The organism is Actinacidiphila acidipaludis, assembly GCF_019890725.1.
In the GTDB taxonomy this organism is placed as follows: domain Bacteria; phylum Actinomycetota; class Actinomycetes; order Streptomycetales; family Streptomycetaceae; genus Actinacidiphila; species Actinacidiphila acidipaludis.
The window spans coordinates 1-51,708 of the sequence record NZ_JAINZZ010000058.1 but is presented as its reverse complement, the minus strand read 5'-3'; the positions used below and the strand labels follow the sequence as shown (position 1 = coordinate 51,708).

The window sequence follows — 51,708 nt, the reverse complement described above, 5'->3', positions numbered from 1 at the left end:
TCGACCGGCAAGGTCGCGGTGAACGCCACCCCGGCGAACACCCTGCTGATGCTGGAGGCGGTCCGCGACTTCCGCGACGCCGTGGGCGTCCAGGTCGGCGTGAAGCCGGCCGGCGGCATCCGCACCGCCAAGGACGCGATCAAGTACCTGGTGCTGGTCAACGAGACCGCCGGCGACGACTGGCTGTCCCCCGACTGGTTCCGCTTCGGCGCCTCCAGCCTCCTCAACGACCTGCTGATGCAGCGGCAGAAGCTCCGCACCGGCCGGTACTCCGGTCCCGACTACGTGACGGTGGACTGATTCCCGTGACCGTGAAGCACCAGATGTTCGAGTACGCCCCCGCGCCCGAGTCCCGGGCCGTCGTCGATCTCGCCCCCTCCTACGGGCTGTTCATCGACGGCGAGTTCACCGAGGCCGCCGACGGGCGCGTCTTCAAGTCGGTGTCGCCCTCCAGCGAGGAGGTGCTCGCCGAGGTCGCCCGCGCCGGTGAGGAGGACGTCGACCGCGCGGTGCGCGCCGCGCGCAAGGCGTTCACCTCGTGGTCCGCGCTGCCGGGCGCCGAGCGGGGCAAGTACCTGTTCCGCATCGCACGCATCCTGCAGGAGCGTTCGCGCGAACTGGCCGTCCTGGAGTCGCTGGACAACGGCAAGCCGATCCGCGAGACCCGCGACGTCGACCTGCCGCTGGTGGCCGCGCACTTCTTCTACTACGCGGGCTGGGCGGACAAGCTCGCCCACGCCGGCTTCGGACCCGAGCCGCGCCCGCTGGGCGTGGCCGGCCAGGTCATCCCGTGGAACTTCCCGCTGCTGATGCTGGCGTGGAAGATCGCCCCGGCGCTGGCCGCCGGCAACACGGTGGTGCTCAAGCCCGCCGAGACCACTCCCCTGTCGGCGCTGTTCTTCGCCGACGTGTGCCGCCAGGCGGGTCTGCCGCACGGCGTGGTCAACATCCTCACCGGCTACGGGGACGCGGGCGCGGCCCTGGTGGCGCACGAGGGCGTGGACAAGGTCGCGTTCACCGGCAGCACCGAGGTGGGCAAGGCCATCGCCCGCACGGTCGCCGGGACCGGTAAGCGGGTCACCCTCGAACTCGGCGGCAAGGCGGCGAACATCGTCTTCGACGACGCCCCGATCGACCAGGCCGTCGAGGGCATCGTCAACGGCATCTTCTTCAACCAGGGCCACGTGTGCTGCGCGGGCTCCCGGCTGCTGGTGCAGGAGTCGGTGCAGGAGGAGCTGCTGGACGCCCTCAAGCGGCGGATGAGCACGCTGCGGGTCGGCGACCCGCTGGACAAGAACACCGACATCGGCGCGATCAACTCCGCCGAGCAGCTCGCCCGGATCACCGCCCTCGCGGAGGCCGGCGAGGCCGAGGGCGCCGAGCGCTGGGCGCCGGCCTGCGACCTGCCGGAGTCCGGCTACTGGTTCGCGCCGACGCTGTTCACCGGTGTCACCCAGGCGCACCGGATCGCCCGCGAGGAGATCTTCGGCCCGGTGCTGTCGGTGCTGACCTTCCGCACTCCGGCCGAGGCGGTGGAGAAGGCCAACAACACCCCGTACGGGCTGTCGGCGGGCATCTGGACCGAGAAGGGGTCGCGCATCCTGTCGATGGCGAACAAGCTCCGGGCCGGCGTGGTGTGGGCCAACACGTTCAACAAGTTCGACCCGACCTCGCCGTTCGGCGGCTACAAGGAGTCCGGCTACGGCCGGGAGGGCGGCCGCCACGGCCTGGAGGGGTACCTCAAGTGAAAGCGACGGAGAAGTCCGAGCAGCAGGGCACGCGGCTGAGCGTGTTCAAGACCTACAAGCTGTACGTCGGGGGGAAGTTCCCCCGTTCCGAGAGCGGCCGGGTGTACGAGGTGACGGACTCCAAGAGCGGCGCCTGGCTGGCCAACGCCCCGCTCTCCTCCCGCAAGGACGCCCGCGACGCGGTGGTCGCCGCCCGCAAGGCGGTGGCCGGCTGGTCGGGGGCGACGGCCTACAACCGCGGCCAGGTGCTGTACCGCGTCGCGGAGATGCTGGAGGGCCGCCGGGAGCAGTTCGCCCGTGAGGTGGCCGAGGCCGAGGGGCTGTCCAAGGCCAGGGCCGCGGCCGTGGTGGACGCGGCGGTGGACCGCTGGGTCTGGTACGCGGGCTGGACGGACAAGATCACGCAGGTGGTGGGCGGCGCGAACCCGGTCGCCGGGCCGTTCTTCAACCTCTCGACGCCCGAGCCGGCCGGCGTGGTGGCCGTACTGGCCCCGCAGGACTCGTCGTTCCTGGGCCTGGTCTCGGTCGTGGCGCCGGTGATCGCGACGGGCAACACCGCCGTGGTGGTGGCGTCCGAGCGGGCGCCGCTGCCCGCGCTGTCGCTCGGCGAGGTGCTGGCCACCTCCGACGTGCCGGGCGGCGTGGTCAACGTCCTGTCCGGCCGGACCGCGGAGATCGCGCTGCCGCTCGCCTCCCACCAGGACGTGAACGGCATCGATCTGACCGGTGCGGCGGGCGAGCTGGCCGTGGAGCTGGAGACGGCCGCGGCGGAGAACCTCAAGCGGGTCCGCCGCCCGTCTTCCGAGGACTGGACGGCCGACCCCGGCATCGGGCGCCTGACCGCCTGGCTGGAGACCAAGACGGTCTGGCACCCGATCGGGGTGTAGGGACGCGCCGGCCCCGCTGCCGGGCCGTCAGCCCGGCAGCAGCCCCGCGGCGGTGCCGACGAGGGGCAGGGTCGCGAGCGAGCCGCCATGGGTGACCGGATCCGTGGCGGCCGCCGTCGACAGCGGCTTGAAGTCCGCGATCTGCGAGCCGACCGCGTTGTCCAGCGGGTCCGCGCTGGTGTTGGACAGCGGGTCGATGGTGAGGTGCTTGACCGGCCCGATCCCGGCGCCGAGCGCACCGGTGACGGACTGTGTGGGCACCATCGAGGTCAGCCCGGTGACCGGCAGCGCGTCGGGCAGCGCCTGCCCGGGCAGCGGGCCGATGGGGTCGGCCGGTCCCGCGGCGGCGGCGGTCCCCGCGGGGACGACCACGGCGGCGGCGCCGGTGAGGGTCAGGACCAGGGCGGTACGGAGTGAGGCCATACCCGTCCAACGCGGTCTGCCCGCCCGGGGTCACGCCGGTCCCGCCACACGGCCCCGACCGGGCCCGCCCGGCCGGGCTCGGTTGCGCAACGACCGCGGACCGGCCGGTGACCAGCGGGTGAACCCATGGGAGAATCGGATCCCGTGAGTGAACCCCTTGCGCGTGTGATCCTGGTGGCCGGCCCTTCCGGGTCGGGGAAGAGCTCTCTCGCCGCCCGCACCGGGCTTCCCGTGCTGGTCCTCGACGACTTCTACAAGGACGGCGACGACCCGGCGCTGCCCCTGCTGCCCGGCGGCTCGGCCGTCGACTGGGACGCCCCGGGCTCCTGGAACGCCGACGCCGCCGTGGCGGCCATCGCCGCGCTGTGCGCGGAGGGCGTCGCGGAGACCCCGGTGTACGACCTCTCGGCCAGCGCGGCCACCGGCCGCGCCCGGCTGGACCTCCAGGGCGCCCCGGTGTTCGTCGCCGAGGGCATCTTCGCCGCCGAGATCGTCGGCCGCTGCCGTGAACTGGGCCTGGTGGCGGACGCGTTGTGCCTGCGCGGCCGGCCGGCCACCACCGCCCGCCGCCGGTTCGTCCGCGATCTGCGGGAGGGCCGCAAGTCGGTGCTGTTCCTGATGCGCCGCGGCTGGCACCTGATGCGCGCGGAACGCGCCATCGTGGCCCGGCACATCCAGCTCGGCTGCCACCCGTGCGGGCACACCGAGGCGGGACAGCGGATCTCCGGGGCGGTTGCCGGAGCCCGGGTGCCGGTCGAGGCCTGAGGCCGCGGTACCGGCCGGGGCCTCAGGCCTCGACCGGGACCCGGGCGGCCCCCTTCGAACGCGCCAGGACGGCGGGACCGGACGGCATCGTGCGCGCCGTCCGGTCCCGTCGTTTCCCCCGTGGTCCCCCGTGGTCCCCGTTTCCCCCTCTTCCCCCCGCCCCCCTGTTTCCCCCGTCCCCCGGTCCCCCCGGTCCGGTGACCGCGGCCCCCCACGAGCCGCGGTGCCGCGCCCGTCAGGCGACGAGCTCGCCGAAGGCGTCCTCCTCGTCCCGGCCGAAGCTCAGCGCCTCGTCCTCGCGCATGCGGCGCAGCGAGCGCCAGATGCTGCTCTTCACGGTGCCGACGCTGATGCCCAGGATGTCGGCGATCTCCGGGTCGGTACGGCCCTCGTAGTAGCGGAGCACCAGCATGGTGCGCTGCTGTTCGGGCAGCCGGGCCAGCGCCTGCCACAGCACGGCCCGCAGTTCGGTGCCGCCCATCTCGTCGGTGTCGCCGACGGTCTCCGGCAGCTCCTCCGTCGGGTACTCGCTGAGCTTGCGCCGGCGCCAGGCGCTGATGTGCAGGTTGGTCATCGTGCGGCGCAGGTAGCCGCCGACCGCCGCCTTGTCGCTGATCCGGTCCCACGCGCGGTAGGTGGAGAACAGCGCGCTCTGCAGCAGGTCCTCGGCGGCGTACCGGTCACCGGTCAGGTGGTAGGCCGTCGCGTACAGGGACGCCCGGCGCTCCTGCACGTACGCGGTGAAGGCCGCCTCGGCCTCGGCCCGCTCGCCGGCGGTGCGCTGCGCCGTCTCCCCCGCGACCGGCGCGGGCATCCGCTCGTCGACGCTGCCCTCGACCGGGGTGATCCAGGCCGGCCGCCGCACCACACCCGCCGGGTGGGGCGTGCGTCCGGCGCCGCGACCGTACCCCCGTCCGCTCGCGGCGCCGGACTTCTCGGTGGTCCTGGCCGAAGGGTGCTCGTGCGCGGATCGGACTGCGGCGGTGGTGGTGCTGTGCAGTGCGTTCATGTCGCGCCCCCGTCGATGGAACCGTCAGCGTGGTGTTCGGCGTCGCAGCCGGTGTGGCGTGCGGCTCATCCGATGGCCATAAGACTGCCGGGCCAGTTTCATGGGGCTGTCCGCCAAGTGTCACAGCCCCGTCACAGAGGCAGGTGGGCGCCGGTGACCCACGGCTGCGCCGGGCCCCGCGGGGGCGGTGACGCCCAGGCATTCGCAGAGGAAGGAACGGTAGGCAACAATGTCCGGCGTGCCTTTCCTGTTGCTAATCGAGGATGACGACGCCATCCGCACCGGTCTGGAGCTCGGCCTGTCCCGCCAGGGCCACCGTGTGGTCTCCGCCGCGACCGGTGAGGACGGCCTGCGGCTGCTCAAGGAGCAGCGGCCGGACCTGATCGTGCTGGACGTGATGCTGCCGGGTATCGACGGCTTCGAGGTGTGCCGCCGCATCCGCCGCACCGACCAGCTGCCGATCATCCTGCTCACCGCCCGCAGCGACGACATCGACGTGGTGGTCGGCCTGGAGTCCGGTGCCGACGACTACGTGATCAAGCCGGTGCAGCCGCGGGTGCTGGACGCCCGGATCCGCGCGGTCCTGCGGCGTGGCGAGCGGGACAGCACCGACTCGGCCGCCTTCGGCGCGATCGTCATCGACCGCAACGCCATGACCGTCACCAAGGACGGCCAGGACCTGCAGCTCACCCCGACCGAGCTGCGGCTGCTGCTGGAGCTGAGCCGGCGGCCCGGGCAGGCACTGTCTCGCCAGCAGCTGCTGCGCCTGGTGTGGGAGCACGACTACCTCGGGGACTCGCGTCTGGTCGACGCCTGCGTGCAGCGGCTGCGCGCCAAGATCGAGGACGTGCCGTCGTCGCCCACCCTGATCCGGACCGTCCGCGGCGTCGGCTACCGCCTGGACACGCCTCAATGACCGTTCCCCCACCACCGGCGGGGAGAGCTCACGGCCTGCTGCGGCGGGTGTCCGGCATGCTGCGCCTGTCGTCCCTGCGGCTGCGGCTGGTCGCGGTGTTCGCCGTGGTCGCGCTGACCGCGGCCGTCTCGGTGTCCGGCATCGCGTACTGGCTCAACCGTGACGCGGTGCTCACCCGGGCGCAGAACAGCGCGCTCAACGACTTCCGCGACTCGCTGCAGCGCAACGCCGCCTCGCTGCCGGTACAGCCCACCTGCACGTCGCTGAACAACGCGGCGGACCGGATAGGCGGCCCGGACACCTACCAGGTCGTGCTGATCGACACCACGCCGGACGACTCGCCGTGTGCGGCGCCCTCCAACCGGGACGTGTTCACGCTCGACGACGTGCCGGCCTCGCTGCAGCGCGCCGTCAACACCCCGCACACCACGGACGACAACCGCTACCACCTGCACTGGGAGCGGATCGCCCTGCAGGGCCACCCCTACCTGGTGGCCGGGGCCCGGATCAACGACGGCGGCCCGACCGGCTACATGCTCAAGTCGCTCGACGCCGAGCGCAAGGACCTCAACTCCCTCGCCTGGTCGCTGGGCATCGCGACCCTGCTGGCGCTGATCGGCGCCGCACTGCTGGCGCAGGCCGCCGGTTCCACGGTGCTGCGGCCCGTGCGGCGTCTCGGCGAGGCGGCGCAGCGCCTCGGCGAGGGCCACCTGGACACCCGGCTGAAGGTGTCCGGCACCGACGAGCTCGCCGAGATGTCCCGGACGTTCAACAACGCCGCGGAGGCGCTGGAGAAGCGCGTCGAGGAGCTGAGCGCGCGGGAGGCGGCCAGCCGCCGGTTCGTCGCCGACATGTCGCACGAGCTGCGCACCCCGCTGACCGCGATCACCGCGGTGACCGACGTGCTGGAGGACGAGGCGGAGGCGCTGGACCCGATGATCGCCCCCGCGGTCCGGCTGGTGGTCAGCGAGACCCGCCGGCTGAACGACCTGGTGGAGACGCTGATGGAGGTCACCCGCTTCGACGCCGGGACGGCCAAACTGCGGGTCGACGAGGTCGACGTCGCCGACATGATCATGGCGTGCATGGACGCGCGGGCCTGGCTGGACTCGGTCGAACTCGACGCGCCGCGCGGAGTGCTGGCCACCCTCGACCCGCGGCGGCTGGACGTCATCATGGCCAACCTGATCGGCAACGCGCTCAAGCACGGCGAGTCCCCGGTCCGGGTGTCGCTGCGCAAGGAGGGCGACGACGGGAACGGCGACGCGGCCGAGATCGTGATCGCGGTCTCCGACAACGGCCCCGGCATCCCCGAGGACGTCCTGCCGCACGTCTTCGACCGCTTCTACAAGGCCGACGCCTCCCGCGCCCGGTCCGAGGGCAGCGGACTCGGCCTGTCGATCGCGATGGAGAACGCGCACATCCACGGCGGCGACATCACCGCCGCGAACGCGCCCGGCGGCGGCGCGGTGTTCACCCTGCGCATGCCCGTGCGGCCGCGCGGCGCCGACGGCCCCGAGGGCTCGCCGGACGCCGCTCCCGGCATCCCCGGACAGGACACGTCCGGCACCGGCCGCGACGGCGACCGGCACGGCAGCACGGACGGTGGGCGATGAGACGCCGCACCACCCGCGCCCGCGCCGGCCGCCCCGGCGCCGCGCTGACCACCACCGCGTGCGCCCTGCTGCTGCCGATACTCGCGGGCTGCGGGATCCGCACCACCTCCGTGCCGGTAGACGCCGGACCCGCGCCCTCGCGGGTCTCGTGCGCCCCGCCGAAGGCCACCGCGGACCCGGGCCCCGACACCGTGAGCCGCCAGGTCTACCTGGTGTGCAGCATGCAGCTCGCCCCGGTCTCCCGGAACGTGCCGGTGCGCGACATCGGCAACGTGCGGACCAGCCTCGCCGGGCAGGCGACCCAGCTGATCCGCCAGCTCGAGCAGAGCCCCCGCAACGCCGAGTCGCAGGCCGGCTTCTCCACCGCGGTGCCGGCCAGCACCGAGATCGCCCCGCTGCACGCCGGGGACCCCGCGGACGCGCTGCGGCTGAACCAGGAGCTCGACGACCTGCCGTCGTTCGCCCTCGCGCAGATCATCTGCACGCTCACCGCCGACGCGGGAATGGCGCCGGACCACTCGGTGCTCCTCGGCGGCCAGGCCCCGGGGGATCCGCTGCGCCGCTACACCTGCACGTCCGACCTGCGCACCCGGCCCGACGCGGGTGACGACGCGGGCACGGTGGTGCGGACCTCGTGAGTGCCGAACCAGACCCACCGGACGGAAAGCGGAACCGCGGCGCGCCGCACGGCGTCCTGGACAGCGTGCGGCACAGTGGCTCCATGATCAGGGTGCGCGCGGCCGGGCTGCTGCTCACCGCGGCGTATCTCTGCTTCGTCGCCTGGCTGCTGCTGCGGCCCCACTACGCGGCCTGGGTGCCCGCGCCCAATCTGCGCCCGCTGGCCACGATCCGTTCCGACCTGGCGTCCGGGCCGCTGCCCGCCGCGCGGCGGCTCAGCGAGGGCCTGGGGCTGCTCGCGCCGCTGGGCGTGCTGCTGCCGATGGCGGGCGGACGGGTGGACGTGCCGGCCTTCACCTCGTTCGCGCGGACGGTCTTCGCCGGGCTGATGGTCTCGCTGGCGCTGGAGTTCACCCAGACCCTGGTCCCGGGCCAGCTCTTCGACGTCGACGCGCTGCTGCTGAACACCGCCGGTGTCGCGGCGGCCCACCTGCTGGTCGTGCCGGGGGCCCGGCGCAGGCTGCGGCAGCGCCGGCCGGCCGTCACCGCCCCGCAGCCGGCCCCGGCGCCCGCGGGCCTGGTGCCGTAGCTCCCGGCCGCGCCCCGACGGTTTCCCGCCCTCGGACGTCGTCGGGCCGCGCCGTGCGGACACCGGGCCCGGGCGGGTCCCGTACGCCGCGCGGCGCGGCCTGGAAGGTGCGTTCGGGGTGCGGTCAGCCGCCGAGGATGCCGCTGCCGGCCGGCAGGCCGCCGAGCAGGCCGGAGACCGGGGCGACCTGGTTGCCCGACACGTGGTTCCCGGACGGCAGCAGGCCGTTGGTGGGCAGCGCGGAGGTGCCGTTGCTCACGGCGTGGCCGGCGCCGGCCGCCGAGTCGGCGGCACCCGGCACGAGGCCGGTGGCCTGGCCCACGGGCAGACCGCCGAGCGCGCCGGTGGCACCGGCCAGGTCGGCGGCGGAGGCGGAGCCGGCCGCCGCGGCGACGGCCGCCAGTCCCAGGGCAGCCGTGGTGAGGGTCTTCTTGGTTCGGGTTTGCATAACTGCGGAACGTAGCCATCCCTTCACCGCCGGTGCAAGCGGCGCGGGCCCGCCGGGCCCGCGCCCCCGCCGTCCCCCGGCTGACGTGGGGTCAGCTCCCGGACCGGGCAGACCCGCTGGCCACGGGCGGTGTGCCGGGGCCGGGCGTGAACAGCCACTCGGCCTTGAGCTCGGCGTATCCGGGCTTGATGACCTCGTTGATCATCGCGAGACGTTCGTCAAAAGGAATGAAGGCGGACTTCATCGCATTGACGGTGAACCACTGCATGTCGTCCAGGGTGTAGCCGAAGGCGTCGACGAGGTGCTCGAACTCGCGGCTCATCGAGGTGCCGGACATCAGGCGGTTGTCGGTGTTGACGGTGACCCGGAAGTGCAGCCGCCGCAGCAGCCCGATCGGGTGCTCCTCGTAGGACTCGGCGGCGCCCGTCTGGAGGTTCGACGTCGGGCACATCTCCAGGGGGACGCGCTTGTCCCGCACGTACGAGGCCAGGCGGCCGAGCGACACCTCGCCGCCCTTGCGCTCGATGTCGTCGATGATCCGCACCCCGTGGCCGAGCCGGTCGGCGCCGCACCACTGCAGCGCCTGCCAGATCGACGGCAGGCCGAACGCCTCGCCCGCGTGGATGGTGAAGTGGTTGTTCTCGCGCTTGAGGTAGTCGAACGCGTCCAGGTGCCGGGTGGGCGGGTAGCCGGCCTCGGCGCCCGCGATGTCGAAGCCGACGACGCCGGAGTCCCGGTAGCGGTTGGCGAGTTCGGCGATCTCCTGGGAGCGGGCGGCGTGCCGCATCGCGGTGAGCAGGGCGCCGACGCGGATCCGGTGGCCCGCCTCGCGGGCCCGCTGCTCGCCCAGCCGGAAGCCCTCGTTGACCGCCTCGACGACCTCCTCCAGCGTCAGCCCGCCCTCCAGATGCTGCTCGGGGGCGTACCGCACCTCGGCGTAGACCACGCCGTCGGCGGCCAGGTCCTCGGCGCACTCGGCGGCCACCCGCACCAGGGCGTCGCGGGTCTGCATCACCGCGCAGGTGTGGGCGAAGGTCTCCAGGTAGCGCTCCAGCGAGCCGGAGTCGGCCGCCTCGCGGAACCACGCGCCGAGCTTCTCCGGGTCGGTCTCGGGCAGCGCGGTGTAGCCGGTCGCGCGCGCGATCTCGACGATGGTGGCGGGACGCAGGCCGCCGTCGAGGTGATCGTGCAGCAGGGCCTTGGGGGCGCGGCGGATCTGTTCGGGGGTCGGGACGCTCGGTGTCGGGTTCTGCATGGTCGAACAATAGCTCCTACGCGCGTAGATATCGCGTACGCGCCGACTATTTTCCGCAGGGCCATACAGAGCACACCCTCTCGTCTGCCAAGGTTGCCGCATGGCTTCGCAAGCTTTACCGGCGCGCGGCGCACGGCTCGGGCGCCAGGTGGTCCCCGGGCTGGTCCCCGGGCCCCGGTCGCGTGACCCGCACACCGGCGAGACGGTGCGCGCGGTGGTGCTCGCCCTGCCCGGCGGCGACGCGCTCAGCACCCGGCGCCGCTCCCCGCTGGCCGCCGCCATGATCTGGCCGCTGGCCCGGCACCTGGTGCGCGAGGGGCAGGCGGACGGGCTGGCCGCGCACGTCGTCCACTACCGCTTCCGCGGCTGGAACGGCGGTCACGCGCATCCGGCCGAGGACGCCGAGTGGGCGGTCGGCGAGGCCGTGCGGCGCTACGGCGACGTGCCGGTGTGCCTGGTCGGCGTGGACATGGGCGGGCGGGCGGCGCTGCACGCGGCCGGCCACCCGGCGGTGACGTCCGTGGTGGCCCTCGCGCCCTGGCTGCCCGGCGGACCCGAGCCGGAGCCGGTGAAGCAGCTCATCGGGCGGCGCGTGCTGCTCGTGCACGGCACGGAGGACGACTCGACGGTGCCCGAGCTGTCCTACCGGCTCGCCGAGCGGGCGAAGAAGGTGAACCGCGACGTCTGCCGGTTCGAGGTGCACTCGGACGGGCACGGGCTGCACCAGCACCGCGCCGAGGTGTCCGCGCTCACCGCGGACTTCGTCCTGGGCAACCTGCTGGACCGGCCGTTCGCCCGGCCTGTGGCGGACGCGCTGGCCGCGCCCCCGCCGCTCGGCCTGCGGATGCCGCTGGCCTCCGGCTTCGGCCGCTCCCTGCGCGACTGAGCCGGGCAGCCTGCCGCTCTCTGCCAGGCGGCCGCCACGGGCACGGCCTGGCAGGCGGACCACGACCCAGGGCTCACATCGGGCGGGCACACCACTGGGCGCTCACAGCAGACGCCCCTTGCGGGAGAGCAGGAACGTCTTGAAGGCCGCGACGGGCGGCGGGTCGGTCTGGCCCGCCTGCCAGGCCACCCCGATCTCGCGCACGGCCCGCTGACCGAGCACTTCCAGCTCGGCGACGCCGGGCCGGGGCACGGCAGGCGGCGGAAGCAGGGCCACACCGAGTCCCGCCGCGACCAGCCCGCGCAGGGTCTCGGCCTCCTCCCCCTCGAAGGCCACCCGCGGTGTGAACCCGGCCTCGGCGCAGAGCGCGTCGGTGATCCGGCGCAGCCCGTACCCGGGTTCGAGGGTGACGAAGGGGTCGGCGGCCACCTCGGCCAGCCGCACCCGGCGCCGTCCGGCGAGCCGGTGCCCGGCCGGCAGCACCAGCCGCAGCCGCTGCTCGTCCAGCCGCCGCACCACCAGCCCCGGCTCGTCCGGCAGCGGCGACGTCAGGCACAGGTCGAGTTCGCCCGCCCGCAGCCGCTCCAGCATCGCCTCGCCGTAGGTCTGCACGAGCTGGAACCGCACCCGCGGATGATCGGCACGGAAGGCCCGCAGCAGGCCCGGCACGGTCTCGGAGCCGAGGGTGTGCAGGAAGCCGAACGCCACCCGGCCGCCGCCGGGGTCCGCCTCCAGCCGCACCGACTCGGCCGCGCGTTCCACCTCCGCGAGCGCGCGCTCGGCGGCGTCGCGGAAGGTGACGCCCGCCCGGGTCAGCCGAACCGCGCGGCCCTGCCGGGCGAACAGGGTGACGCCGAGGTCCGCCTCCAGCCGCGCCAGCGCACGGCTGAGCGTGGGTTGCGGCATGCCCAACTCCTGCGCCGCCCGCGTCACATGCTCGTGCCGGGCGACCGCGGCGAACTGCGCCAGGCGCGGCGCGAGCAGCGCCGCCCACCCGTCCGCGGCCGTTCCCGTGCCAGCCGGCGGTGTGTGTTCGGTCGCCTCGTGGACCACGACTCCCCCTCGTCACCTGTGGTGATGCTTCACCGCATCAATCATGCCTCTTGCATGCATTGGACGCATGGAAGAACGCCGCCCTACGTTCGGGACATGACCTCCGCCGACACCGGGGCGGCGGCACTCGGCCGCCACGACGCCGCCCCCGCTCCCGCCGCCCCCGACTCCCGTCTGCGCAAAGGCACTTCGGCGTACCGCCGCGCGAACCTCGCACTGTTCGCCGCCGGCCTGGCCACGTTCGCGCTGCTGTACTCCACCCAGGCGCTGCTGCCCGCGCTGTCCACCGGGCTGCACCTGTCGCCCGCCCAGGCCAGCCTGACGGTGACGGCGTCGACCGGTGCGCTGGCGGTGGCGCTGCTGCCGGTCAGCGCGCTCAGCGAGAAGTACGGGCGCACCCCGGTGATGACGGCCTCGGTCTTCGGCGCGTCCCTGCTGGCGCTCGCGGTGCCCTTCGCCCCGAACCTGGCCGTGCTGGTGGCGCTGCGCGCGGTGCAGGGCGTGGCGCTGGCGGGACTGCCGGCGACCGCGATGGCGTACCTGGCGGAGGAGGTCCACCCGTCGGCGATCCCCTCCGCGATCGGCCTGTACGTCGCGGGCAACTCCATCGGCGGCATGAGCAGCCGGGTCGCGGGCGGCGTGCTGGCGCAGGCCTTCGGGTGGCGGACGGCGCTGCTGGCCGTCGGCGTGACCGCGCTGGCCTGCGCGGTGGCGTTCCGGCTGCTGGCCCCGCGGGCACGGCACTTCACGCCCGGCCCGGTCCACCCGGCCGCGCTCTGGCGCACGGTGACCGGTCACGTCCGCGACGTTCGGCTGCGCCGGCTCTACCTGCTGGGGCTGCTCTTCATGGCGGTGTTCGGCGCGGTCTACACGGTCCTCGGCTACCGGCTGACGGCGGCGCCGTACCACCTGTCGCAGACGGCGGTCGGCGCGATCTTCCTGGTGTACCTGGTCGGCACGGCGGCCTCGGCCGCGTCCGGCGCACTGCAGGGCCGCCTGGGCCGGCGGGGCGCCTTCACGGTGGCGCTCGTGCTGTGCGCGGCCGGGCTGCTGCTGACGCTGGCCGGGCCGCTTCCGCTGATCCTGCTCGGCCTGGTGCTGATCACCGCCGGGTTCTTCACCGGGCACTCGGTCGCCTCGGGCGCGGTCAGCCGGACGGCGACGACCGGGCGGGCCCAGGCGTCGGCGCTGTATCTGACGGCCTACTACATCGGCAACAGCGCGGGCGGCAGCGTCGCCGCGTCCGCCTACCACCTGGCCGGCTGGGCCGGTGCCGCGGCGGTGGCCCTGGCGGCCGTCGTCCTGGCCGCGGGGCCCGCACTGCGGGCCGTGTCCGGGCGGCGCACCGCCGCCGCCTGACCGGGCCGCTGCCCGGTCGGGCGAGCGGACGGGTCAGGCGATGCGGTCGAGGACGATCGGGGTGGGCGCGGGGGCCGAGCCGGGGGCGGCGACGGTCACCGCGTCCTCCAGCGCCTGGAGGGCGTAGCCGAACTGCTCCGGGGTGTCGGTGTGCAGGGTCATCAGCGGCGCGCCTTCGGTGACCGCGTCACCGGGCTTGGCGTGCAGTTCGATGCCCGCGCCGGCCTGGACCGCGTCCTCCTTGCGCGCGCGGCCCGCGCCCAGCCGCCAGGCGGCCAGGCCGACCGCGTACGCGTCGAGCCCGCTGAGCACACCGGTGGCCGGCGCGGTCACCACGTGGGTCTCGCGGGCGACCGGCAGCGTGGCGTCCGGGTCGCCGCCCTGCGCCCGGATCATCCGCCGCCACACATCCATCGCGGAGCCGTCGGCAAGCGCCTTCGCGGGGTCCGCGTCGGTCAGGCCGGCCGCGTCCAGCATCTCGCGGGCCAGGGCGAGGGTCAGCTCGACGACGTCCGCGGGACCGCCGCCGGCCAGCACCTCCACCGACTCGCGCACCTCGAGCGCGTTGCCGGCGGTGAGGCCGAGCGGCACCGACATGTCGGTGAGCAGGGCGACCGTCCGCACGCCGTGGTCGGTGCCGAGCCCGACCATCGTCGCGGCCAGCTCCCGCGCGTCCTCCAGGGACTTCATGAAGGCGCCGGAACCGACCTTGACGTCGAGCACGAGCGAGCCGGTGCCCTCGGCGATCTTCTTGGACATGATGGACGAGGCGATCAGCGGGATCGCCTCCACCGTCGCGGTCACGTCCCGCAGCGCGTAGAGCTTCTTGTCGGCCGGGGCCAGTCCGTCACCCGCCGCGCAGATGACCGCGCCCACCTCGTCCAGCACCGACAGCATCTCGGCGTTCGAGAGCGTCGCCCGCCAGCCGGGGATGGACTCCAGCTTGTCCAGGGTGCCGCCGGTGTGGCCGAGGCCGCGCCCGGAGAGCTGCGGCACCGCCGCGCCGCAGGCCGCCACCAGCGGGGCCAGCGGCAGCGTGATCTTGTCGCCGACGCCGCCGGTGGAATGCTTGTCCGCGGTGGGCCGGGACAGGCTGGAGAAGTCCATCCGCTCGCCGGAGGCGATCATCGCGGCGGTCCAGCGGGCGATCTCGGACCGGTCCATGCCGTTGAGCAGGATCGCCATGGCGAGCGCCGACATCTGCTCGTCGGCGACCACGCCCCGGGTGTAGGCGTCGATGACCCAGTCGATCTGCTCGTCGCTGAGCCGGCCGCGGTCGCGCTTGGTACGGATGACGGAGATGGCGTCCATGAATCTCGGTTCCTCGAAGGGTTGGTGCGGCCGGCGGCCGCGGGTGGGCGGCGGCGTGGGGCCGCGGGCGCGGCGCCGGGGTGGGGCGCCGCGCTGCGACGGTCGCGGGCCGGTTCAGCGGTCCAGGTCGTCCGGCCCGAACGCGTCGGGCAGCACCTCGCTCATGGTGCGCACCCCGCGCACCGTCTCCACCAGCAGTCCGGGGCCGCCGTGCTCCCACAGCAGCTGCCGGCACCGCCCGCAGGGCATCAGCACGTCGCCCCGCAGGTCGACGCAGGTGAAGGCGACGAGCCGGCCCCCGCCGGAGGCGTGCAGCGCCGAGACCAGGCCGCACTCGGCGCACAGGGCGACGCCGTAGGCCGCGTTCTCGACGTTGCAGCCGACGACGACCCGTCCGTCGTCGGCCAGCGCCGCCGCGCCGACCGGGAAGCCGGAGTAGGGCGCGTAGGCCCGTTCCATGGCCTCCCGGGCGGCGCCGCGCAGCGCCTCCCAGTCCACGGCACCGGCGTCGGGGCCGGGACGCGGAGTGTCAGCGGGGTCGGTCACTTGCCTTCTCCCTTGCGGTACGGCAGGCCGTCCGCCTTCGGCATCCGCAGCCGCTGCGCGGACAGGCCCATCACGAGCAGTGTGGCCACGTACGGCGTGGCCTGCACGACCTCGTCCGGCACCGTGTCGGTGGTCAGGTACCACACGGACAGCAGCACCGCGAAGGCCAGCGCGATCGCCGCGCCGATGCGGGCGCCGCGCAGGAACTTCCAGATCGCCATGCCGAGCAGCAGCACGGCCAGCAGCAGGAGCAGGGCGTGCACCGAGGGGCCGCCGTTGCGCAGCTGGAGGCTGTCGGCGTAACCGAACAGGCCGGCGCCCATGGCGAGGCCGCCCGGCCGCCAGTTGCCGAAGATCATGGCGGCCAGACCGATGTAGCCGCGGCCACCGGTCTGCCCGGCCAGGTAGAAGTGCGTCTGGATCGCCAGGAAGACACCGCCGAGGCCGGCCAGCGCCCCGGAGACGATCACGGCGATGTACTTGTAGGTGTAGACGTTGACGCCCAGCGACTCGGCGGCCACCGGGTTCTCACCGCAGGACCGCAGCCGCAGACCGAACGGGGTGCGCCACAGGACGAAGAACGTCCCGGCGAACAGCACGATCGCCAGCAGGGTCAGCGACGAGATGTTGGTGACGAAGCCGCCGACGATCCCGGCCAGGTCGGAGAGCAGGAACCAGTGGTGTTTCTCGACGGTGTCCAGCCAGTGCGACAGGCCCGGCACGGTGAAGTGCTTGATGTCGCCCATCGGCGGTGACTGCTTGGGGGTGCCGCCCTTCTCGGCCGCGGACCCGTCGGTGAACAGCTTCTTGGCCAGGTAGGCGGTGACGCCCGAGGCCAGGATGTTCATCGCGACACCGGCGATGATGTGGTCGACGCCGAAGGTGACGGTCACGATCGCGTGCACCAGGCCGCCGGCCGCGCCGCCGAGCACACCGGCCAGCACCGCGAGCCACGGGTTGGTCTGCCAGCCCGCCCAGGCGCCGAAGAAGGTGCCGAGGATCATCATGCCCTCGAGGCCGATGTTGACCACGCCGGCCCGCTCCGACCACAGGCCGGCCAGGCCCGCGAGGCCGATCGGCACCGCGCTGGACAGGGCGCCGGCGATCTGGCCGGCGGAGGTGACGTCGTTGGCGCCGGTGATCGCCCGGACGGCGGCGACCAGCACCAGGGCGGCCGCGATGACCAGCATGACCACCGCGGGGGTGAACCTGACCCGGCCGCGCCTGGGGGCACCGGCACGCGGCGCGGCGGCCGGCGGAGTCTGAGTAGCCGTGGCGCTCACGCCGCAACCTCCTGCTTTTCCTTGGTGCCGGCGGCCGCGAGCTCCGCGCCGACTTGGCGTTGCTGCCGGGTGATGCCGTAGCGGCGGACGACCTCGTACGCGATGACGACGGCCAGGACGATGACGCCCTGGATGACGCCGACGATCTCCTTGTCGTAGCCCTCGAACTCCAGGCCGTTGGAGGCGCGCTCCAGGAAGGCCCACAGCACGGCGCCGACCGCGACGCCGATCGGGTTGTTGCGGCCGAGCAGGGCGACCGCGATACCGGTGAAGCCGATGCCGACGGGGAAGTCGGTGCCGTAGTCGTAGGACTCGTTGAGCAGGGTGGGCATGCCCACCAGGCCGGCCATCGCGCCGGAGATCAGCATGCTGGTGATCACCATGCGCTTGACGCTGACGCCGGACGCCTCGGCGGCCGACTGCGAGCGGCCGACCGCCCGCAGGTCGAAGCCGAAGCGGGTGCGGGACAGGCCGTACCAGTAGACCAGGCCGGCGATGACGGCGAGGACGATGAAGCCGTCGACCGGGCCGCCGGTGGTGTTGAAGTTGAACAGGTGGCCGGAGGACGGCAGCGGCTTGGTGGAGACCATGTTGGCGCTCTTGTCGAGCACACCGAGCCGGCCGCCCTGCAGGAAGTACCCGATCACGATGCCCGCGATCGAGTTCAGCATGATCGTGGAGATGACCTCGCTGACCCCGCGGGTCACCTTCAGCACGCCGGCGATCGCCGCCCAGACGGCGCCGACCACCATGGCGGTGACGATGACGAGCGGGATCTGGATGATCCCCGGCAGGGACACCGCGCCGCCGGCCGCGGCCGCGAAGAACGCGGCGAGCCGGTACTGGCCGTCCACACCGATGTTGAACAGGTTCATCCGGAACCCGACCGCGACCGCGAGACCGGCCAGGTAGTACGTGGTGGCCTTGTTGAGGATGTAGACCTGGCTGTCGGTCTTGTCACCGTAGTTGATCATGACGTGGAAGGCCGTGAACGGCTCCTTCCCGGTGGCCACGATCACCAGCGCGGTGACGATCAGCGCGCCGACCACGGCGAGCACGGGCGCGGCGATCCCCAGGATCAGCCGGTCCTTGTCGAACTTCTTCATCGGTCCTCTCCCCCGGACGTCGCGGACCCGTCGGTGTCCTCGGAGCCCACGGTGGCCGCGGCGGCCGCGGGGTCTCGGTCGTGTTCCAGATGGCCGCTGGCCGCGCCGGTCATGGCCGAGCCCAGCTCCTCCGGGGTGATGGTGGCGGGGTCGGCGTCGGCGACGAGCCGCCCGCGGTACATCACGCGCAGCGTGTCGGACAGGCCGATCAGCTCGTCGAGGTCGGCGGAGATCAGCAGCACGGCCAGGCCCTCGCGCCGGGCCTCGCGTATCTGGTCCCAGATCTGCGCCTGCGCGCCGACGTCCACGCCGCGCGTGGGGTGCGCGGCGATCAGCAACTTGGGCAGATGGCTCATCTCGCGTCCGACGATCAGCTTCTGCTGGTTGCCGCCGGACAGCGAGGCCGCGGTGACCTCGATACCAGGGGTGCGGACGTCGTACTCCCGGACGATCCGCTCGGTGTCCCGGCGGGCCGCGGCGGTGTCGATGAGGAAGCCCTTGCTGTTGGGCCGCTCGGTGACGTGGCCGAGGATCCGGTTCTCCCACAGCGGGGCTTCCAGCAGCAGGCCATGCCGGTGCCGGTCCTCGGGGATGTAGCCGATGCCGTCCTCGCGCCGCTTGCGCGTGGGGTCCTGCGAGATGTCCTGGCCGTCCAGCACCACGGTGCCGCCGTCCGGAACGCGCATGCCCATGATCGCCTCGACCAGTTCGGCCTGGCCGTTGCCCTCCACACCGGCGATGCCCAGCACCTCGCCCTTGTGGATGGTGAAGTCGATGTCGTCCAGCACGACGCGCTCGACGCCGTCGAGGTCGACCTCGGCCATCCGCAGGGCCTGGACCGTCAGCATCGCCTGGGTGGTGACGGTGGACTCGCGGGTCTCCGGCGAGGGCAGTTCGCTGCCGACCATCAGCTCGGCGAGCTGCTTGGTGGTGGTGCTCTTCGGGTCCGCGTTGCCGACGGTGGTGCCGCGGCGGATGACGGTGATCTCGTCCGCGACCGACAGCACCTCGCCCAGCTTGTGGGAGATGAAGATGACGGTCAGGCCCTCGGCCTTGAGCTCGCGCAGGTTGTCGAAGAGCGCGTCGACCTCCTGCGGGACGAGCACGGCGGTCGGCTCGTCGAGGATGAGGATGCGGGCGCCGCGGTAGAGGACCTTGAGGATCTCCACGCGCTGCCGGTCGGCGACGCCCAGGTCCTCGATCAGCACGTCCGGCCGGACGCCGAGCCCGTAGGAGTCCGATATCTCCTTGATCCTGGCCCGCGCCCGGCCGCCGATCCCGTGCAGCTTCTCGCTGCCCAGGACGACGTTCTCCAGCACGGTCAGGTTGTCGGCGAGCATGAAGTGCTGGTGCACCATGCCGATCCCGCGCGCGATCGCGTCGCCGGGGTCGCCGAAGCTCACCTGCTCGCCGTTGACGGCGATGGTGCCCTCGTCCGGCTTCTGCATGCCGTAGAGGATCTTCATCAGCGTGGACTTGCCGGCGCCGTTCTCGCCCACGAGGGCGTGCACGGTGCCGCTGCGCACGGTGATCTCGATGTCGTGGTTGGCGACGACGCCGGGGAAGCGCTTGGTGATGCCGCGCAGTTCGACGGCGGGTGGACTCGTGGACGCGTTGATGGCGCACTCTCCTCGGGGGAAAGGCTCGGGGCGGGGCGGTTCGGGCGGTGGGGGCGAAGGTATCGCGGAAACCTTGCGCTACGCGCGTAGCGTGACCGTATCGGCACGCAAACGGAGGCCCGGCGGGGGTGCTTCAGCAACCCCCCGCCGAGCCTCACGGTCATGCTTGTTCGTACAGCCCGGTCACGGGGTCGACTTGACCTTGATCTGACCGGAGACGATCTTCGCCTTGGCGGCGTCGATCTGCGACTGGATGTCCGTCAGGAAGCCGCCGGAGGTCGCCAGCGAGACACCGCCGGTCTTCAGGTCGTAGGCGTTGGTGCCGGTCTTCGCCTTGCCGTCGTGGACGGACTTGATCAGGTCGTAGACCGCCACGTCGACGTTCTTGACCGCCGAGGTGAGGATGCTGTTCTTGTACTTGGCCAGCGCCGCGTCCTGGTACTGGTCGGAGTCCACGCCGATCGCCCAGGCGCCGGACTTGCCCGCCACCGCCTGGATCGAGCCGTCACCGGAGAGGCCGGCCGCGGTGTAGATGACGTCCACACCGTTGTCGAGCATGCCCTGGGCCTTGCCCTGCGCCGACGTCGGGTCGTTGAAGCCCTTGGTGTCGGTCTCGTACAGGTACTGGTCGGTGACCGTGTCGGACGGCTTGGTGTCCTTCACGCCCTGGTCGAAGCCGGCCTGGAAGGTGCCGATCAGGGTGTTGTGCACACCGCCGATGAAGCCGACCTTGCCGGTCTTGGACTTCAGGGCCGCGGCGACACCCGCGAGGTAGGAGCTCTGCTCGGTCGAGAAGACCATGCTGTCCACGTTGGACGAGTCGACGACGGAGTCGACGATGCCGAAGGTGGTCTTCGGGTACTTCGCGGCGATCTTCTTGACCGCGTCGCCGTAGGTGAAGCCGACCGCGATGACGGGGTTGTAGCCCGCGCCCGCCAGCAGGTCCAGCCGCTGCTCGCGGTCGGACTCCGTCTCGCCGTTGCTGGCCGTCTGCTCCTTGTGGCCTATATTGAACTCCTTGTCGGCCTTGTCCATGCCACGGGCCGCGGAGTCGTTGAAGGAGTGGTCGCCACGGCCGCCGACGTCGAAGGCCATGCCGACGCCCTTGTTGCCGTCTTTGCCACCCGACGACGACGAAGTGGTCGAGCTGCTACCGCAAGCGGTAGCGGTCAGCGCGAGAGCCGCGGACACGACACCGGCCGCGGCGATCTTGGATACCCGGCGCAAGAGGGTCCCCTTCAGTCTGAAGCGCCCCGTCCGGCGCTGGCTAAGCCCGGAGCTTAACGCGCGTAGATGTCAGGTAAAGACCGAATGAAGACCCGTTATCGGATCGACGCATTTCGGCCAGGTGAAGCACCGGTGACCGGTGCCTCACCCCGCGTCAGAACGCCAGTCCACAGGGCGATCGACGACGCCCGCGGGCCTGCTCAGGAGAGCAGCGCCGCCGCTGTGAAGAGTTCCACACCGACCGCGATGGCGCCCTCGTCCACGTCGAAGTCGCCCTGGTGCAGATCGCGCTTCGCGGTGTCGCCGACCGGCCGCACACCGAGTCGCGCCAGCGCGCCCGGAACGTGCTCCAGGTACCACGAGAAGTCCTCGCCGCCCAGGCTCTGCTCGGTGTCCTCGACGGTGTGCGCGCCGAACTTCGCGGTCATCGCGTCGCGCAGCAGCTCCACCGAGCCGGCCTCGTTGACCACCGGCGGCACGCCGCGCTGGTAGGTGATCTCGCACTTGGCGCGGTAGATGGAGGCGATCTGGTCGATCACCTCGTGCACCAGGTCCGGTGCCTCGTGCCAGGCCACCAGGTCCAGGCAGCGGACCGTGCCCTCGATCTCGGCGTGCTGCGGGATGACGTTCGCCGCGTGACCGGCCTCCATACGGCCCCACACGATGCTCAGGCCGGAGCGCGGGTCGACCCGCCGGCTCAGCGCGGCCGGCAGCTCGGTGGCGAGCTTGGCGGCGGCCATCACCAGGTCGGTCGTCAGGTGCGGGCGGGCGCTGTGCCCGCCGGGGCCGTCCAGCACCAGCTTGAGCCGGTCGGCGGCGGAGGTGATCGGGCCGGGGCGCAGACCGATCCGGCCGACCTCGACCTTGGGGTCGCAGTGCACGGCGAGGATACGTTCCACCCCGTTCAGCACACCGGCCTTCACCGCGTCCAGGGCACCGCCGGGCATGACCTCCTCGGCGGCCTGGAACAGCAGCCGGACCGGCCGCGGCAGGCGCCCCTCCTCGGCGAGGCGGGCCAGCACCAGGCCGGTGCCGAGTACGACGCTGGTGTGCACGTCGTGACCGCAGGCGTGGGCGCGGCCCTCGACGGTGGAGCGGTACTCGACCTGCTTCGTGTCCGGCACCGGGAGGGCGTCCAGGTCGGCGCGCAGTGCCAGCCGGCCGCGGGCCGGGTCGTCGGCGCCGATGTCGCAGATCAGGCCGGTGCCGTTGGGCAGCACGCGGGGGCTGAGTCCGGCGGCGGCCAGGCGGGCCCGCACCTTCTCGGTGGTGCGGAACTCCTGGCGGCCGAGTTCGGGGTGGCGGTGCAGGTCGCGGCGAAAGGCGATCAGCTCGGCGCGGAGGTCTGGCGGCAGGGCGGGCTCCAGGGTCGCACTCTGCGGGAGGACGGCTGCGTCGTCCGGGTCCGGGGGGTCCTGCGGGAGGACGCCCTGGGGAAGGGCGGCGTCCTGCGGGCTGCCCGCACCTGGCGACCCGGCGGCCTCGGACGACGCGCCGGAAGGATCTTCTGACGGCGCTGCGGGTGAGTCGTTCACCTCAGTCAGGGTATGCCCCACGACCGGCTCCTCTTGAATGATCGGAAAAATAAGGTGCTACGGGAGGAGAAGAAGTCGCCCGATCGGCGCATAGCGGATCTTCCTCGAGGGTATGCCCACCCTTTTGGGGTCCGGGCTCGCTGAAACCCATCATTGCCCAACGAGCGCCGCGTCGCGAGGCAACGCGGAACGCCGGGGGCGCGGTGCGGCGGCGCCGGGCTTCCCGCGCCGGCCGCGCCAGGCCCCCACCTTACGACCGCCCCCGCACCCCGCCGCGATCTTCTGGCCGCAACCTGCCGCCCCGCCCCGCAGCCGACGGTGCCGTTCGGGATCGCTCTGGACCTGAAATCCCTGACGCCGTGAGGGCCGGAGCTCGTACCCTCCGCTCATGACACAGGACATCACGGGGCTGGCCGTCGCCGAGTTCGGGTTTCCGGGGCCGCTGCGGGACAAGCTGGTGGCGGCGATCCTGAGCGGGGCGAAGACCTCGACGACGGGGCTGCTGGCCGCCTACGAGGCGGAGGGCGAGGCGCTGCCCGAGCCCGGCTCGCGGTCCGTGGTCGTGGACTCGCAGGAGCGGCCGGTCGCGGTGATCGAGGTCGACGAGGTGCGGGTCGTCCCGATCGGCGAGGTGGATCTCGCCCATGCGGTGGACGAGGGCGAGGGCGACACGTCCCTCGACACCTGGCGGGCCGCCCACGAACGCTTCTTCACCAGCGAGCCGATGCGGGAGATCCTGGGCGACCCCGGCTTCACGATCACGGACGCGACGCCCGTCGTCCTGGAACGCTTCCGGCTCGTCGCCCGCCTCACCTGAGGAACCCGGCGGCCGGCGGACGGCCGCCGGGGGACGGCCGCCGGGGGACGGCGTCACTCGGCGAAGATGTCCTCGGCACGGTCGACGGTGATGGCCCGGTTGAACCACAGCCGGACCAGGTCCGAGTCCTTGCAGCTCTCGACCCGCTCCCGCACCTCGTCACTGACCTCGATCCCGCGCAGCTGCAGCACGGTGATCGTGTCCTCCGCCCGGCTCTGCACGCGGCCCTCCTCGCGCACCTTCTCCGCCGTCACGGACCGGAAGAACGAGGTGGGGATGGCCATGAGGTCCCTCCAGATCTCCGCTGCCACCATGAAGGGGAACGTACGGGTACACCCATCCGCAAAAACGGTCCTGCTTGGGCGAATTCACTCTTTCGTGGTCGAACTGCGAAGGCAGGCAACCGAATTCGGTCACATGCGGTCAGGGGCCGGTGTCGCAGGGAGCCGCGGGGCGGGCGCAGGGACCACGCTTCCGGGCGTCCTCGAAGGGCGGCGCAGCGTCCCTTTTGGGATAATGCGCGGGCGCGTTCGCGCTGCCGCACCGGGCGACCGCTTCGCCCCTTCTCTCCTGGTTTGCCCCGCTTCGGTGCCGGGCAAGTGCCGCGTGAGGAAGGGAGCGTCCATGTCCCGACTCCGTGTACTCGTCGTCGGCGCCGGATTCGCCGGATACGAAGCCGCCCGCGCCCTGCTCAGGCACCGCGGTCTGCGCGGACACGTCGAAGTCGCCCTGATCAACCCCACGGACTACTTCCTGTACCTGCCGCTGCTGCCGCAGGTCTCCTCCGGGGTGCTGGATCCCCGCCGGGTCGCGGTGTCGCTGCCCGGCACGCTGCCGCAGGCCCGGCTCGTGCTCGGCGAGGCGCACGGCGTGGACCTGGACCAGCGCACGGTCTCCTACACCGGCCCCGAGGGCGACACGGGCAGCATGTCGTACGACCGTCTCGTACTCACCGTGGGCAGCGTCAACCGGCTGTTGCCGATCCCGGGGATCGCCGAGCACGCGCACGGCTACCGCGGCATGCCCGAGGCCCTGTACCTGCGCGACCACATCACCCGGCAGATCGAACTGGCCGGCGCCACGGACGACCCGCGGGAGTGCGTCGCCCGGTGCACGTACGTCGTGGTCGGCGCGGGCTACACCGGCACCGAGGTGGCCGCCCAGGGCAAGCTCTTCACCGACGCGCTGGTCAGGCGGCACCGCGTGCTGCGGTACCGGGACCCGCCGCGGTGGCTGCTGCTGGACATCGCCGAGCGCGTGCTGCCGGAGCTGGACCCGCACCTGTCGCGGACCGCCGACCGGGTGCTGCGCCGGCGCGGCGTGGAGGTGCGGACCGGCCAGACGGTGCAGGAGGCCACCGCCGACGGCGTGGTGCTGAGCACCGGCGAGGAGGTCGCCACCCGCAGCCTGATCTGGTGCGTCGGTGTGCGGCCGGACCCGCTGGTCGACCGGGTGGGTCTGACCACCGTCAAGGGCCGCCTGGTGGTCGGGCCGGATCTGACGGTCCCGGGTCACCCCGAGGTGTTCGCGGCCGGGGACGCCGCCGCCGTGCCGGACGCGACCCGCCCCGGGTCGTACACCCCGATGACCGCGCAGCACGCGACCCGCCAGGGCAAGACCCTCGCCCGGAACGTCGCGGCGTCGCTCGGCTACGGCACGGCCCGCCCCTACAAGCACCACGACCTCGGCTTCGTCGTGGATCTCGGCGGGGCCCAGGCGGCGGCCAATCCGCTGGGCGTGCCGCTGTCCGGCGTCGCCGCCGGGGCCGTCACCCGCGCCTACCACCTGTGGGCGATGCCGGCGAACCGCTCCCGGGTCGCCGCCGAGTGGTTCCTCGACGCGGTGCTGTCCAAGCAGGCGGTGCAGCTCGGGATGGTGCGGTCGACCGCGGTGCCGCTGGACACCGAGTCGCCGGAGCTGCCGCGGACGCTGCCGACCGGGGGCCGGCAGGCGCCCTGACCGGGGAACCGTCCGCCTGACGCCGGCAGCCCGCGAATATCGATGGCCCGTGGACGCGGGCGGAGCGTACCGTCGCGCGCATGACGGCAGCCGAGGGGCACTCCGACGTGCCCGCAGACGCGGTGATCAGGGCCGAGACGGCCGGTGACGTGGCGGCGGTACGGGAGCTGCAGGCGCTGGCCTTCGGAGATCCGGAGCGGGTGCCCGGGCTCGTGGACGCGCTGCGGTCGGCGCCGGCGGCGCTGCCGCCGCTGTCCTTCGTCGCCGTCGACGGCACCCGCGTCGCCGGGCACGTGATGCTGAGCGCGTGCCGGCTGGACGCACTGCCGCGGCTGGTCGACATGTACTCGCTGTCCCCGCTCGGCGTGCATCCGGAGTACCAGGGCCGCGGGATCGGCACGCGGCTGGTCGCGCACGCGCTGGCGGCAGCCGACGCGGCGGGCGTCCCGCTGGTGTTCCTGGAGGGCTCGCCGCGCTACTACGGCGCCCGCGGGTTCCGTCCGGCCGAGCAACTGGGCTTCCGGGCACCGTCGTTGCGGTACCCGCCGGGCGCGTTCCAGGTGGCGGCGCTGTCCGCCCACGAGGAGTGGATGACGGGCACGTTCGTCTACTCCGAGACATTCTGGGCACAGGACTGCGTGGGCCTGCGCGAGCCCGACCTCTCGGCCGTGACCGCCGCGATTTCCGCGGGCTGAGCATCGAAGAACGGGTCCACGACGGCCTCCCAGGGCCGCCCGCGCGGACGCGCGCACCCGGCCGCGGGTGGGAGCCTTCATGGTGTCGCGTTCGGCCCGCACAGCGTCCCCCAGGAGCTCAGCACACCCTGCCTGACCTGGGCTTTTACCGGCCCGCCCGGTTACGATGGCCGCTCCTGCGGGAGAGGGGGCCGGGTGGAACCGGACCGGACGATCCGTACCGTCGAGGACGTACTGGCGCTGCTGGACGGGCTGTTCGCGCCCGAGGCCGACCGCTGGACGGAGGGCGGGGGCAGCGCGTGGTGGGACGGGTTCTACGCCGACCCGGCGAAACCGGTGCCGTTCTTCGTGGACAAGCCGGACGAGAACCTCGCCGGCTGTCTCGACCGCGGCCTGGTCGCCCGGGGCGGCCGAGCCCTCGACCTCGGGTGCGGGCCGGGGCGCAACGCCGTGTTCCTGGCCGCCCAGGGCTTCGAGGTGGACGCCGTCGACCTCTCCCCCTCGGCGATCGCGTGGGCCGCGGAGCGGGCCCGGGCGGCCGGCGTCGAGAGCCGCGTCCACTTCCACCGCGGCGACGCCTTCACGCCGGACGCCGTGGGCCGGGCCGGCTCCTACGACCTGATCTGCGACTCGGGCTGCTTCCACCATCTGCCGCCGCACCGCCGGATCAGCTACCTCGCCCTCCTCGACCGCGTCCTGGCACCGGGCGGCCACCTCGCCCTGACGTGCTTCGCCTCCGGGGCCATGGGCTCGGAGCTTTCCGACGCCGCCTTCTACCGCGAGGGCCGTCTCCACGGCGGTCTCGCCTACACCCCGGCGTCGCTGCGCGCGATCTTCTCCGCCTTCACCGTGCGGGAGTCGCGCCGCATGCGCCACGAGCCCCCGTCCTCCCCCCACTTCGGCCACCCCTTCCTCTGGACCGCCCTCTTCCAGCGGCCCCGGGAGTGATCCGCCGCGCCTCTCAGGCGGCCGGGGAGGTCCGCCCGGAGGGGCGTCGTCGGGGCCGGGTTCGCCGTGGCCGGTGAACACCAAGTGCGGGGCGTCGTCGCCGCCCTCGATGGTCGAGATCTGCGGCTGGGTCATCCCGGCCCGGCGCGCCACCTCGGACTGCGACAGGCTCAGCGCGGCCCGGCGGTCGTACACCGCCTGCCCGAGAGCGAAGGCGTACCCGGCCTCGACGTAACTCGGGGATGGTTCACGGTCGGGCTGCCTCCGCTCGGTCGTATGTGTGCCCAGCCGGGCCGTGCTCAGCCTCGCACAACTCCCGTACCGGTCGCCCGCACCCGAGCGCGGCCGACCGGCCACCCTCCACGCCGGCACCGCCCGTAAGTGCACGCATGTTTTTGCAGAGTTGAGTCTGTATTCAACGAAAGTGGATACGGATATTGCACGCGTGTGTCGGGGAGGCTACGGTCCCCCTGCACCGTCCAGCGACCGGCGCACGGCCGGCCCCCCACACCAGCCCCCACACCGATTCCCCCCGCCAACCCCCCACCCGGTGTCCCCGCACCACTTCGCGGAACGTCACCTCACGCGCCTGCTCCGGTAGCCGGTGCGGCGGTCCGCCGTGCCCGGGCGCGCCTCCCCCTTGGAAGGAGCTAGTCGTGTTCGCCAGACTCAGAAAACTCCGGCGTGCGGTCGCCGCGGGAGGTGGCACCGCCCTGCTGACCGCGGGCGTCGTCGCCCTCGCAGCGCCGCAGGCCATGGCCGCGGCCACCGGCGGCACCGGGGCGAGCCTGCCCTACGTCGAGGTGCAGGCCGAGAACTCCGCGACCAACGGCACGGTCATCGGCCCGAGTTGGGCCGCCGGCCAGCTCGCCGACGAGGCGGCGTACCGCAAGGCGGTCACGCTGTCGGGCAGCGGCAAGTACGTCACCTTCACCACGCCGGTGGCGACCAACTCCATCGACTTCCGCTACAGCATCCCGGACACCGGCAGCGGCTCGGTCTACACCGCCCCGCTCTCCTTCTCCGTCAACGGCGCCGCCCAGGCCGACTTCACGCTGACCAACGCCTACAGCTGGTACTACGGCAGCTACCCGTTCACCAACTCGCCGGGCAGCAACCCGCACCACTTCTACGACGAGGCGCACCGGCTGCTGTCGCAGACGTATCCGGCGGGCACCACCTTCACTCTGCAGGTGCCGTCCGGCGGCACCGCCACCACCGTCGACTTCGCCGACTTCGAGAACGTCGGGCCGGCACTCGGCCAGCCCTCGGGCTCGGTGTCGGTGACGAGCAAGGGCGCCGACGCCACCGGCGCCGCGGACTCCACCGCCGCCTTCAACGCCGCGATCAGCGCGGCCGGTTCGGGCGGCACGGTGTGGATACCGCCGGGCACCTTCAAGATCCCCGGCCACATCGCGGTCAACAACGTGACGATCGCCGGCGCCGGCATGTGGTACTCGACGGTGACCGGTTCCGCGCCCGGCTTCTACGGCAACTCGGCGCCCTCCGCCAGCACCGGCGTGCACCTGCAGAACTTCGCCATCTTCGGCGACGTCCAGGAGCGCAACGACAGCGCGCAGGTCAACGGCATCGGCGGCGCGATGTCCAACTCCTCGGTGTCCAGCGTGTGGATCGACCACATGAAGGTCGGCGCGTGGATGGACGGGCCGATGGACGGGCTGACGTTCAGCGGCATGCGCATCCGTGACACCACCGCGGACGGCATCAACTTCCACGGCGGGGTCACCAACTCCAAGGTGACCAACAGCGACATCCGCAACACCGGTGACGACGGCATCGCCACCTGGGCCGACTCCAGCCTCGGCGCGGACGCCAACGACACCATCTCCAACAACACGGTGAGCCTGCAGATCCTCGCGAACGGCATCGCGATCTACGGCGGTCACGACAACACCGTCAGCGGCAACCTGGTGAAGGACACCGGCCTGGCGCAGGGCGGTGGCATCCACGTCGGCCAGCGGTTCACCTCCACGCCGGTCGGCACCACGACCATCTCCAACAACACCCTGATCCGCGACGGCAGCCTCGACCCGAACTGGCAGTTCGGCGTCGGCGCGCTGTGGTTCGACGGCAGCCAGGGCTCGATCACCGGGCCGATCAACGTCAGCAACGCGCTGATCGAGCAGAGCCCGTACGAGGCCGTCCAGTGGGTCGAGGGCACCGTCAGCGGCGTCAACCTCGACAACGTGACGATCGCCGGCACCGGCACGTTCGCGCTCCAGGAACAGACCGGCGGCGCCGCCAAGTTCACCAACGTCACCGCGTCCGGCATCGGCGCCTCCTCGCCGGTGTACAGCTGCGAGGGCAGCAACTTCGTGGTCACCGACGGCGGCGGCAACTCCGGCATCAGCGGCACGCCGCTGTGCGGCGGCTGGCCCACCCCGGTCTTCCCGCCGTACCCGTCCGAGGGCGTGTCCGCGAACCCGAGCGCGCTCAACTTCGGTTCGGTGGCGACCGGTGCGACCAGCCCGGCGCAGACCGTCACGGTCAGCAACCCGACCGGCTCGGCCGCGTCCGTCTCCTCCATCGCGGCCACCGGCGACTTCGCGCAGACCAACACCTGCGGCTCGTCGATCGCGGCGAACGGCTCGTGCTCGGTCAGCGTGACGTTCAAGCCCACGGCCACCGGCAGCCGCACCGGGACGCTGACCGTCAACGCGGGCGGCACCACCAGCACCGTCAGCCTGTCCGGCACCGGCACCGCGCCCGGCCCGGTGCTGAACGCCAACCCGGCGTCGCTGTCCTTCGGCGGCACGGTCGTCGGCGCCACGGCCGCCGCCCAGACGGTGACGGTCACCAACTCCGGCACCACGTCCGCGACGGTCTCCGCCGTCTCGGCCGGAGGCGACTTCAGCCAGACCAACAACTGCTCGACGATCGCCGTGGGCGCGTCCTGCGCGGTCACCGTGTCGTTCAAGCCGACGGCGGGCGGCGCCCGCACCGGCACGCTGACCGTCACCAGCAACGCCAACAACAGCCCGACCACGGTGGCGCTGTCCGGAACCGGCATCGACAGCTCCACCGACATCGCGGCGGGCAAGCCGGCGTCGGCGAGTTCGAGCAACGGCACCTACACGCCGGCGAACCTCACCGACGCGGACGCCTCCTCGTACTGGGAGAGCGCCAACAGCGCCTTCCCGCAGTGGGCGCAGGTCGACCTCGGCCAGAGCTACGGCATCGGCAAGGTGGTGCTGAAGCTGCCGCCGTCCACCGCGTGGGCGACCCGCCAGGAGACGCTGTCGGTGCAGGGCTCGGCGGACGGCTCGTCGTTCTCCACGATCGTCGGATCGGCCGCGTACACCTTCGACCCGAACGCCAACAACAACACGGTGACCATCACCTTCCCGTCCGCCACGGCGCGGTACGTGCGGGTGAACATCACGGCCAACTCCGGCTGGCCGGCCGGGCAGCTCTCGGACGTCGAGGTCTTCCCGAGCGGCGGCGGCGGCAACGGGTCGGCGACGCTGACCGCGGCCCCCGCGTCCCTGTCGTTCGCCTCGCAGGCGCCCGGCACGACCAGCGCGGCGCAGGCGGTGACCGTGACCAACACCGGCACGGCCGCGGCCGGCGTGACCGGCGTGACCGCGACGGGTGACTTCGCGCAGACCAACACCTGCGGGTCGTCGATCGCGGCGGGCGCCAGCTGCACGGTCAGCGTGACGTTCACGCCGACCACGTCGGGCACCCGGACCGGGACGCTGACGGTCAGCGGCAACGCGTCCAACAACCCGCTGACGGTGGCACTGACGGGTACCGGCAGCGGCACGGTCAGCACGAACCTGGCGGCCGGCAAGGCCACCAGCGAGTCCAGCCACACCGACGTGTACCCGTCGTCGCACGTCACCGACGGGGACCAGAACAGCTACTGGGAGAGCGCCAACAGCGCGTTCCCGCAGTGGGTGCAGGTGGACCTCGGGTCGGCGCAGAGCGCGAGCCGGGTGGTGCTGGAGCTGCCCGCGTCCTGGGGTGCGCGCAGCCAGACGGTGACGCTGGCCGGCAGCACGGACGGGTCGAACTTCACGACCCTGAAGGCGTCGGCGTCCTACACCTTCGACCCGAACACCAACCAGAACAAGGTGACGATCACCTTCGGCGCCGCGACCGAGCGCTACGTCCGCGCGACGTTCACGGCCAACACGGGCTGGCCGGCCGGCCAGCTCTCCGAGTTCCAGGTGTGGAACTCCTGACGTCACGCTGAGACGTCCCTCCGAGACGTCCCCCTGACCGGGGACCCTCCCTCGCGGTGCCGCCGGGCCTCAACCCTCCCGGCGGCACCGCTCTTCACGTGGGCGCAGCCGGTGTCGCACGACCCGCCGCGGAACCGCCGGCGCCTGCCGGTGGTCAGCGGCGGGGGCCGAGCAGCCGGGCATAGAGGTCGAGGAGCGGGACGGACTCGGTCTGCCAGGACCACTCGCGCAGGACGTCCTCGCGCTCGTACGCCTTCCGGTAGCGCTTGGGGTTGGTCAGGATCGCGCCGACCGCCCGGACGAAGTCGGCGGTGTCACCGGCCCGGAACACCTCGCCGTTGCCGAGTTCCAGCGTCGCCGCGGCCATCGCCCGCACGTCGCTGACGACCACGGGCAGCCGGGCGTGCGCGTACTCGAAGTAGCGGGAGGACAGCACCGGCTGGTGGTGCGGGAGCTGGTGCACGGGCAGCACCCCGATGTCGGCCGACGCCAGATACGCCGGGATCTCCTCCACGGGCACGTACGGCAGCAGGTGCAGCCGGGCGTGCACTCCCAACTGGGCCGCACGATCGCGTAGTTCGGCGAGGTACGGGTCGTCGGCGTCGGGCACGACGAAGGCCGCGTGCAGGTCGTACAGCTTGGGCAGCGCCTCGATGACGGTGGCCGGTCCCCGGTCGGGCAGCGCCCGGCCGAGGTGGACCAGCAGCGGGATGTCGTCCGCCAGGCGGCAGGCCGTCCGCACGCCGCCCTCCGGGTGGCGGGGCGCGTCGGTGAGCGGCGGGGCGTTGCGGCACACCGTCGGGGTGGCGGACAGGCCGTGCCGGGCGCGCAGTTCCCGGGCCAGCCGGTCGCCGACGGTGACCACGGCGTCGGCCTCGGCCGCGAACGTCCGCTCGTGCGCGTCGGCGGCGACCGTGGCGCGCCGGGTGGGTTCGGGGATCCGCGGCGGGGCGTCCCACACGACCTCGACGCGGTGACCGGACGCCTCGGCCCGCAGCGCCGACCGGATCGCCACGCCCAGCGAGCGGTGCCCGAGCGCGTGGATGAGGTGCGGGCGCACGGAGTCCAGCACCGGCCCGTAGGCGACCTCCTCGTCGAGCAGGCCGGGGTCCAGCCGGCGCCAGGCGCGGCGGCCCAGGAACAGCCGCCCGAGCTCGGTGACGAAGTTGTCCAGCCGGGTGTCGGGCCGCTCCCTGCGGTGGACCGCACCGCGGTGCTGCGCGGCGCGCACCCGGATCCAGGCCGCGCGGACGCCGTGCCGCAGCCAGGCCAGCGCATAGCCGCAGCGGGCCGCCGCGCGCAGCGGCAACGGCCGGTGTACGAGGGCGAGTTCGGCGCCCCGGGTGGCCAGCAGCGATCGCTCGGCGGCGACCAGGGTGGTGCGGTGGGTGCAGGCCTCCGCGCTGCGGTAGGCCAGTGGCCAGCGCAGGCCCGGGCGGGGCCGCAGCAGGCGGTGGGTGCCGAGGACGGCGGCCACGGACACTCTGCGCACGGCGACGCCGTCGGGTACCGCGGTCGCCGGTCCGCGCCCGATGAGGGTCACCTCGAAGCCGGCCGCCCGTGCGGCGGCCGCCACTCTGAGGGCCCGTGAGTCGCCGTCGAGAACCTCGCCCGACACGACCGCGACGCGGGCTGAGCCGCGTAAAGTCCCCGCCATCCCCGTACCCAACCCGATCGAGATGATCAAAGGGTTAAGTATGCCTGGCCGTGGACCGAACGGGCTTGGTGGGGGCGGTGGTCGGGGCCGTACGACGCCGCGATCGAAGCGCGCCGGACCCGCCCGCGAGCCACGGCGCGCGGCCGCCCCCCCGGGGTCACGCCGGGCTCGCCGAGTCCGCCGCGGGCAGTCCGTGCAGGTTGCGGGCGGTGTCCGTGATGCCGCTCAGGAAGGTGTGGGCGCGCGGCGAGGCCGACGCCGTCAGCCACTCCTGGTCGATGTCGCACACCACGATGTGCACTCCGGTGCCAGCCAGTGCCAGCGGCAGCGTGTGCACCACCGTCGAGGGGAAGGACAGCACCGAGCGGCCCACCGGCCCGCGCCGGGCGACGAGTTCGAGCGGCAGGTCCGGCCGGACGATCTCCAGCCCGGTCTCGGCGGCCAGCCGGTGCAGCTTGTCCGCGGCCTCTCTGCGGTGGGCGAAGTACCTTTTGGCGCCGTGCCGTTCGGCCAGCGACCGCACCACCGCGAAGTAGCGCTCGGGGTCCACCACGCCGGTCTCGACCAGCGAGGTGCCGATCAGGTCGGTGCCGGGCAGGGTGCGCGGCGGCCCGAACCGGCTGCGGGTCCAGGCGAACCGGTTGGTGCGCAGCGCCATCCCCGGCGGCGGTGTCGCGGGCATCGCGCTGAACAGCTCGACCCGGTGCCGGCCGCCGGGGGTCAGCTTGCGGCGTGCGGCGGACGCGAACAGCCCGAACGCCAGGTCCACCGGGGACATCCGGCGCCCGCTGCGGTGCCAGCGCACCAGCCGCCCGCCGCGGGTGAGGATCTCGGTGAACTCCATGGTGGCGGTGCCGTCGTCGACGACCGTGACGTCCTTGACCGAACGGCACAGCGGCAGCAGCACCTGCACCAGCCGGGAGAACGGGTCGCCGATGACCAGGCGCCGCACCCGCAGCAGTTGGGGGGCGAGGGCGAGGGCCGTGCGCAGCAGTCCGCCGCGGCCGCCGCGGGCCTCGAACCAGCGGACCACCGCGCCCTCGTCGCGGGCGAGTTCGGCCATCCGGCGCAACTGACCGCGGCTGGTCGGGTCGGACGGCGAGAGCACCACCACGGTCAGCGGGTGCGCCGGTTCCGGTGCGGCGGGCTCCTCCTCCTCGGCGGCCCGGCCCGCGGCGCCCTCGGGGCCGGAGCGGGCGGCGGGGATCGCCAGGCCGGCCGGCGGGTGCACGTGTGCCCACTCCAGGACGTTGAGCAGCTGGACGGGCGACTCGACGAGGGCGACGGCGCCCTGCCCCGGGGCGGGCCGGCGTCCGCCGGCCGGCGCGGGCGTGGGCCCTTCGGTCATCCCTGGTCCCCTTGTTCGTGATGTGGTCTCGGGTCCTGCGCGGCGCGCGGCCGCCGGCCGGTGGTCGTTCCGGCCGGCGGCCGCCCGCCGGGATCAGACGGCGGCGGTCTCCTGCTCGGCGGCCTCGGCCTCGGCGACGACACCGGGCACCCGGCGCAGCTTCTTCATCGGGCCGAGCTCGCCCTCGTAGACCTTCTTCACGCCGTCACCGAGCGAGGTCTCGATGATGCGGATGTCGCGCACCAGGCGCTCCAGGCCCTGCGACTCCACGGACGCGGCCTGGTCCGAGCCCCACATGGCGCGGTCGAGGGTGATGTGGCGCTCGACGAAGACGGCGCCGAGCGCGACCGCGGCCAGCGTGGTCTGCAGGCCGACCTCGTGGCCGGAGTAGCCGACCGGGACGTTCGGGTACTCCGCCTGCAGCGTGTTGATCATGCGCAGGTTGAGCTCCTCGTGCTTCGCCGGGTACGTCGACGTGGCGTGGCACAGCACGATGTTCTCGCTGCCGAGGACCTCGACGGCGTGACGGATCTGCTTGGGCGTCGACATGCCGGTGGACAGGATCACCGTGCGGCCGGTGGCGCGCAGGGCGCGCAGCAGGTCGTCGTCGGTCAGGCAGGCCGAGGCCACCTTGTGCGCGGGCACGTCGAACTTCTCCAGGAAGGCGACGGACTCCACGTCCCACGGCGACGCGAACCAGTCGATGCCCCGCTTGCGGCAGTACTCGTCGATCGCGCGGTAGCCGTCCTCGTCGAACTCCACGCGGTGGCGGTAGTCGATGTAGGTCATGCGGCCCCACGGGGTGTCGCGCTCGATCTCCCACTGGTCGCGCGGGGTGCAGATCTCCGGGGTGCGCTTCTGGAACTTGACCGCGTCGCAGCCCGCGACGACCGCGGCGTCGATCAGGGCGAACGCGTTCTCCAGGTCGCCGTTGTGGTTGATGCCGATCTCGCCGGTGATGTACACGGGCTGGCCGTTGCCGATGTGCCGGCTGCCGACGGCCCGGAGGTTGGCGGGGAGGGTGTTCTGCGGAGAGGTCACGGGGGTGGTCCTTCGTCGTCGGTTACGTCGGGTACGTCGGGTATCGGGGTTTCGGAGAGGGGGTCAGCGGGCCAGCGTGGGACCGAGCAGCCAGGCGGCGATCTCGCGGATCGCACCGTGCCCGCCGTGGGCCGTGGTGACGGCGCGCGCGGCGGCACGCACCACGTCGTGGGCGCCCGCGACGGCGACGGGCCAGCCGACCAGGCCGAAGCACGGCAGGTCGTTGACGTCGTTGCCGGCGTAGAGCACCCGTTCCGGCGCGATGCCGTTCTCCTCGCACCACTGCTTGAGTGCGAGGTCCTTCCGGTCGATGCCGTGCAGCACGGGAACCTGCAGCTTGCGGGCGCGTGCGGCGACGACCGGGTTGGTCTCGGTGGAGAGGATGAGGACGGGCATGCCCGCGCGGCGCAGCGCCGCCACCCCGAGCCCGTCGCCGCGGTGCACGGTGACGGACTCGTGTCCGTCGGCGTCGATCAGCACCCGGTCGTCGGTCTGGGTGCCGTCGAAGTCGAGGACGACCGCGTCGACGTCGTCGGCGCTCGGGGTGGCCGCCTGCGGGTCGAGCAGCGGCGCGAGGGCGCGGGCGCGTTCGAGGTCGGCGGGCTCGTCGATCTCCAGCACCCGGGCGGGGTCGGTGTGCACCAGCGCGGTGCGGCCGAAGAAGCGGTGGCCCGCGGCGCGGAAGCCGTCGGCGCGCATGCCGTAGACGGCGCCGGTCTCCAGCAGGTCCCGCGGGCGGTCCTGGCGGCGGGGCCGGGTGGCCTTGTCGTGGTTGACGCCCGTGCCGCCGCCGGACGCGCCGGTCTCCCGCCAGACGAAGCCGTGGAAGGGGGCGACGGTCAGGGCGGTGTCGGCGCCGTCCTCGGTGACGGCGGCGACGACGCCGTCGACCTCCGCAGTGGTGATGAACGGGCTGGTGCACTGCACGAGCAGCACGACGTCGGCGGTGGCGCCGGTCATCGCGGTGTGGGCGTCCATGGCGTGCAGGACCGCGGCCTCGCTGGTGGCGGTGTCGCCGGCGATGGCGGCCGGGCGCAGCACGACCTCGGCGCCGGCCGAGCGGGCGACCTCGGCGATCACCGGGTCGTCGGTCGACACCACGACGGCGCCGACGCGGCGGGCCCCGGTGCAGGCGCGGACCGCCCGGGTGATCAGGGGTATGCCGCCGACCGGTGCGAGGTTCTTCCCGGGCACGCCCTTGGAGCCGCCGCGGGCGGGGATGACGGCCAGAACGCGGGCGCCGGCACTTGCCGTGTCGTTCATCGGATGGCTCCTGTCACTTCTCGGGTCGCCGTTCCCACGGCGGGGTGCGCCACGAAAGGGGCGTCGGTGTCGGTCGGGTGCGGCCCGACGGGGGCCTGTGCCGCCGCGCGGGTGACCGCGCGGGCGGCCACGGCGGCGCCGCGATCGGCCACCGGCCGGTGGCGGGGCTCGGGCCGGAATCCTGATGTCCCGGGCGGCGCCGTCACAGCTGGCCCAGGCGGCGGATGGTGGGGGCGACGCGCTGGACGCCCTGGCGGTACGCGGTCCGCGCGGAGTTGCGGACCAGGTCGCGCACGGCGCGCCGCAGCGGTCCGGGTTCGGCGGGGGCGAGGCCGGCGACCGGCTTGCCCTTGATGTCGAGGCCGTGCCGGGCCAGCACACCGGGCAGGTAGCCGGGTGCCGTGCGGGCCGTGTAGTACGGGGCCAGCCGCGGGAGTTCGGGGGCGTCCAGCAGGGAGCGGACGCGGGTGCGCAGCGCCGCGTAGGGGTCGGTGCTCGCCACCCCGTGCGCGGCGGTCCAGCCCGGGTCGGCCTGCGGCAGGTGGCCGTCGTCCAGTTCGTCCCAGGAGGCGTAGCAGCCCGAGCCGAGGAAGTGGTGGTTGCCGAGGGTCTCGCGGATCCCGAGGTCGGTGAGGACCGCGGTGGGGATTCCCCGGTGCAGCGCCTCGAGGGCCGCGGTGGAGCTGACGGTCACCAGGAGGTCGGTGCGGTCGAGGACCTCCGCCATGTTGCCGTAGACCAGGCTCAGGTTGTCCGGCGGGTTCAGCCCGGCGACCAGCTTCTGGTACGGGTGCTCCTCGATGTGCGTGGTGTGCTCGCCCGGCTTGCTGCGCAGCTTGACCAGGACCGCGCGCTCGGGGTGCCGCCGGGCGTGCTCGACGGTGCGGCGCAGCAGGTGCATCCGGTCGGCGCGGCCCTCGGGTGCGGACGGCTGGACGGCGAAGGTGACGGTGAACGGCCGGGTGTCGTCGGGCCGGTGGGGCTCGCCGCCGAGGAAGGGCAGTGCCGTCTCGACGATCGCGTCCGCCGGGTGGCCGACACCTTCGTACACCGCGGTGAACCGCTGTGCGTCGTCGGCGCTGTTGGCGAGGACGACGTCCGCGCCGGCCCGCAGCAGCAGGCCGTCGGCGAGCTTCTCGTAGACCACGCCGACGTACCCGGTGACCACGACGGGACGCGAACCGCGGCCCTCCCAGGCCCGGTTGAAGCCGTGCAGCAGCGCCTGGACGGTCCCGCCGACGCAGGAGACCACGACGACGTCGCAGTTCTCCTCGTTGACGCCTGCCAGGATCTCGGCGGCGGTCGCCTCGACCATGGAGTCGGCGGGTATGCCGAGTTCGGCGAGCTGCCGCGGGGTGGGTGTGGCCCTGCCCCGGAGCAGGCGGGCGTCCAGACGGGCCTCGGGATCGATACGGCGCGCGGTCAGCGCACCCCACTTCCACCGGGTGTCCGAATCGGCGACCACCGTGACCCGCAACGGGCCGGACTTGCGTTTTGGCACGATGGAGACGGTAGGAAGCGGTTGGGTTCGAGGGACAAATCCCGGGCCAACAAGAGGTAAACAACATGCCGCCAATTCACCACGCGGCCATATTCGGCTCGGACCACCTTCCGGTCGATCTCCGTTAACCCAAACGTTCCCTGCTCGCCAATTGAGCCGACGGGCGAGACCCTAGGATTCCGCGAGTGGTCAAGCTCTCCGTCATCGTGACGTTCTACAACGTGCAGCAATACGTCCCAGACGCCTTGCGCAGCCTCAGGGCCAACGCCCGCTCGGACTTCGAGATGCTGCTCATGGACGACGGGTCCACGGACCAGACGCCCCGTCTGCTGGAAGAAGGGGCGCGCACGCTGCCGGGCGCGCGCGTCCTGCTCCGGGAGCACGCCGGGGTCTCCGCGCTGCGCAACGCGGGTCTGGACGCGGCCGAAGGCGAATACCTCACCTTCATGGACGGCGACGACTGGATGGCTCCGGATTATCTGCCCCGGTTGGTCAAGGCGATGGACGACCTCGACGTCGACTTCCTGCGCACCGACCACATCAAGTGCACCGGCGCCCAGCGCGACATCATCCGGGTCCCGCACGGCCGCCGTAATGTCGCACTCGACCCGCGTACCTGCATTCTTCCGGCCGACCGCCCCTCCCTCGTCGACTATCCCAACCTGCCGTTCGGCGCCTACCACCGCCGCGCGGTGGAGCGCGGCCTGATGCGCATGCCGGAGACGCTGCGCACCGCAGAGGACCGGCTGTGGTCCTGGCGGATGCACCTGGAGGCCGAGTCGGTCGGCGTGGTCGGGCTGCTGGGCATGCACTACCGCCGCAGCGTGTCGACGTCGCTGACGCAGATCGGCGACGAGCGCCAGCTGGACTTCATCCGCTCGTGCGAGATGGTCTTCGACATGCTGGCCAAGGACCCGGACGGCGACCGCTTCCTGCCCAAGGCCGTCCGCCAGTTCTGCGCGCTCATCGTCTTCCACCTGGACCAGATCGACCGGTTCGAGCCGGCCATGGCCCGCCGCCTCAAGGCCAACTGCGCCGCGCTGCTCTCGCGCCTGCCCAAGGACGTGCTCAACGACGTGCTCGACTCGATGGACCTCGAACGCAGCACGCGGATCCGGCGGTTGCGCCGGCGGCTGGGCGCCCGGCCCGACGGCTCGGACACCGAACCGGCACAGGGCGCGGGCGTGAACGGATCGGCGGCGGTGCCGGACGATGACGACGACGACGCGGTCGACAACAACGGATCGGCGGTCGCCTGATGGCCACGACGCAGCTCTTCCTCGCCTCCACCCTGTACGGCGCGGCGACGCTGGCCGCCGCGATGGACGCCGGCGCGATCCGCCCGGCCGACCGCCGCATCCTGGTGGTCTGCAACAACGCCTCGGTCCCCGAGACCAACCCCAGCCTGGACCAGGCACCCGGTTTCGAGCCGCTGCGCGGCCGCTTCGACCGCCTGGTGTCCTGGAACGCGTTCGTCCACCCGCTGCACCCCGGCGGCTGGACCCCGCGCACCAACGAAGTCCCCCTGTGGGAACGGCACCTGCGGATGCTCTGGGACCTCGGCGACGACGACGTCGAGCTGATCGTGGAGTCCCTGCAGGTCCCGCCGGCCCTCTCGGCCGCCCAGGTGTTCCTCGACGCCCCGATCACCGTCTACGCCGACGGCCTGATGTCGTACGGCCCGACCCGCAACAAGCTCGGGCTGCTGGTGGACACCCGGATCGACAAGCTGCTGCACCTGGACCTCGTGCCGGGCCTGGAGCCCATGCTGCTCACCGAGTTCGGGGTGCCCTCCGAGGTGGTGCCGGGCTCCGCGTTCACCAAAGTGCTCGCCGAAGTGGCCGCGGCCGCCGACGACTCCGAGGTCGAGGCCCTCGACCGGATGCCGGCGGACTCCGCGCTGCTGCTCGGCCAGTACCTCTCGGCGCTGAACATCCTCAGCACCGCCGAGGAGGAGGAACTCCACCTGTCGATGGTGCGCGGCGCCGTCGCACTCGGCCACCGGCAGATCGTCTTCAAGCCGCACCCGACGGCCCCGGCGCACTGGCTGGAGCCGCTCAAGGTCGAAGCCGCCCGGCTGGGCGCCGAGTTGACGGTGCTCGACACGCCCGTGCTGGCCGAGGTCGTCTACCAGAAGATGCGTCCCGCGCTGGTCGTGGGCTGCTTCTCCACCGCGCTGCTCACCGCGTCCGTGCTGTACGACATCCCGGTGGCGCGCACCGGCACCCGGCTGCTGCTGGAGCGTCTGACGCCGTACCAGAACAGCAACCGCATCCCCGTCACCATCGTCCACGCGATGCTGCCCGACCTCGGCGACCCGGCCGCAGTCCGCGCCTGGGCGCCGCCGTCGCCGCGGAGCGTGGCCGCGGATCTGACGCCGCTGCTGCACACCGTCGGCTACTGCATGCAGTCCAAGGCCCACCCCGGGCTGCGGGACGAGGCGGTGGCCTGGCTGAGCGCCCACCTGACGGCGGAGACCTGGCCGTACTTCAAGCGGCGGCGGCTGACGACGCTGGGGATGCCCGGCGCGATCCCGGCCCGCCTGGCGTTCGTGCCGCGCAACCGCACGGTCCGCCGGGTGGCCCGCCGGGCCCGCGCGCTGAAGAAGGCCACGATCGGCTGAGACCGGGGCCGGGACCCCGGGGAGCCCCGGAGGCCCGAGACACCGACGCCGGCCGGTGGAGCGCGACGCGCGCTGCACCGGCCGGCGTTTCGCCGTCCGGGCGCCGCGGCAGGTACGGCGACCGGCGGCGGTCATGGCCCCGGCAGGGATCGTGCGGTGTGCCGTCAGGCGACGGCCGCCTCGGCGCGCGCACCGGCCCGCCGTCCGGCCCTGCGGTACCACCAGCCGGTCGCGACGAGGCAGACCAGCGCGCCCGCTCCCACCGCTCCGCCGAGCCTGAGCCCGGGCGGCTGGAAGGAGCAGCTGATCGAGTCCGCCCCGCCGTCGAGCGGCACGGCGATCAGGCCCCAGTAGGTGCGGGCGGAGGTGGCGTGCCCGTCACCGGCCGAGCACCGCCAGCCGCTGATGCGCGGCACGGCGACGACGGCCGTGCCGGTGCTGCCGGCCGGCAGGTCGGCGGTCAGGGTGTGGCCGTCGACGCGCACGTCGGTCGCCCCGGTCGCGGTCAACTGCCGTACCGCCGCGTCCAGCCGGCTCCTGACGAGGCAGCCGATCGACTGCTGCGGCAGCCGCAGGTGGCCGACGAAGCTCAGCGCGACCTTGACGGTGCCCGACGCCGGGACGGTGCCGACGGCCTGCATCGCGCCGCGGACCGCGGGCAGATGGCCGTCGAAGCCCACCGGCCGGCCGCCGGCGAGCGTGGCGTCGCCCGTGTACTGCGGCGCCCAGAAGTAGACCTGGGCGCCCGGCGTGCAGGTCGTGGTCAGGACGGCGGAGCCCTTGGCCGGGTCGGTCCGCACGATGGGGGCGGCCGGGTCGTAGACCTTCGCGCCCAGCACCGTCTCCTGGTTGACGAACGCCGAGGGGTCCCAGTGCTGCTTGGCTTCTACGAGCCGGAGCCCGCCGCGCACGGTCACCAGCGGCGGCACCGCCGAGGTGGTGGAGGTGGTGACGGCCCGCGGCACCTGGTCGGTCCGCGGCGGGGCGAGCGGCTGGGAGTGCATCCGGGTGCCGATGGAGAAGATCGCGTCGGTCACCGGGTTGTCGAGGGACATGGTGTGCCGGCCCTTGGCGTAGTAGCCGAAGCCCAGTTCGGAGAGCGTCCACGAGGTGTCGTCCGCGGTCAGGCTGCTGTAGTACTCCGCGCCCTGCCCGCCCACGACCATCTCGTCGTTGCCGCCCGGCACGTTGCCGGGGTCGGTGCGCGTCCGCGGCCAGTCGTCCCGGGCGGCCACCGCCGCCGCCATGTCGTCCTGGGCCGGACCGAGCCGCGGCGACCAGGACACCTCCTTCAGCTGGAGCTGGGCGACACGCATCCCCGTCACGGCGGTCTCGCCGCCCTGCGCCAGGACGAACAGGGCCAGCGCCACCACCGGCAGCACCCGCGCCCCGGGGCCGCGGCGCCGGGCGAGCAGCAGCGCGGCCGCGGCGAGGATCCCGAGCAGCAGGGCGGCGGCGAAGGCCGGGTAGGACCAGCGGTCGACGACCTCACGCCCGTGCCCGGCCGCGGCCAGCGCGAGGACCAGCGCACCGCCGGCGAGCAGCGCGGGCAGCGCGGGCAGTCCGTCGGCGCCGGACAGCCAGGCCGCGATGACCAGCAGGCCGCACAGCACGAACGTCTGCCGGTAGGGGATGCCGTTCGGCGAGGCGCCCGCGTGCCAGATCAGGTGGGTGGGCTCCCAGTTGAGCGACAGTGCGACCAGCACCAGGGCTGCCGACCACACGGCCCTGGTGCGGGCGGCGACCGCCCGGTTGAAGGGCAGCGTCAGCGCCAGGACGAGGGCCGGGGTGCCGATGAAGAGCGCGGGCGTGGCCGTGCTGGTCGTGGCGGGCAGCAGCCGGGCGGCGAAGTCGCGCCAGGCGACCGGGTCGAAGACCACCACGGGTGTGGGGTCGGCGACCTTGGTGGCCTTGAAGATGACCAGCACCAGCGGGGCGGCGAGGCCGATGCCGATGAGTACGCCGCGGGCGGCGTGCAGCAGCCCGCGCAGCCGGCGCCGGCCCGACTCGTCCGCGGTGAACAGCCGGATCAGCAGCACGATCGCCGCGCCGATGGTGGCCATGTAGGCGGTGTAGAAGTTCGCCACCCAAGCCAGGCCCACGACCAGCGGACCCAGCACCGGACGCCGTCCGGCCCGGGCCCACTCCCCCACCAGGCACAGCAGCGGGAACGCGGTGAGGCCGTCCAGCCACATCGGCACCGTGGCGCCGTTGTCGAGCGTCCAGCCCGACAGCGCGTAGGCCACGCCCAGCACGGCGGCGACCTGCCACGGCCCGCGCCGCAGCCGCAGCAGGAACACGGCCATCGCGGCGGCGGCCGCGGTGATCTTCAGCGTGGTGATGACGTACAGCGCCAGCTCGACGTGGTCGGCCGGGAACAGCACCACCAGCAGGTCGAAGGGGCTGCTCAGGTAGGTGCCGAAGTCGCCGAGGAAGTTCGAGCCGAACCCGGAGTTCCAGTTCACGAACAGGTCGCCGTCGGCGCCGCCGAGCAGCATCTTCCGCCAGTAGGCGTGGTACGGCAGGTACTGGTTGCCGAGGTCCACGATGTTGCGGGTGTGCGATCCGAGCGGATAGCTGCCCGCCAGCAGGGACCCGAGGCAGAAGACGACGCAGGCCAGGACGGCCGCGGCGAGCCCCGCGCGGGTCGCGGCGCTGCGCCGGGCGTGGGCGAGCAGCCGCCCGCCGGCTCCCCGCAGGCCGCGTGCCCATGCACCGCCGGTGGGCGGCCGCCGCTCCCCCGCCGTGCTCGCGGGATTGCCCTGGTCGGGGGCGGCCTTGGTTGCAGGGGACACGGGTCCTCCGGGAAGGGTGCGTACCGCGCCTGAACGCGCGTGGCCCGCTGCGAGAGACACCGCACGGGTGGTGAGCCATCCCATCGGAGCCGGGCGTCGCCGACCGGACGGGAAGACGAATCCCCGGCTGCCGAACGGTGAACGCCCGTCGCGCCGCGCCGTCCCCGGGACCGGCCGTGCGCCGCGGACCGATCACGCCGCCGGGGGCTCCGGCGGGACCGGCGCTGCCGACGACCCCCAGGTCGGCTGCCCTACGATGGGAGCGTGACCGACATCACTCACGGCAGCCGGCATGGCCATCCGACCCGCGCGGAGGAGATCCTCGCGGTCGGGCTGCGCGACGAGAAGAGGCGGCAGACCCGGCGGCACATCGCCGAGGTCGCCACCGGCCTCTTCCTGGAACGCGGGTTCGCCCAGGTCACGATCGCCGAGGTGGCGCGGACCGCCGAGGTCTCAGTCAACACGGTCTACACGTACTTCCCCTCCAAGGAGGACCTGGTCTTCTACCCGGAGGAGGCGTCGGCGCAGCGGATGGTCCAGATGGTCCAGGACCGCGCACCCGGGCAGTCGGCGGCCGCCGCCGTGCTGGCGGCGCTCCGCGGGGAACTGCGCAACGGCGAGCGCATGGTCGGGCTGACCCAGGGATTCGGCCGCTTCCTGGAGATGGTGCGGGCCGAGCCGACGCTGTCGGTCCGCCTCGACGCGATAGGCCGCGAGATGGTCGAGGCGCTCGGGTCGGTGCTGGCGGCCGAGACGGGGGCTGCGTCCGGCGACCCGACGCCGCACCTGGTCGCCTCACAACTGGGCTGGGCCCAGACCGAGTTGTTCCGCGAGATCGGCCGCCGCACCCGCGCGGGCCAGCCCCCCGGCACCGTGGCCGAAGCCGCCCTGGCCCTCCTCGACACCGTCGAGTCGCTCCTCAGCCCCACCCTCCTCACCTACGCCACCCGCTAAGTCCCCCGCCGAACGAGCCCCGAAGGGGCGCGGGGTCCCCCAGGTTTCGCCCGGGAGGTGCCCCCAGCGCGAGCAACCGACCACCCGGCGGCCAGCCGGCAACGCACCGCCACGGGCACCCCAGACTCCGCAGCGCCGCGAGGCGCGAGATGCGAGGCGCGAGGTGCGAGGTGCGAGGTGCGAGGTGCGAACTAGCCCAGGCTCGGGAAGCTCCCGCACGAAGGAGAACGCACCCCGAGGGGGCAAACCGCCGAGCCGAGCCGGAGGCTAGAACGCCTCGGTCGGCACGTACGTCCCCCACACCTCACGCAGCGCGTTGCAGACCTCCCCCACCGTGGCGCGAGCCCGCAACGCCTCCTTCATGGGGTAGAGGACGTTGTCCGTGCCCTCGGCGGCCTTGCGGAGTGCGGCCAGCGCCGCGTCCACCGCCTGCTGGTCGCGGCCCGCCCGCAACTCCGCCAGCCGCTGCGCCTGCTGCGCCTCGATCGCCGGGTCGACCCGCAGCGGCTCGTACGGCTCCTCCTCGTCGAGCTTGAACCGGTTGACGCCGACCACGGTCCGCTCCCCGGCGTCGGTCTCCAGCGCGATCCGGTAGGCGTTCCGCTCGATCTCCGTCTTCTGGAAGCCCCGCTCGATCGCGGCCACCGCGCCCCCGAGCTCCTCGACCTTCTCCATCAGCTCCAGGGCCGCCGCCTCGACCTCGTCCGTCATCTTCTCCACGACGTACGACCCGGCGAACGGGTCGACGGTCGCGGTGACGTCCGTCTCGTAGGCCAGCACCTGCTGGGTGCGCAGCGCGAGCCGCGCGGACTTGTCGGTGGGCAGCGCGATGGCCTCGTCGAAGCTGTTGGTGTGCAGCGACTGCGTGCCGCCGAGCACCGCGGCCAGACCCTGGACGGCGACCCGCACCAGGTTGACCTCGGGCTGCTGGGCGGTGAGCTGGACGCCCGCGGTCTGGGTGTGGAACCGCAGCATCTGCGACTTGGGGTTCTTCGCCCCGAACTCCTCCCGCATCACCCGCGCCCAGATCCTGCGGGCCGCGCGGAACTTGGCGACCTCCTCCAGGATCGTGGTGCGGGAGACGAAGAAGAACGACAGCCGCGGCGCGAAGTCGTCGACGTCCATGCCGGCCGCGATCGCCGTCCGCACGTACTCGATGCCGTCGGCGAGGGTGAAGGCGATCTCCTGCGCGGGCGAGGCACCGGCCTCGGCCATGTGGTAACCGGAGATCGAGATGGTGTTCCACTTCGGGATCTCGGTCCTGCAGTACGCGAAGATGTCGGCGATCAGCCGCAGGCTCGGCTTCGGCGGGAAGATGTAGGTGCCGCGGGCGATGTACTCCTTCAGCACGTCGTTCTGGATCGTGCCGGTGAGCTGGTCGGCCGGCACCCCCTGCTCCTCGCCGACCAGTTGGTAGAGGAGCAGCAGCAGCGCGGCCGGCGCGTTGATGGTCATCGAGGTGGAGACCTTGTCCAGCGGGATCCCGCCGAACAGCACCTTCATGTCCTCGACGGAGTCGATGGCCACCCCGACCTTGCCGACCTCACCGTGCGCGATCGCCGCGTCGGAGTCGTGCCCCATCTGCGTGGGCAGGTCGAAGGCCACCGACAGGCCCATCGTGCCGTTGGCGATGAGCTGCTGGTAGCGCGCGTTGGACTCGGTGGCGGTGCCGAACCCGGCGTACTGCCGCATGGTCCACGGCCGCCCGGTGTACATCGACGGGTAGACGCCCCGGGTGAACGGGTAACCGCCCGGCGCCCCGAGTTTGCCGTCGGGATCCCAGCCGTCCAGGGCGTCCGGCCCGTAGACCGGCTCGATCGGCAGACCGGATTCCGACTCGCGTGCCATGCTCGCGCCTCCGCTGAAGAACTGTCTGGTGGGGCCAGCCACGGACTGTAGTGGCGGCTGTGCCGGCCGTGCAGTGCGACGGGCTGGGACCTTCCTCACAGTCTCCCCGAACGGGGCGCAACCGCGCAGGCGCCATTCGGTGTCTAGGGGGTATCGACCGAAATCCACGGGGAGAGAGAACGGGGAAGGTGAGAGCCGTGCGCAGAAGACCTCCGGTGGCCCTGGCCGCTGCCGCGGTGACGGCGGCGCTGTCCGCCGTCGTCCTCACGGCCTGCGGGCCGCAGGGCGGTGACACCGCCGACAGCAAGCCGGCCGCGGCGCCGGCCACCACCGGCACACCGGCGACCGGCACGACCCCGGCCGCGCCGGCGACGACGGCGCCGCCCACGACGCCCGCCACCACGCCTGCCACACGGCCGCCGACCACTCCGGCCGGCCCGGCCACTCCGGCCACCACCAGGCCGCCGGCCGAGCCCGTGGTCATGACGGCGGGCGCCTCCAGCGCACAGGTGCGGGAACTCCAGGCGCGACTCGGCCAGCTCCACCTGTTCAGCCGTACGCCGACCGGCTACTACGGCACCGTGACGCAGCACGCGGTGAGCGACTTCCAGGAGCGCCACGGCCTGACCGCGAGCGGCACGGTGACGCGGGCGACCTGGACCCGGCTGCGGGCACTGACCCGCCCGCCGACGCACGGCGAGATGTACCCGCCGGCCGCGCCGAAGCCGGTGGCCAAGCTCGACCCGCGCTGCATGACCGGCCACGCGATGTGCATCAGCAAGACCACCCGGACGCTGTCCTGGGTGGTGAACGGCAAGGTGCTGGCCACCATGGACGTGCGGTTCGGTTCGCAGTACACCCCGACCCGCGAGGGGCTCTTCCACGTCACGTTCAAGAGCCGCGACCACGTGTCGACGATCTACCACACGGCCATGCCGTACGCGATGTTCTTCAGCGGCGGCGAAGCCGTGCACTACTCGTCGGACTTCGCGGCCCGCGGCTACGCCGGCGCCTCGCACGGCTGCGTGAACGTCAGGGACAAGGCGGCGATCGCCAGGCTCTTCGACGAGGTGAAGGTCGGCGACAAGGTCGTCGTCTACTGGTGACGACCGCTCCCGATGTCCGCGGCGGCAGCCAACACCGCTGACGGACGAGCGCGGCCGGGCAGGGGGAATGCGCCCGGCCGCGCTCTGTACGTAGACCCCGGTACGGGGAGAACCGGGGTCCACCGGAACCGATGACCAGTCGGTTCACTACCTAAAGCGCATCGGCCGCCGGAAGTGTCACCCTGCGGCCGATCTCCCTTGTCAGGCGCCCTGTCCTGGCGGCCCGGCGCGGCGTCCGTCAGGCCGCGCCCGGCTTCGCCGTCGCAGGCTTCGCCGTCGCAGGCGTCGTCGTGCTCCGGGCCGACGCGTTCGGGGACGGCTTCGGTGACGGCTTCACGGACGGCTCGGCCGCGGGTTCCGCGGACGGCTCGGGGGACGCCTTCCGCGCCGAGGCGCCCTGGGCGCCGGACGCGGTCTGCGCGTTGGCGGAGCCGCCGGAGCCACCGGAGCCGCCGTTCACGCCCTTGCCGCCGCCCTTGCCCGCGTTCCTGCCCTGACCCTTGCCCTTGCCCTTGCCCTTGCCCTGGTTCTGGTTCTGGTTCTGGCTCGCGCTCGGGCTCGCGTTCTGGCCTTGGTCCTGGCCTTGGCCGTTCCCGTCGGCCTTGCCCTTGCCCTTGCCGTTGCCGCTGCCCTGTCCCTTGCCCTGGCCCTTCCCGTCACCCTTGCCGTCGTTCCGGCCCTCGTTCTGGTTCTGGCCGTTGCCTTCGGCCGCGCCGTCGTTCCTGCCCTCGCCGCTGCCGGTCCGCGGGTCCTCGCCGCCGTCCTTGCCCTTGCCGGCCTCGCCACCGGAGCGGTCGCCGGACCCGGTGCAGGCACCGTTGCCCGCGCCCGGGCCGTACCGGCGGTCGGTGTCGTGGCCGGGGGCGGCGGCGCACTGCCGGCCCGGGCCGGTCGTCGCGGTGCCGTCCGTCCGGCCGTCACCACGCCGGGACGAGCCGGTGGTCGCGGGTGAGGCGCCGCCGTGGGTGCCCGGCGAGGTGCTCACCGCGGGCGCGCCGGAGCCGCCACCGGGCAGCGGCAGCCGGCCGGTGCCCGCCGCGACCGCGGCGGCCACGCCGCCCAGGGCGAGCACCGCGGCCATCGCCGCGCTCGCCACCCGGATCGAGCGCAGGCCGGGCAGGCGCAGCCGGACGGCCTTGCCGGGCCTGCGGTCGCGTCCGGCGGGCACGGCGGGAGCGGGGGCTTGGGCGTGGCGGGAGGAAGGCCCGGCGGCGCGGGCGGCCCGGAACGCGGCGAGCGCGGCCTCCTCGCGGGCGGGGTCCAGGGCGAATCCGGGTCCGGCCAGCGGGCCTTCGGCTCCGGCGTCCCCGTCGGGCCGGCCGGCGGCCGCGGACAGCAGGCGGGCCAGCCGGTCGGCGGCGGCAGCGGCCTCGGCGTCCGCGGTGGGGACGCGGTGGCCGGAGAGCAGGAGTTCGGCGGCCTGTCCGGTGAGCCAGTCGGTGCGGGCGGCGCGCGCGGAAGGGCGCGCGCCGGACCGCGTCGTGGGGGCGGACCGGTGCCCGGGCAGCGGTGGGGCGCCGTCGTGGCGTCGGTTCTCGGTCATGTCAATTCCTCACAGCGCCCGGGACGCGGAAAACGTCACATCCGCACGCCGGCCCGGGGCCGTCCGCCCCCGGCCGTACTCCTGTCCGCCGGCCCCTCCGCGTCCGTCCTGCCGCTCCGGCTCCTTCTCCCGCGCCTGCTCCGGGAACAGCCCCGGGCCGCCGGCCTCCGGGCCGTTCCCCTGCTCGCGGTCCTGTCCCTGCTCCTGCTCCTTTTCCTGTTCCTGCTCCTGCTCCTGTTCCAGCAGCTCCGCGAGCCGCCGCAGCCCGCGGTGGGTGGCCATCCGAACCGAACCGGCCCGTTTGCCCAGCACCCGGGCCGCGCTCGTGGAGTCCAGGCCCATCACCACCCGCAGCAGGACCGCCTCGGCCTGTTCGCGCGGCAGGGCCGCGATGGCGGCGAGCGCGCGGTCGGTGGCGACCGCGTCGAGCGCCTCGCCCGCAGTGTCCGCCCGGTCGGGGAGCTGCACGAGTTCGTCGACGCCCGCCCCGGCGATCGGCCGGCGGCTGCGGGCGCGGATGTGGTCGAGCGCCCGGTTGCGGGCGATGCGGGCGGCCCAGCCGCGGATGGAGTTGCCGTCGCCGCGGAAGGACGGCAGGTCCCGGGCGATCTGCAGCCACGCCTCGGAGGCGACGTCCTCGGCGTCCACCGGGCCGACGAGGCTGCGTACGTACTGCAGCAACTGCGGCTGCACGGCGCGGTACACGACCCGGAAGGCGGCTTCGTCACCGCCCTGCGCGCCGCTCACCGCGGTATCGAGATCCACGTCCGGCCCCACCCCTTCGAGCACCGTTCCATCCTGCCTCATGCCGTCCGGTGACACTTTCGGCCGACCGTACGCCCTACTAGTGGCGGCCGGGGACGCTCCTGTGGGGGGAGGCGGACCCCGGCCGTCGTCACAGCTCAGGGCCAGCGGAACGTTTCAATACGGCGCCGCGCGGACTCCAGCTCAACCCGGCCGCGCCCCGCGCGTCAACCCGATGCCGCCACCTGGTCCCGTACGGGTGAAGTCCGCCGCCACAGCGGTCACCGCAGCCCCATGTGCGCTGCCGGGCCGTACAGTTGAGTGACCCCGCCGTACGCCCCGCCAGTCCCCAGGAGCAGTCCGCTGTCCAGCGACACCCCGATCGAGGGGCTGAACCCGCTCAACCTGGCACCGTCCCTGGCCGCCGAGGCGGCGTTCCGCACCGCCTGCGGTTCCCACCGCTGGGCCCGCCGGATGGCCGCGCACCGCCCCTACCCGACGGTGGAGGCGCTGCTCGCCGCCGCCGACGAGGCGGCCTACGACCTGACGTCCGGTGACGTCGCCGAGGCGCTGGCCGCGGAGGCCACCGCGCCGCTGCCCGACCGCGGCAGCCTCACCGCGCGCACCGCGCTGCGGGCCGCGCACGCCGCCTACGAGGCCAGGTTCGGTCACGCGTTCGTGCTGGCCCTGGACGAGGAGGACCCGGCCCAGGTCCTCGACCAGACGCTGGCGTCGCTGCGGCAGCGGCTGAACCACGACGAGGACGAGGAGGCCGCGGTCACCGCCGAGCAGCTCCGGCGGACCGCCCGGCTCCGCCTGATCCGGCTGGCCGGTTCACCCGACCGTGCGGGATCGATCACACCTGACCTACCCCGTGGTACCGAGCCGACATGGCGTCGCTACGATGGCCGGGGCCGGTGGACCGTACCCGGCCGGGCGTGACCGACTAGCAAGCGAACGACAGCCGGCACCCCTCGTCCCGCTCCCGGAGGGTATTTTCCGTGCCGGCTGGAACGCTGTACCGCGGCCGGGAAGGCATGTGGTCATGGGTGGCTCATCGAGTCACCGGTGTCCTCATTTTCTTCTTCCTGTTCGTCCACGTCCTCGACACCGCGCTGGTGCGCGTCTCCCCCGAGGACTACGACAAGGTCGTCGCGACCTACAAGACCCCGATCGTCAGCCTGCTGGAGTACGGCCTCGTCGCCGCGATCCTCTTCCACGCGCTGAACGGCCTGCGGATCATCGCCGTCGACTACTGGACCAAGGGTCCCCGCTACCAGAAGCAGATGTTCTGGACGGTCATGGGCCTGTGGATCGTGCTGATGATCGGCGCGATCTACCCCGTCCTCGGCCACGCCGCACGAGTCCTGTTCGGGAGCTGAACGTCATGGCCACTGAAGTCACCCCCGTCGACGAGGTGGAGCTGACCGGCTCCAGCGTGTCGTACAGCCCGGAGAACCCGGCCCCGGTGATCGAGCCGCCGCGCGCCCGCACCAAGCGGACACAGAGCCCCGGACGGTCCGCCCGCACGAACTTCGAGCTCTACGGCTGGCTGTTCATGCGGCTGTCCGGCGTCGTGCTGGTGGTCCTGGTCATCGGCCACCTGCTGATCCAGCTCGTGCTGGACGGCGGCGTCACCAAGGTCGGCTTCGCGTTCGTGGCGGGCCGCTGGGCATCGCCGTTCTGGCAGTTCTGGGACCTGGCCATGCTGTGGCTGGCGATGCTGCACGGCGGCAACGGCCTGCGCACCGTGATCAACGACTACGCCGAGCAGGCGAACACCCGCTTCTGGCTGAAGACGCTGCTGTTCACCGCTGTGGCGTTCACCATCGTGCTCGGATCGCTGGTGATCTTCACCTTCGACCCGAACATCCGCTAGGCCAGGGCCGGACAGGGAAGCGACCCCATGCAGATCCACAAGTACGACACCGTCATCGTCGGCGCGGGCGGCGCCGGTATGCGCGCCGCCATCGAGGCCACCAAGCGCAGCCGCACCGCCGTCCTGACCAAGCTCTACCCGACCCGGTCCCACACCGGCGCCGCGCAGGGCGGCATGGCCGCCGCCCTCGCGAACGTCGAGGAGGACAACTGGGAGTGGCACACCTTCGACACGATCAAGGGCGGTGACTACCTGGTCGACCAGGACGCCGCCGAGATCCTGGCGAAGGAGGCCATCGACGCGGTCCTCGACCTGGAGAAGATGGGCCTGCCGTTCAACCGGACGCCCGAGGGCCGCATCGACCAGCGCCGCTTCGGCGGTCACACCCGCAACCACGGCGAGGCCGCGGTGCGTCGCTCGTGCTACGCCGCGGACCGCACCGGCCACATGATCCTCCAGACGCTTTATCAGAACTGCGTCAAGGAGGGTGTGGAGTTCTTCAACGAGTTCTACGTCCTGGACCAGCTCCTCACCGAGGTCGACGGCGTGCGGCGCTCGGCCGGCGTGGTGGCGTACGAGC

Annotated in this window: 44 protein-coding genes and 2 pseudogenes; 23 read left to right on the top strand and 23 right to left on the bottom strand. The window is 73.0% G+C overall.

Annotated features, from left to right (window positions below):
• The 3 genes and pseudogenes from K7862_RS30535 to K7862_RS30525 all read left to right on the top strand — a co-directional run.
• Positions 1–300, top strand: a pseudogene (locus tag K7862_RS30535) (deoxyribose-phosphate aldolase); the annotation flags it as partial.
• Between the two features lie 23 nt (positions 301–323).
• Entirely contained in the window at positions 324–1,748 is a 1,425-nt protein-coding gene (locus K7862_RS30530) for an aldehyde dehydrogenase family protein (RefSeq protein ID WP_222968055.1), read from the top strand.
• Positions 1,745–2,635, top strand: coding sequence for an aldehyde dehydrogenase family protein (locus tag K7862_RS30525; RefSeq protein WP_308012277.1), 891 nt, complete (start codon positions 1,745–1,747; stop codon positions 2,633–2,635). The genes K7862_RS30530 and K7862_RS30525 overlap by 4 nt, the downstream gene beginning before the upstream one ends.
• Positions 2,636–2,662: 27 nt before the next feature.
• On the opposite strand, the gene K7862_RS30520 is transcribed toward K7862_RS30525, so the two are convergent.
• On the bottom strand, positions 2,663–3,058 hold the full coding sequence (locus K7862_RS30520) for a hypothetical protein (protein ID WP_222968043.1): 396 nt from the start codon (positions 3,056–3,058) through the stop codon (positions 2,663–2,665).
• A gap of 144 nt (positions 3,059–3,202) precedes the next feature.
• Here K7862_RS30520 and K7862_RS30515 point away from each other — a divergent pair, with 144 nt between their 5' ends.
• Positions 3,203–3,823 carry an ATP-binding protein gene (locus K7862_RS30515; RefSeq protein WP_372461701.1) on the top strand — a complete coding sequence of 207 codons (621 nt, stop codon included), beginning with the start codon at positions 3,203–3,205 and terminating at the stop codon, positions 3,821–3,823.
• 235 nt (positions 3,824–4,058) lie between these two features.
• Here the strand turns inward: K7862_RS30515 and K7862_RS30510 are convergent, their stop codons facing one another.
• Positions 4,059–4,832 (bottom strand): SigE family RNA polymerase sigma factor, encoded by a 774-nt coding sequence (locus tag K7862_RS30510; protein ID WP_222968040.1) that lies wholly within the window; start codon positions 4,830–4,832, stop codon positions 4,059–4,061.
• Positions 4,833–5,070: 238 nt separating this feature from the next.
• On the opposite strand from K7862_RS30510, the gene K7862_RS30505 reads away from it, so the two are divergent.
• The 4 genes from K7862_RS30505 (at position 5,071) to K7862_RS30490 (ending at position 8,571) form a co-directional block, all read left to right on the top strand.
• A complete protein-coding gene (locus K7862_RS30505; protein ID WP_222968038.1) occupies positions 5,071–5,748 on the top strand; it encodes a response regulator in 678 nt (225 codons plus the stop codon).
• A gap of 56 nt (positions 5,749–5,804) precedes the next feature.
• Entirely contained in the window at positions 5,805–7,364 is a 1,560-nt protein-coding gene (locus tag K7862_RS30500; protein WP_262414066.1) for an ATP-binding protein, read from the top strand.
• On the top strand, positions 7,361–8,002 hold the full coding sequence (locus tag K7862_RS30495; protein WP_262414065.1) for a hypothetical protein: 642 nt from the start codon (positions 7,361–7,363) through the stop codon (positions 8,000–8,002). The genes K7862_RS30500 and K7862_RS30495 overlap by 4 nt, the downstream gene beginning before the upstream one ends.
• A gap of 83 nt (positions 8,003–8,085) precedes the next feature.
• Positions 8,086–8,571 (top strand): VanZ family protein, encoded by a 486-nt coding sequence (locus tag K7862_RS30490; RefSeq protein WP_222968034.1) that lies wholly within the window; start codon positions 8,086–8,088, stop codon positions 8,569–8,571.
• Positions 8,572–8,695: 124 nt separating this feature from the next.
• Here the strand turns inward: K7862_RS30490 and K7862_RS30485 are convergent, their stop codons facing one another.
• Both K7862_RS30485 and K7862_RS30480 read right to left on the bottom strand, forming a co-directional pair.
• Entirely contained in the window at positions 8,696–9,019 is a 324-nt protein-coding gene (locus K7862_RS30485; RefSeq protein ID WP_222968033.1) for an ATP-binding protein, read from the bottom strand.
• Between the two features lie 91 nt (positions 9,020–9,110).
• Positions 9,111–10,274, bottom strand: a complete 1,164-nt coding sequence (locus K7862_RS30480; RefSeq protein WP_222968032.1) for an adenosine deaminase — start codon at positions 10,272–10,274, stop codon at positions 9,111–9,113.
• A gap of 100 nt (positions 10,275–10,374) precedes the next feature.
• Here K7862_RS30480 and K7862_RS30475 point away from each other — a divergent pair, with 100 nt between their 5' ends.
• Positions 10,375–11,160 carry a dienelactone hydrolase family protein gene (locus K7862_RS30475; RefSeq protein ID WP_222968031.1) on the top strand — a complete coding sequence of 262 codons (786 nt, stop codon included), beginning with the start codon at positions 10,375–10,377 and terminating at the stop codon, positions 11,158–11,160.
• Between the two features lie 102 nt (positions 11,161–11,262).
• On the opposite strand, the gene K7862_RS30470 is transcribed toward K7862_RS30475, so the two are convergent.
• On the bottom strand, positions 11,263–12,213 hold the full coding sequence (locus K7862_RS30470) for a LysR family transcriptional regulator (RefSeq protein ID WP_222968030.1): 951 nt from the start codon (positions 12,211–12,213) through the stop codon (positions 11,263–11,265).
• A 96-nt stretch (positions 12,214–12,309) separates the two neighbouring features.
• On the opposite strand from K7862_RS30470, the gene K7862_RS30465 reads away from it, so the two are divergent.
• Positions 12,310–13,572 (top strand): MFS transporter, encoded by a 1,263-nt coding sequence (locus tag K7862_RS30465; RefSeq protein ID WP_222968029.1) that lies wholly within the window; start codon positions 12,310–12,312, stop codon positions 13,570–13,572.
• A gap of 33 nt (positions 13,573–13,605) precedes the next feature.
• Here the strand turns inward: K7862_RS30465 and K7862_RS30460 are convergent, their stop codons facing one another.
• The 7 genes from K7862_RS30460 to K7862_RS30435 all read right to left on the bottom strand — a co-directional run bounded on the left by K7862_RS30460 (position 13,606) and on the right by K7862_RS30435 (position 22,019).
• Entirely contained in the window at positions 13,606–14,883 is a 1,278-nt protein-coding gene (locus tag K7862_RS30460) for a thymidine phosphorylase (RefSeq protein ID WP_222968028.1), read from the bottom strand.
• 114 nt (positions 14,884–14,997) lie between these two features.
• Entirely contained in the window at positions 14,998–15,429 is a 432-nt protein-coding gene (locus K7862_RS30455; RefSeq protein WP_308012276.1) for a cytidine deaminase, read from the bottom strand.
• Positions 15,426–16,712: an ABC transporter permease gene (locus tag K7862_RS37930; protein ID WP_308012275.1), complete on the bottom strand. Its 1,287-nt coding sequence runs from the start codon at positions 16,710–16,712 to the stop codon at positions 15,426–15,428. Before K7862_RS37930 ends, K7862_RS30455 begins: the two co-directional genes overlap by 4 nt.
• Positions 16,709–17,818 carry an ABC transporter permease gene (locus tag K7862_RS30450; RefSeq protein ID WP_222968024.1) on the bottom strand — a complete coding sequence of 370 codons (1,110 nt, stop codon included), beginning with the start codon at positions 17,816–17,818 and terminating at the stop codon, positions 16,709–16,711. Before K7862_RS30450 ends, K7862_RS37930 begins: the two co-directional genes overlap by 4 nt.
• Positions 17,815–19,437, bottom strand: coding sequence for an ABC transporter ATP-binding protein (locus K7862_RS30445; protein WP_308012278.1), 1,623 nt, complete (start codon positions 19,435–19,437; stop codon positions 17,815–17,817). The genes K7862_RS30450 and K7862_RS30445 overlap by 4 nt, the downstream gene beginning before the upstream one ends.
• 183 nt (positions 19,438–19,620) lie before the next feature.
• Positions 19,621–20,664 carry a BMP family lipoprotein gene (locus K7862_RS30440; protein WP_222968023.1) on the bottom strand — a complete coding sequence of 348 codons (1,044 nt, stop codon included), beginning with the start codon at positions 20,662–20,664 and terminating at the stop codon, positions 19,621–19,623.
• A 200-nt stretch (positions 20,665–20,864) separates the two neighbouring features.
• Positions 20,865–22,019, bottom strand: a complete 1,155-nt coding sequence (locus tag K7862_RS30435; RefSeq protein ID WP_262414076.1) for a M20 family metallopeptidase — start codon at positions 22,017–22,019, stop codon at positions 20,865–20,867.
• Positions 22,020–22,587: 568 nt separating this feature from the next.
• Here K7862_RS30435 and K7862_RS30430 point away from each other — a divergent pair.
• Positions 22,588–23,016 carry an ASCH domain-containing protein gene (locus tag K7862_RS30430; protein ID WP_222968022.1) on the top strand — a complete coding sequence of 143 codons (429 nt, stop codon included), beginning with the start codon at positions 22,588–22,590 and terminating at the stop codon, positions 23,014–23,016.
• A gap of 53 nt (positions 23,017–23,069) precedes the next feature.
• On the opposite strand, the gene K7862_RS30425 is transcribed toward K7862_RS30430, so the two are convergent.
• Entirely contained in the window at positions 23,070–23,330 is a 261-nt protein-coding gene (locus tag K7862_RS30425) for a hypothetical protein (protein ID WP_262414064.1), read from the bottom strand.
• A gap of 310 nt (positions 23,331–23,640) precedes the next feature.
• Between K7862_RS30425 and K7862_RS30420 the strand changes: the two genes are divergently transcribed.
• The 3 genes from K7862_RS30420 (at position 23,641) to K7862_RS30410 (ending at position 26,618) form a co-directional block, all read left to right on the top strand.
• The gene (locus K7862_RS30420; RefSeq protein WP_222968021.1) at positions 23,641–24,975 is read left to right on the top strand and encodes an NAD(P)/FAD-dependent oxidoreductase; all 1,335 of its coding nucleotides are present in this window, start codon (positions 23,641–23,643) and stop codon (positions 24,973–24,975) included.
• A gap of 80 nt (positions 24,976–25,055) precedes the next feature.
• A complete protein-coding gene (locus K7862_RS30415) occupies positions 25,056–25,670 on the top strand; it encodes a GNAT family N-acetyltransferase (RefSeq protein WP_262414063.1) in 615 nt (204 codons plus the stop codon).
• A 195-nt stretch (positions 25,671–25,865) separates the two neighbouring features.
• A complete protein-coding gene (locus tag K7862_RS30410) occupies positions 25,866–26,618 on the top strand; it encodes a class I SAM-dependent methyltransferase (protein ID WP_222968020.1) in 753 nt (250 codons plus the stop codon).
• 81 nt (positions 26,619–26,699) lie between these two features.
• Here the strand turns inward: K7862_RS30410 and K7862_RS37925 are convergent.
• Positions 26,700–26,906 (bottom strand): annotated as a pseudogene (locus K7862_RS37925) (helix-turn-helix domain-containing protein); the annotation flags it as partial.
• A 368-nt stretch (positions 26,907–27,274) separates the two neighbouring features.
• On the opposite strand from K7862_RS37925, the gene K7862_RS30400 reads away from it, so the two are divergent.
• Complete coding sequence (locus tag K7862_RS30400) at positions 27,275–30,826, top strand: choice-of-anchor D domain-containing protein (protein ID WP_222968018.1); 3,552 nt, start codon at positions 27,275–27,277, stop codon at positions 30,824–30,826.
• Positions 30,827–30,980: 154 nt separating this feature from the next.
• Here the strand turns inward: K7862_RS30400 and K7862_RS30395 are convergent, their stop codons facing one another.
• From K7862_RS30395 to K7862_RS30375, 5 genes are all read right to left on the bottom strand, one after another.
• Complete coding sequence (locus K7862_RS30395) at positions 30,981–32,483, bottom strand: glycosyltransferase (protein WP_222968016.1); 1,503 nt, start codon at positions 32,481–32,483, stop codon at positions 30,981–30,983.
• A 157-nt stretch (positions 32,484–32,640) separates the two neighbouring features.
• A complete protein-coding gene (locus tag K7862_RS30390; RefSeq protein WP_262414062.1) occupies positions 32,641–33,831 on the bottom strand; it encodes a hypothetical protein in 1,191 nt (396 codons plus the stop codon).
• A 93-nt stretch (positions 33,832–33,924) separates the two neighbouring features.
• A complete protein-coding gene (locus tag K7862_RS30385) occupies positions 33,925–34,872 on the bottom strand; it encodes an N-acetylneuraminate synthase family protein (RefSeq protein ID WP_222968014.1) in 948 nt (315 codons plus the stop codon).
• 63 nt (positions 34,873–34,935) lie between these two features.
• On the bottom strand, positions 34,936–36,135 hold the full coding sequence (locus K7862_RS30380; protein ID WP_222968012.1) for a cytidylyltransferase domain-containing protein: 1,200 nt from the start codon (positions 36,133–36,135) through the stop codon (positions 34,936–34,938).
• A gap of 202 nt (positions 36,136–36,337) precedes the next feature.
• A complete protein-coding gene (locus K7862_RS30375) occupies positions 36,338–37,636 on the bottom strand; it encodes a DUF6716 putative glycosyltransferase (protein WP_308012274.1) in 1,299 nt (432 codons plus the stop codon).
• Between the two features lie 185 nt (positions 37,637–37,821).
• Here K7862_RS30375 and K7862_RS30370 point away from each other — a divergent pair, with 185 nt between their 5' ends.
• Together K7862_RS30370 and K7862_RS30365 are read left to right on the top strand one after the other, a co-directional pair.
• Positions 37,822–38,895 (top strand): glycosyltransferase family 2 protein, encoded by a 1,074-nt coding sequence (locus K7862_RS30370; RefSeq protein WP_222968010.1) that lies wholly within the window; start codon positions 37,822–37,824, stop codon positions 38,893–38,895.
• A complete protein-coding gene (locus tag K7862_RS30365) occupies positions 38,895–40,259 on the top strand; it encodes a polysialyltransferase family glycosyltransferase (protein ID WP_222968008.1) in 1,365 nt (454 codons plus the stop codon). Before K7862_RS30370 ends, K7862_RS30365 begins: the two co-directional genes overlap by 1 nt.
• A 164-nt stretch (positions 40,260–40,423) precedes the next feature.
• Here K7862_RS30365 and K7862_RS30360 read toward each other — a convergent pair whose 3' ends face one another.
• Positions 40,424–43,054 carry a YfhO family protein gene (locus K7862_RS30360; RefSeq protein ID WP_308012273.1) on the bottom strand — a complete coding sequence of 877 codons (2,631 nt, stop codon included), beginning with the start codon at positions 43,052–43,054 and terminating at the stop codon, positions 40,424–40,426.
• 264 nt (positions 43,055–43,318) lie between these two features.
• Between K7862_RS30360 and K7862_RS30355 the strand changes: the two genes are divergently transcribed.
• On the top strand, positions 43,319–44,008 hold the full coding sequence (locus K7862_RS30355) for a TetR/AcrR family transcriptional regulator (protein WP_308012272.1): 690 nt from the start codon (positions 43,319–43,321) through the stop codon (positions 44,006–44,008).
• Between the two features lie 267 nt (positions 44,009–44,275).
• Here K7862_RS30355 and K7862_RS30350 read toward each other — a convergent pair whose 3' ends face one another.
• On the bottom strand, positions 44,276–45,856 hold the full coding sequence (locus K7862_RS30350) for an acyl-CoA mutase large subunit family protein (RefSeq protein ID WP_222968005.1): 1,581 nt from the start codon (positions 45,854–45,856) through the stop codon (positions 44,276–44,278).
• 197 nt (positions 45,857–46,053) lie between these two features.
• Here K7862_RS30350 and K7862_RS30345 point away from each other — a divergent pair, with 197 nt between their 5' ends.
• The gene (locus K7862_RS30345) at positions 46,054–46,962 is read left to right on the top strand and encodes a L,D-transpeptidase family protein (protein WP_308012271.1); all 909 of its coding nucleotides are present in this window, start codon (positions 46,054–46,056) and stop codon (positions 46,960–46,962) included.
• A gap of 238 nt (positions 46,963–47,200) precedes the next feature.
• Here the strand turns inward: K7862_RS30345 and K7862_RS30340 are convergent, their stop codons facing one another.
• The gene (locus K7862_RS30340) at positions 47,201–48,505 is read right to left on the bottom strand and encodes a hypothetical protein (protein WP_222968004.1); all 1,305 of its coding nucleotides are present in this window, start codon (positions 48,503–48,505) and stop codon (positions 47,201–47,203) included.
• Positions 48,506–48,514: 9 nt separating this feature from the next.
• The gene (locus K7862_RS30335) at positions 48,515–49,270 is read right to left on the bottom strand and encodes an RNA polymerase sigma factor (protein ID WP_372461700.1); all 756 of its coding nucleotides are present in this window, start codon (positions 49,268–49,270) and stop codon (positions 48,515–48,517) included.
• Positions 49,271–49,570: 300 nt separating this feature from the next.
• Here K7862_RS30335 and K7862_RS30330 point away from each other — a divergent pair, with 300 nt between their 5' ends.
• The 4 genes from K7862_RS30330 to K7862_RS30315 all read left to right on the top strand — a co-directional run.
• Positions 49,571–50,191 carry a 2-oxo-4-hydroxy-4-carboxy-5-ureidoimidazoline decarboxylase gene (locus tag K7862_RS30330; RefSeq protein WP_222968002.1) on the top strand — a complete coding sequence of 207 codons (621 nt, stop codon included), beginning with the start codon at positions 49,571–49,573 and terminating at the stop codon, positions 50,189–50,191.
• A gap of 59 nt (positions 50,192–50,250) precedes the next feature.
• Entirely contained in the window at positions 50,251–50,631 is a 381-nt protein-coding gene (gene sdhC / locus K7862_RS30325) for a succinate dehydrogenase, cytochrome b556 subunit (protein ID WP_222968001.1), read from the top strand.
• Positions 50,632–50,636: 5 nt separating this feature from the next.
• A complete protein-coding gene (locus K7862_RS30320; protein WP_222968000.1) occupies positions 50,637–51,128 on the top strand; it encodes a succinate dehydrogenase hydrophobic membrane anchor subunit in 492 nt (163 codons plus the stop codon).
• A 27-nt stretch (positions 51,129–51,155) separates the two neighbouring features.
• On the top strand, positions 51,156–51,708 hold a 553-nt coding region (locus K7862_RS30315), incomplete at its 3' end, for an FAD-binding protein (protein ID WP_222967998.1).

Coding starts and splice junctions, on each gene's coding strand:
- K7862_RS30450 (WP_222968024.1), bottom strand. CDS start 17,818: ATGAAGAAGTTCGACAAGGACCGGCTGATCCTGGGGATCGCCGCGCCC.
- K7862_RS30350 (WP_222968005.1), bottom strand. CDS start 45,856: ATGGCACGCGAGTCGGAATCCGGTCTGCCGATCGAGCCGGTCTACGGG.
- K7862_RS30415 (WP_262414063.1), top strand. CDS start 25,056: ATGACGGCAGCCGAGGGGCACTCCGACGTGCCCGCAGACGCGGTGATC.
- K7862_RS30430 (WP_222968022.1), top strand. CDS start 22,588: ATGACACAGGACATCACGGGGCTGGCCGTCGCCGAGTTCGGGTTTCCG.
- K7862_RS30460 (WP_222968028.1), bottom strand. CDS start 14,883: ATGGACGCCATCTCCGTCATCCGTACCAAGCGCGACCGCGGCCGGCTC.
- K7862_RS30420 (WP_222968021.1), top strand. CDS start 23,641: ATGTCCCGACTCCGTGTACTCGTCGTCGGCGCCGGATTCGCCGGATAC.
- K7862_RS30500 (WP_262414066.1), top strand. CDS start 5,805: ATGCTGCGCCTGTCGTCCCTGCGGCTGCGGCTGGTCGCGGTGTTCGCC.
- K7862_RS30510 (WP_222968040.1), bottom strand. CDS start 4,832: ATGAACGCACTGCACAGCACCACCACCGCCGCAGTCCGATCCGCGCAC.
- K7862_RS30465 (WP_222968029.1), top strand. CDS start 12,310: ATGACCTCCGCCGACACCGGGGCGGCGGCACTCGGCCGCCACGACGCC.
- K7862_RS30395 (WP_222968016.1), bottom strand. CDS start 32,483: ATGGCGGGGACTTTACGCGGCTCAGCCCGCGTCGCGGTCGTGTCGGGC.
- K7862_RS30380 (WP_222968012.1), bottom strand. CDS start 36,135: ATGAACGACACGGCAAGTGCCGGCGCCCGCGTTCTGGCCGTCATCCCC.
- K7862_RS30495 (WP_262414065.1), top strand. CDS start 7,361: ATGAGACGCCGCACCACCCGCGCCCGCGCCGGCCGCCCCGGCGCCGCG.
- K7862_RS30390 (WP_262414062.1), bottom strand. CDS start 33,831: ATGACCGAAGGGCCCACGCCCGCGCCGGCCGGCGGACGCCGGCCCGCC.
- K7862_RS30340 (WP_222968004.1), bottom strand. CDS start 48,505: ATGACCGAGAACCGACGCCACGACGGCGCCCCACCGCTGCCCGGGCAC.
- K7862_RS30490 (WP_222968034.1), top strand. CDS start 8,086: ATGATCAGGGTGCGCGCGGCCGGGCTGCTGCTCACCGCGGCGTATCTC.
- K7862_RS30475 (WP_222968031.1), top strand. CDS start 10,375: ATGGCTTCGCAAGCTTTACCGGCGCGCGGCGCACGGCTCGGGCGCCAG.
- K7862_RS30425 (WP_262414064.1), bottom strand. CDS start 23,330: ATGGTGGCAGCGGAGATCTGGAGGGACCTCATGGCCATCCCCACCTCG.
- K7862_RS30520 (WP_222968043.1), bottom strand. CDS start 3,058: ATGGCCTCACTCCGTACCGCCCTGGTCCTGACCCTCACCGGCGCCGCC.
- K7862_RS30530 (WP_222968055.1), top strand. CDS start 324: ATGTTCGAGTACGCCCCCGCGCCCGAGTCCCGGGCCGTCGTCGATCTC.
- K7862_RS30485 (WP_222968033.1), bottom strand. CDS start 9,019: ATGCAAACCCGAACCAAGAAGACCCTCACCACGGCTGCCCTGGGACTG.
- K7862_RS30365 (WP_222968008.1), top strand. CDS start 38,895: ATGGCCACGACGCAGCTCTTCCTCGCCTCCACCCTGTACGGCGCGGCG.
- K7862_RS30480 (WP_222968032.1), bottom strand. CDS start 10,274: ATGCAGAACCCGACACCGAGCGTCCCGACCCCCGAACAGATCCGCCGC.
- K7862_RS30320 (WP_222968000.1), top strand. CDS start 50,637: ATGGCCACTGAAGTCACCCCCGTCGACGAGGTGGAGCTGACCGGCTCC.